Source organism: Aequorivita sp. CRS11 (genome assembly GCF_059693805.1).
Genome location: NZ_JCATIG010000003.1, coordinates 1 through 57,671 on the forward strand (window position 1 = coordinate 1; position 57,671 = coordinate 57,671).

At 39.2% G+C, this 57,671-nt stretch carries 46 protein-coding genes (1 of these 46 running past the window's edge); 9 read left to right on the top strand and 37 right to left on the bottom strand.

The features are described 5' to 3' along the window. A partial coding sequence (locus AC58DT_RS06020; RefSeq protein ID WP_497215948.1) for an FIDD domain-containing protein occupies window positions 1–2,443 on the bottom strand: 2,443 nt, incomplete at its 3' end. Window positions 2,444–2,519: 76 nt separating this feature from the next. Between AC58DT_RS06020 and AC58DT_RS06025 the strand changes: the two genes are divergently transcribed. The 5 genes from AC58DT_RS06025 (at window position 2,520) to AC58DT_RS06045 (ending at window position 7,542) form a co-directional block, all read left to right on the top strand. Continuing rightward, window positions 2,520–3,440 carry a NifU family protein gene (locus tag AC58DT_RS06025; protein ID WP_062619798.1) on the top strand — a complete coding sequence of 307 codons (921 nt, stop codon included), beginning with the start codon at window positions 2,520–2,522 and terminating at the stop codon, window positions 3,438–3,440. A gap of 101 nt (window positions 3,441–3,541) precedes the next feature. Beyond that, window positions 3,542–3,742 carry a dodecin family protein gene (locus AC58DT_RS06030; protein WP_045079013.1) on the top strand — a complete coding sequence of 67 codons (201 nt, stop codon included), beginning with the start codon at window positions 3,542–3,544 and terminating at the stop codon, window positions 3,740–3,742. A gap of 72 nt (window positions 3,743–3,814) precedes the next feature. Then, a complete protein-coding gene (locus AC58DT_RS06035; protein ID WP_497215949.1) occupies window positions 3,815–5,929 on the top strand; it encodes a thioredoxin domain-containing protein in 2,115 nt (704 codons plus the stop codon). 5 nt (window positions 5,930–5,934) lie between these two features. After that, window positions 5,935–6,780: a mechanosensitive ion channel family protein gene (locus tag AC58DT_RS06040; RefSeq protein WP_497215950.1), complete on the top strand. Its 846-nt coding sequence runs from the start codon at window positions 5,935–5,937 to the stop codon at window positions 6,778–6,780. Between the two features lie 57 nt (window positions 6,781–6,837). Further along, window positions 6,838–7,542 carry a hypothetical protein gene (locus AC58DT_RS06045; protein ID WP_497215953.1) on the top strand — a complete coding sequence of 235 codons (705 nt, stop codon included), beginning with the start codon at window positions 6,838–6,840 and terminating at the stop codon, window positions 7,540–7,542. A 2-nt stretch (window positions 7,543–7,544) separates the two neighbouring features. On the opposite strand, the gene tsaB is transcribed toward AC58DT_RS06045, so the two are convergent. The 13 genes from tsaB to AC58DT_RS06110 form a co-directional block, all read right to left on the bottom strand. After that, complete coding sequence (tsaB, locus tag AC58DT_RS06050) at window positions 7,545–8,204, bottom strand: tRNA (adenosine(37)-N6)-threonylcarbamoyltransferase complex dimerization subunit type 1 TsaB (RefSeq protein ID WP_497215954.1); 660 nt, start codon at window positions 8,202–8,204, stop codon at window positions 7,545–7,547. Then, a complete protein-coding gene (locus AC58DT_RS06055) occupies window positions 8,204–9,487 on the bottom strand; it encodes an efflux RND transporter periplasmic adaptor subunit (RefSeq protein ID WP_497215956.1) in 1,284 nt (427 codons plus the stop codon). Before AC58DT_RS06055 ends, tsaB begins: the two co-directional genes overlap by 1 nt. Window positions 9,488–9,489: 2 nt before the next feature. Then, window positions 9,490–10,821: a TolC family protein gene (locus tag AC58DT_RS06060; protein WP_497215958.1), complete on the bottom strand. Its 1,332-nt coding sequence runs from the start codon at window positions 10,819–10,821 to the stop codon at window positions 9,490–9,492. A gap of 69 nt (window positions 10,822–10,890) precedes the next feature. Continuing rightward, entirely contained in the window at window positions 10,891–12,060 is a 1,170-nt protein-coding gene (locus AC58DT_RS06065) for an efflux RND transporter periplasmic adaptor subunit (protein ID WP_497215959.1), read from the bottom strand. 51 nt (window positions 12,061–12,111) lie between these two features. Continuing rightward, window positions 12,112–12,531, bottom strand: coding sequence for a DUF1801 domain-containing protein (locus AC58DT_RS06070; protein ID WP_497215960.1), 420 nt, complete (start codon window positions 12,529–12,531; stop codon window positions 12,112–12,114). A 12-nt stretch (window positions 12,532–12,543) separates the two neighbouring features. Further along, entirely contained in the window at window positions 12,544–13,815 is a 1,272-nt protein-coding gene (locus tag AC58DT_RS06075; RefSeq protein WP_497215961.1) for an ABC transporter permease, read from the bottom strand. Further along, window positions 13,808–15,052 (bottom strand): ABC transporter permease, encoded by a 1,245-nt coding sequence (locus AC58DT_RS06080; protein WP_497215963.1) that lies wholly within the window; start codon window positions 15,050–15,052, stop codon window positions 13,808–13,810. Before AC58DT_RS06080 ends, AC58DT_RS06075 begins: the two co-directional genes overlap by 8 nt. Continuing rightward, window positions 15,045–15,752, bottom strand: a complete 708-nt coding sequence (locus tag AC58DT_RS06085) for an ABC transporter ATP-binding protein (protein ID WP_497215964.1) — start codon at window positions 15,750–15,752, stop codon at window positions 15,045–15,047. The genes AC58DT_RS06080 and AC58DT_RS06085 overlap by 8 nt, the downstream gene beginning before the upstream one ends. A 140-nt stretch (window positions 15,753–15,892) precedes the next feature. Further along, window positions 15,893–16,129, bottom strand: a complete 237-nt coding sequence (locus AC58DT_RS06090) for a hypothetical protein (protein WP_497215965.1) — start codon at window positions 16,127–16,129, stop codon at window positions 15,893–15,895. Window positions 16,130–16,135: 6 nt separating this feature from the next. Then, window positions 16,136–16,663, bottom strand: coding sequence for a DUF420 domain-containing protein (locus AC58DT_RS06095; RefSeq protein ID WP_497215966.1), 528 nt, complete (start codon window positions 16,661–16,663; stop codon window positions 16,136–16,138). A 3-nt stretch (window positions 16,664–16,666) separates the two neighbouring features. Beyond that, window positions 16,667–17,290, bottom strand: coding sequence for an SCO family protein (locus AC58DT_RS06100; RefSeq protein ID WP_497215967.1), 624 nt, complete (start codon window positions 17,288–17,290; stop codon window positions 16,667–16,669). A gap of 93 nt (window positions 17,291–17,383) precedes the next feature. Further along, on the bottom strand, window positions 17,384–18,031 hold the full coding sequence (locus tag AC58DT_RS06105) for a hypothetical protein (protein WP_497215968.1): 648 nt from the start codon (window positions 18,029–18,031) through the stop codon (window positions 17,384–17,386). Between the two features lie 70 nt (window positions 18,032–18,101). After that, window positions 18,102–18,224: a helix-turn-helix domain-containing protein gene (locus AC58DT_RS06110; protein ID WP_497216452.1), complete on the bottom strand. Its 123-nt coding sequence runs from the start codon at window positions 18,222–18,224 to the stop codon at window positions 18,102–18,104. 282 nt (window positions 18,225–18,506) lie between these two features. Between AC58DT_RS06110 and AC58DT_RS06115 the strand changes: the two genes are divergently transcribed. Further along, window positions 18,507–19,907, top strand: coding sequence for a zinc metalloprotease (locus AC58DT_RS06115; RefSeq protein WP_497215970.1), 1,401 nt, complete (start codon window positions 18,507–18,509; stop codon window positions 19,905–19,907). A gap of 61 nt (window positions 19,908–19,968) precedes the next feature. Then, the gene (locus tag AC58DT_RS06120) at window positions 19,969–21,345 is read left to right on the top strand and encodes a T9SS type A sorting domain-containing protein (RefSeq protein WP_497215971.1); all 1,377 of its coding nucleotides are present in this window, start codon (window positions 19,969–19,971) and stop codon (window positions 21,343–21,345) included. 73 nt (window positions 21,346–21,418) lie between these two features. Here the strand turns inward: AC58DT_RS06120 and AC58DT_RS06125 are convergent, their stop codons facing one another. Genes AC58DT_RS06125 through cyoE form a run of 4 tightly spaced genes read right to left on the bottom strand, consistent with a single transcriptional unit; the run spans window position 21,419 to window position 24,367 of the window. Beyond that, the gene (locus tag AC58DT_RS06125; protein WP_497215972.1) at window positions 21,419–21,802 is read right to left on the bottom strand and encodes a cytochrome C oxidase subunit IV family protein; all 384 of its coding nucleotides are present in this window, start codon (window positions 21,800–21,802) and stop codon (window positions 21,419–21,421) included. An 18-nt stretch (window positions 21,803–21,820) separates the two neighbouring features. Further along, the gene (locus AC58DT_RS06130; protein ID WP_062619830.1) at window positions 21,821–22,804 is read right to left on the bottom strand and encodes a cytochrome c oxidase subunit 3; all 984 of its coding nucleotides are present in this window, start codon (window positions 22,802–22,804) and stop codon (window positions 21,821–21,823) included. Between the two features lie 46 nt (window positions 22,805–22,850). Then, window positions 22,851–23,432 carry a cytochrome c oxidase subunit 3 gene (locus AC58DT_RS06135; protein ID WP_497215973.1) on the bottom strand — a complete coding sequence of 194 codons (582 nt, stop codon included), beginning with the start codon at window positions 23,430–23,432 and terminating at the stop codon, window positions 22,851–22,853. 41 nt (window positions 23,433–23,473) lie between these two features. After that, window positions 23,474–24,367, bottom strand: a complete 894-nt coding sequence (gene cyoE / locus AC58DT_RS06140) for a heme o synthase (RefSeq protein WP_497215975.1) — start codon at window positions 24,365–24,367, stop codon at window positions 23,474–23,476. A gap of 125 nt (window positions 24,368–24,492) precedes the next feature. Here cyoE and AC58DT_RS06145 point away from each other — a divergent pair, with 125 nt between their 5' ends. After that, window positions 24,493–25,479 carry an MBL fold metallo-hydrolase gene (locus AC58DT_RS06145; RefSeq protein WP_497215976.1) on the top strand — a complete coding sequence of 329 codons (987 nt, stop codon included), beginning with the start codon at window positions 24,493–24,495 and terminating at the stop codon, window positions 25,477–25,479. 6 nt (window positions 25,480–25,485) lie between these two features. Here the strand turns inward: AC58DT_RS06145 and AC58DT_RS06150 are convergent, their stop codons facing one another. From AC58DT_RS06150 to AC58DT_RS06235, 18 genes are all read right to left on the bottom strand, one after another. Then, window positions 25,486–27,576 (bottom strand): gliding motility protein RemB, encoded by a 2,091-nt coding sequence (locus tag AC58DT_RS06150; protein WP_497215978.1) that lies wholly within the window; start codon window positions 27,574–27,576, stop codon window positions 25,486–25,488. Between the two features lie 104 nt (window positions 27,577–27,680). Beyond that, complete coding sequence (locus AC58DT_RS06155) at window positions 27,681–28,463, bottom strand: energy transducer TonB (RefSeq protein ID WP_497215980.1); 783 nt, start codon at window positions 28,461–28,463, stop codon at window positions 27,681–27,683. A 110-nt stretch (window positions 28,464–28,573) separates the two neighbouring features. Continuing rightward, window positions 28,574–29,296 carry an energy transducer TonB gene (locus AC58DT_RS06160; RefSeq protein ID WP_497215981.1) on the bottom strand — a complete coding sequence of 241 codons (723 nt, stop codon included), beginning with the start codon at window positions 29,294–29,296 and terminating at the stop codon, window positions 28,574–28,576. Between the two features lie 66 nt (window positions 29,297–29,362). Then, on the bottom strand, window positions 29,363–29,758 hold the full coding sequence (locus tag AC58DT_RS06165; RefSeq protein ID WP_497215983.1) for a VanZ family protein: 396 nt from the start codon (window positions 29,756–29,758) through the stop codon (window positions 29,363–29,365). Next, window positions 29,727–30,107, bottom strand: a complete 381-nt coding sequence (gcvH, locus tag AC58DT_RS06170; protein WP_062619845.1) for a glycine cleavage system protein GcvH — start codon at window positions 30,105–30,107, stop codon at window positions 29,727–29,729. Before gcvH ends, AC58DT_RS06165 begins: the two co-directional genes overlap by 32 nt. Before the next feature lie 27 nt (window positions 30,108–30,134). Next, window positions 30,135–37,373 carry a T9SS outer membrane translocon Sov/SprA gene (gene sov / locus AC58DT_RS06175; protein ID WP_497215984.1) on the bottom strand — a complete coding sequence of 2,413 codons (7,239 nt, stop codon included), beginning with the start codon at window positions 37,371–37,373 and terminating at the stop codon, window positions 30,135–30,137. Between the two features lie 3 nt (window positions 37,374–37,376). Further along, on the bottom strand, window positions 37,377–37,958 hold the full coding sequence (ruvA, locus tag AC58DT_RS06180; RefSeq protein WP_497215985.1) for a Holliday junction branch migration protein RuvA: 582 nt from the start codon (window positions 37,956–37,958) through the stop codon (window positions 37,377–37,379). 87 nt (window positions 37,959–38,045) lie between these two features. After that, window positions 38,046–40,349: an NADP-dependent malic enzyme gene (locus tag AC58DT_RS06185; protein WP_497215986.1), complete on the bottom strand. Its 2,304-nt coding sequence runs from the start codon at window positions 40,347–40,349 to the stop codon at window positions 38,046–38,048. 118 nt (window positions 40,350–40,467) lie between these two features. Next, window positions 40,468–41,391: a tRNA epoxyqueuosine(34) reductase QueG gene (queG, locus tag AC58DT_RS06190; protein ID WP_497215988.1), complete on the bottom strand. Its 924-nt coding sequence runs from the start codon at window positions 41,389–41,391 to the stop codon at window positions 40,468–40,470. A gap of 46 nt (window positions 41,392–41,437) precedes the next feature. Beyond that, a complete protein-coding gene (gene ruvB, locus AC58DT_RS06195; RefSeq protein WP_497215990.1) occupies window positions 41,438–42,460 on the bottom strand; it encodes a Holliday junction branch migration DNA helicase RuvB in 1,023 nt (340 codons plus the stop codon). A gap of 234 nt (window positions 42,461–42,694) precedes the next feature. Beyond that, entirely contained in the window at window positions 42,695–44,524 is a 1,830-nt protein-coding gene (locus AC58DT_RS06200; RefSeq protein ID WP_497215991.1) for a cytochrome c oxidase subunit I, read from the bottom strand. A 17-nt stretch (window positions 44,525–44,541) separates the two neighbouring features. Further along, complete coding sequence (locus tag AC58DT_RS06205; protein ID WP_497215992.1) at window positions 44,542–45,606, bottom strand: cytochrome c oxidase subunit II; 1,065 nt, start codon at window positions 45,604–45,606, stop codon at window positions 44,542–44,544. A 28-nt stretch (window positions 45,607–45,634) separates the two neighbouring features. Beyond that, window positions 45,635–47,014: a quinol:cytochrome C oxidoreductase gene (locus AC58DT_RS06210; protein WP_497215993.1), complete on the bottom strand. Its 1,380-nt coding sequence runs from the start codon at window positions 47,012–47,014 to the stop codon at window positions 45,635–45,637. Between the two features lie 25 nt (window positions 47,015–47,039). Then, entirely contained in the window at window positions 47,040–47,699 is a 660-nt protein-coding gene (locus AC58DT_RS06215) for a c-type cytochrome (RefSeq protein ID WP_497215994.1), read from the bottom strand. Between the two features lies 1 nt (window position 47,700). After that, entirely contained in the window at window positions 47,701–48,237 is a 537-nt protein-coding gene (locus tag AC58DT_RS06220) for a DUF3341 domain-containing protein (RefSeq protein ID WP_497215995.1), read from the bottom strand. Window positions 48,238–48,239: 2 nt separating this feature from the next. After that, a complete protein-coding gene (locus tag AC58DT_RS06225) occupies window positions 48,240–50,039 on the bottom strand; it encodes a helix-hairpin-helix domain-containing protein (RefSeq protein WP_497215996.1) in 1,800 nt (599 codons plus the stop codon). 36 nt (window positions 50,040–50,075) lie between these two features. Next, complete coding sequence (locus AC58DT_RS06230; RefSeq protein WP_497215997.1) at window positions 50,076–53,141, bottom strand: TAT-variant-translocated molybdopterin oxidoreductase; 3,066 nt, start codon at window positions 53,139–53,141, stop codon at window positions 50,076–50,078. 32 nt (window positions 53,142–53,173) lie between these two features. Beyond that, window positions 53,174–54,508 carry a c-type cytochrome gene (locus AC58DT_RS06235; RefSeq protein WP_497215998.1) on the bottom strand — a complete coding sequence of 445 codons (1,335 nt, stop codon included), beginning with the start codon at window positions 54,506–54,508 and terminating at the stop codon, window positions 53,174–53,176. 316 nt (window positions 54,509–54,824) lie between these two features. Here AC58DT_RS06235 and AC58DT_RS06240 point away from each other — a divergent pair, with 316 nt between their 5' ends. Beyond that, the gene (locus AC58DT_RS06240; RefSeq protein WP_497216000.1) at window positions 54,825–55,220 is read left to right on the top strand and encodes an SPOR domain-containing protein; all 396 of its coding nucleotides are present in this window, start codon (window positions 54,825–54,827) and stop codon (window positions 55,218–55,220) included. A gap of 54 nt (window positions 55,221–55,274) precedes the next feature. Here AC58DT_RS06240 and infB read toward each other — a convergent pair whose 3' ends face one another. Then, window positions 55,275–57,671, bottom strand: the 3' portion of a protein-coding gene (infB, locus tag AC58DT_RS06245; protein ID WP_497216001.1) for a translation initiation factor IF-2. 333 nt of this gene lie beyond the right edge of the window; only the last 2,397 of its 2,730 coding nucleotides appear in the window; the start codon falls outside the window, past its right edge — the gene reads right to left on this strand; its stop codon occupies window positions 55,275–55,277.

Genomic DNA, 57,671 nt, shown 5'->3' on the forward strand with positions numbered 1-57,671 from the left:
GGTCAAAGAACGTAAAGCCATCGGCCACGGCATCGTCACACTGGCGCAGCGGCTCAGCCGGAACCGTGCCGACGGGCGCAAAGCGCACCTCGAGCGCAAAGGGAACGACCACCGTACAGCTGCTGATGCTGCTGGAGACGCGCGCCCAAACGCCACCCGTGCCATAGTCGGGATCCAAGGGGTCCGTCACCGGCACGTCCAGGTAGATCTGGTCGTTCACGTAAGGGTCGGGAAGGGGGAGCACCCCGTTCCGCGCATCCAGAAGGGTACCGTGGTAGGTAACCGAAAGAACGGGGTCACCAAGGGTGATCACCGCGTCCTGCTGCGTAAGGTCGAAGGCCGCGAAGCCGTCGTTGTTCACGTCGCACTCGATCAGGTTGGGCGGCGACATGTTGACGGCCGGAAGGGCGTCTATGATAAGGTCCACGCTGCGCGTGGTGTCCACGCAGGTGGCGTCGTCACGGTTCTCAAGGCGTATGTAGACCGTCTCGCCGGGGGCCGCAACGAAATAGGGGTTGGGATGGGCATTGACGCCATTGTCCGCATCGGCCTGGCTGCCATGGTAGGTGATGTTGTAGCTCGAGGAGGGCTCGCCGTCCAGCACCAGGGAATTGAACTCCACCGCAAGGTCAACGAACTCCCCGCCGTCCCCGTCAAAATCGCAGTAGCTCGCGTTCACGGGAACGATCCCAGCGATCGCGCGGCTGAAGTAGATGCGGAAGTCCGTAAGGTCGAAACAGCTCCCGCTGTTGTCCTCGATCCGCGCATAGATCGTCTGCGGCGAGGGGGGGACGATGATGTGAACGCCCCCGAGGATCTCGTTGACATCGTCAAAACTGTCCTGGTAGCTCTGGTAGTACTTTATCGTGAAGAGCGCAGGGTCCTGCGCCCCCAAAATGTTCGCGTCGTTGTCCGTCAGGTTGAAGACTCCCGCGGTCGTGCCGTAGTCGCACTGGTAAAGATCGACCGCTGGGTTAGCAACCGGCTGGGGTCTAAAAGTAATTACAACTGAATTACTATCTACCCTGCAAATACCATCTACTGCTTCAACCGAATATATACCATCTGTTGTAACGGTAAGGGTAGCATTGGTAGCTCCTGGAATGGGGGTACCATTTCTAAACCACTGAATGTTAAATGGAGGATCGGTAACTCCCGAATCTAAAATAACCGGTCTGCCCAAACAAGCTGGGCCTGGATCAAGCAAAATACCAGCCGTACTAAGATCAACTGGATAAATGAATTCGTTATTTGATTCGTCGGTTTCTGCTACGATACCCGTACCATTTCCAATATCGTCAACAACGGCTCTGAGGTTAAAGTTATTTGGAGTAGCGATTGGTATATTTAAAGTAATAGTACCGCTTTCAGAACCACCTAAAGGGATGATATTAGTAGTAGTGGTTTGGCCTATAAGCACTGCATCAGCATAAAATGCTATTGGAGTATTTGCTGGTAATTCATTTGTGCTGTTAACATTATATACCGTATAGTCAACATCAATATTACCATTTTGACATAGTACTCCCAAATCATCAATCTCAATGGTTGCATCTGGAAGCTCTGAGTTAACACTAGTAATAAGGTTGTTTACAATAATGTAATCCTGTGTTGAGGTTAATTGAATTAAAATAGAGGTGTCACCGGCTTGCACGATCCCAACTAAATCGTAATAATCCAAATCCATATTATAATTCTGGACATTTCCTGGTGGCCCTATATAAGAGTTTGTTCCATTAAAAGCATTGTTGGGAGGGTTAAGTGCATTAGAAATAAGGTTTCCATTTATTTTTAAACTTTCCCCTTGTTGAATGTTTAAGTCTCCTTCCCAAGCTAAGAATCCAATTTTGGAAAGAATATCTGAACTAACATCAATATTTGTAAGTGTAATATCCAAAGAGTTATTATTTGCAGAAACGCTTTCCATTCCATCAAAAAGACTTATTTGATTAAGCAATAGTGAAGGATCTTCATATATAACATAAATAGCCCAACCTCCATAATTAGTTCCACAATAAACGCTGCCCGGAAACACATAGGCTGACACATCCAGATCAGAAAACGTATAGGTCCCATTTCCAGTAGCGGCAACTAAGTCCGTAACGTCTGCATAAGCAGCAAAATAAGGATTTCCATTAAAAGTATGACTAAATATTCGCTGCGCACTAACCGGGGCACCATTTATAGCCACATCAAAATCTCCAGGCCCAACAGAGCTCCAATAAAGATGCGCGGAAACAAACGTTTGCCCAGGAGTTAAAGCAAGTGAAGCACTACTTTGAGTAAGTATGTCACAGTAACCAGCATTATTCTCAGATGCATTAAGCGTATTTCCAACTGCCGTAAAATCATACCTACCGTTAAACTGCTGGAATAACGTAACTGGTTGGGCAAAAACGAAAAGAGGAAATACAAACGTTAAAAGAAGTATTAATTTTTTCATAAATCTGGGTATTACAGTGCCAAATATATTGAATACATTGTTTTTCTTTTTATATTTTCGCAAAAAAAACAAGTAAATGTCCCAATTTAACATTGAAATTTCTCAAACTTCCAATCCGAATATTGTTAAATTCACGGCTAACTCTTTTCTATCACGCTCTTCCAGCTACGAATTCAAAAATATTGATGAAGCAAAACCGAGTGCATTAGCGCAACAGCTTTTTTATCTGCCTTTCGTCAAAACAGTCTATATCTCCCAAAATTTTATCGCAATTGAAAAATATAATATTGTTGAATGGGAAGATGTTCAACAAGAAGTAGCCAATTCGATTTTAGAGTACTTAAATACTGGGAAACCTGTAATTTCAGAAGAAAGCACAGTAAAAAAATCTCCCGTAAGCATTTATGCGGAAAGCACTCCAAATCCCAGTGTTATGAAATTTGTTGCCAACAAATCCTTGGCATCGGGAACTTTTGAATTTAAAAATATTGACGAAGCCATCCATTCACCATTGGCCAAAGCGTTGTTCAGCTTTCCATTTGTGAAAGAAGTTTTTATAAGCGCGAACTACGTTTCGGTTATGAAATATGATGTAGCGCAATGGCAGGATATTTCATCAGAACTGCGGGAATTCATCAGAAAATTTATCGAGGAAGGAAAACCTGTATTGAACGATGAAGTATTGAACGCTACAAATATTGCTGAAAATAAATCTACCTCAACAAATACTTCCCAAAATTCTCCCAAAGCATACACCGATCTTGAAAAGGAAATAATCTCCATTCTCGACGAATATGTGAAACCGGCCGTGGCAAGCGACGGCGGCCATATTATGTTTGATTCTTTCAATACAGAGACCAAAACGGTGAAGGTAATTCTTCAAGGGGCTTGCAGCGGTTGCCCGTCATCCACGATCACTCTGAAAAACGGCATTGAAACCATGCTGAAGGAAATGCTGCGCGGCCAAGTACAGCAAGTGGTGGCCATTAACGGATAAGGTTTAGAAACTTCTCTTTTAACTTAATTTTCTGAAAATTAGCGCTTAATAATTGTAATTTAGGGGTTCACTGAATTTTAACCCAAAACCAAAAAATAATTATGGCAGTATTAAAAGTAATTGAAGTGCTAGCAAACTCCAGCCAAAGCTGGGAAGACGCTACAAGAAACGCAGTAAAGGAAGCATCCAAAAGCGTAAAAAACATACGCTCCGCCTATATAAATGAACAAACTTGCGTTGTGGACGGGGACAACATTACCCAGTTTCGCGTAAATGTTAAGATCACTTTTGAAGTGAAATAAGATTTTTATCGCTTAGACTCAATACGCTTTTGATATGCCAAAAGCGTATTTTTGTTTTTCTGAAAAGTTATTATGCGATCGATACTGGTTTTTTTGGCACTGCAAATTCTGATCGGTTGCAATTCTTCAACAAAAAATAATTTGGAAACACACAAATTTACAAATGATTTAATTTCGGAATCCAGCCCCTACCTGCTGCAGCACGCGCACAATCCGGTACACTGGAAGGCTTGGAACGAAGCAACCCTACAACAGGCCAAAAAGGAAAAAAAGCTGATGGTCGTGAGCATTGGCTATGCCGCTTGCCACTGGTGCCACGTAATGGAGCACGAAAGTTTTGAGGACAGCACGGTGGCCGCCGTGATGAACCAACATTATATTTCCGTAAAAGTAGATAGGGAAGAAAGACCAGATGTGGACCAAACCTACATAAATGCTGTGCAATTGATGACCGGCAGTGCCGGCTGGCCGCTGAACGTGGTAACCCTGCCTGATGGCCGACCCGTTTGGGGCGGTACGTATTTCAGAAAAAATGACTGGATAAATGCGCTGGAGCAGATACAGGAAGTTTACAAAAGCGAGCCCGAAAAACTGATTGCCTACGCCAACCGACTGGAAGAGGGCATTAAAAGCATGGATCTCATTCGTTTAAGAACCGAAACCGTTGATTTTAAAAATTTTCCCGTTAATGAAATTATAAAGAATTGGTCCAATCAATTCGATGATAAAAACGGGGGCTTTAAAGGTTCCCCAAAGTTTATGATGCCAAATAATTTAGCATTTTTATTGAGACAAGCAGTTTCAAATAAAAACGATAAATTACTTGCCCAAATAACTCTAACCTTAGATAAAATGGCGTTTGGTGGCCTCTATGATCAAATTGGCGGAGGCTTTGCCCGATACAGTACAGACGAAAAATGGCATGTGCCCCATTTTGAAAAAATGCTTTATGACAATGCCCAACTTATCAGTCTTTACAGCGATGCTTTTTTAGTGACCCAAAACCCTCTTTATAGCGATGTTGTTGCAGAAACTTTGGAATTTATTTCACTTGAAATGACAAATGAGGAGGGTGGCTTCTATTCTTCACTTGATGCGGATAGTAAAGATGAAAATGGAACATTAGAGGAAGGCGCTTTCTACGTTTTTACTGCGGAACAATTGCAGAAATTGTTAAAGGATGACTTCAAAATATTTAAAGAATATTATAATGTGAACAGTTACGGAAAGTGGGAAAAAGATCAATATGTGCTCATCCGCCAAAAAACCGATGCACAAATTGAAAATGAATTTGATCTTACTTCCGAAGCATTTCAGCAAAAAAAGAAAAGCTGGAAAAAGACCCTCCTCACCTATCGCAACCAAAGAGCCAAACCGCGTTTGGACGACAAAACCCTAACTTCGTGGAATGCCCTAATGCTTAAGGGATATGTTGATGCTTATAAAGCCTTTGGAAAAAAGAAATACTTTAACAGTGCCCTTAAAAATGCAGACTTCATTTCTGAAAAACAACTACAAGAAAATGGCGCCTTGTTTCACAATTACAAAGACGGTAAAAGCAGCATAAATGGTTTTTTAGAGGATTATGCCTTTACCATTGAGGCTTTTTTGGAACTATATCAAATAACGCTAGATGAAAAATGGCTCCAACTTTCAAAGAAGATGACTGATTATACGATCACTAATTTTTTTGATTCGGAAAAACATATGTTTTATTTCACATCAAAAGAAGACCCTGCCATCGTAAGCCGAAATTTTGAATATCGGGACAATGTGATTCCGGCTTCAAATTCCGCAATGGCAAAAAACTTATTTCTGCTTTCAAAATATTTTGAAAATTCCGATTTTGAAGAAATTTCGCATCAGATGCTAAAGAATGTCTCTGAAGAAATTATGCAGTACCCCAGTGGGTTTTCAAACTGGCTGGATCTTCTGCTTAATTTTAAAAACGATTTTTACGAAGTAGTAATCGTGGGAAAAGATGTTTCTGAAAAAGCAAAGCAAATAAACACACACTATCTGCCAAATATAATTATTGCCGGAAGTATAGGTGAAAATAACGGGCCTCTATTTAAAAATAGATTTGTGCCCGGTGAAACCCTTATTTATGTTTGCAAAAACAATACCTGCAAACTGCCGATAAAGGACACAAAAATTGCAATTGAATTATTAAACAAAAACGAATAAACTTTATGGACAAATTTCAAGACTTGGATATTTACATTGAAAAGTACGGACAAAAACTGATTGATTTTTTACCAAGTGTAATTGGAGCAATCTTGATGCTTTTTATAGGACTTTGGCTGATTAAAATAATCAACGGTTTTATAAAAAGATTTTTTGACAAAAAGGATTATGACCCCACGCTTGAAAATTTTATTGCCAGTCTTATAAATTGGGGCTTAAAGATAGTACTCTTCGTATTAGTGATTACCCAACTGGGTGTTGAATCGGCTTCGCTGGTAGCCATTATTGGTGCTGCAGGACTTGCCGTTGGATTGGCGCTGCAAGGCTCCTTGGCAAATTTTGCGGGAGGTGTTCTTATTTTATTGATAAAGCCATTTCGGGTTGGTGATTTTATTAGCGCCCAAGGTGTTGATGGAACGGTAAAGGAAATTTCTATATTCAACACCAAATTGACAACCTTTGGAAACCAACTTGCTATAATTCCAAACGGAAAATTGAGCAATGATAATATTATAAATTATACCGAAGAGGGCATCAGGCGTGAAAATCTTACTTTCGGCATAGGTTATGACGATAACATAAAGCAAGCAAAGGAAATTCTTTTAAATTTGGTTTCCGAACAAGACACTGTTTTAAAACTAGAAGACAAAATGCCAATGGTAGCAGTTGCTGAACTTGGAGATAGCTCTGTAAACCTTACTGTGCGTTATTGGTCCAAAAATGAAGATTTCTGGAACCTACGCTGGTTAATTCTGGAGGAAGGGAAAGTCCGACTGGAAGCTGCAGGAATCTCTATACCTTTCCCACAGCGAGATGTACACCATTTTAATTTGGAGACTTTAAAGAAATAAATCATTAAATTTGTAGGAATAATTCATATTTTTATAAAACAAATTAAAAAATTAAAAATGAAAAAGATAATATTTACTGCCGCTTTTGTCTTAATGGCAATTTCAATGTTTTCCCAAGCCAGACAAAGTAGCTACACCAGTGTATATGACCGAACTATTGACATTAATGAAAAGTCATTGGCTTTTGGTCTTACCGAGGCGCAGTTTGCTGCTATTAAAGATGAGGCTTATGCAAATCCCAATTTTTTACAGGGGAAAATATTTCAGGAAGATCAGTTAATAAAAGATGATGTGCCTATGCGTTACAACGCTTATGCCGACGAAATTGAAATAAAGAAAAATGTTTCTGATGAAACTTATAGTGCGCTCATTAAATCGCCAGACATCTTCGTGAAGATAATCAACGAAATTTATGTTTTTGTACCTTTTAACGGCTCAAATGAAAAAGGTGGCTATTTCAATGTATTGAATGACGGAAAAACATATGATTTGTATAAAAAAACAAAAGCTGAATTCAGAGAGCCAAGAAAAGCACAAACATCATATCAGCAAGATACACCTCCATCATTTGTGAAGGCAACTACTTATTATTTGGTGAAGGACGGCAGTTTTTTGGAGATGCCAAATAGCAAATCCAAGATTTTAAAAATGATGGATAGTAAAAAGAACGAAATGAAAAAATACATAAAAGACAACAATATCGATCTTGACAAGGAAGCAGATTTGGTTAAGACCATTGCCTATTTCGATTCCTTGTTATAAGTCTACCCCATCATAAATTCCTTTAAATAAAAAGGCTCGAAATAAGCGACATTTTCTGTGTCGCTTATTTTGTATTTAGTTTCGGCCAAACTTACCATATCTGCTGAGGAAGGAAACAAATCTTTTTGAAAAACAGCGTTTTTATGTTTGCAAATTGCTTCAAATTTTACTGCGCCGTCACCAATAAAAATAGTTTTCCCTTTTTCCAAAAAGTCGGCAAATGAATCTTCCTTTAAAATTTCAGCTTTTGTCTCGCGTACTTGATTTTTGTCTGAATTAAATACGGCAGAATAAACTTCCATCCTTCGGGCATCAAGCAGTGGAATTATGTGGCTATTAGATGTATTCACTTGTTGGGCTAAAACCTCTAAAGTGGGCGTTGAAATCAGGGGAATATCCAATGCAAAACACAATCCCTTTGCGGCCGAAACGCCAATACGAAGACCTGTATAAGACCCTGGCCCCTTGCTTACCGCAACAGCTTCAAGCTTTTTTTTATCAACTTTAGCTTCGCTCAAAACTTCTTCAATAAAGACGTGAAGTTTTTCTGCGTGGGAAAATTTTTGATTGTTCTCTTCGCGAATTGCTTTTACCTCACCATCAACCGCGATTGCTACGGAGCAATTGGTAGTTGCAGTTTCAAGACATAGAATAACCGCCATTATTTATCTTTTTTATTCTCTTCAGCTGAAGAAACCTCAACTTTATCTCCCTGTTTCAGCGATTTTGTAACTGTGTTATAAGGCCCCGTGATTACGGTTTCGCCTTCTTTCAGTCCTGAGATTATTTCAATGTTTGAATCGTCTTGAATTCCCGTCTTTACAACGCGTAGCTTTGCCTCATTTCCTTCTTTTACATATACAGCCTCAAATTTTTCAGCAGTTGCGGTTGAAGTTTCATTAGTTGTATATGATTTTTTTGTGTCTGTCGTGTCAGTTTTTATAACCACTGAACTGATGGGTACACCAATGATATTTTTCTTTTTATTCGTAATTATATCAACGGTAGCGGTCATTCCCGGCCGGAAAGGTGAAAAACTTTCGGGTTTTCCTTCGGTAAGATCTTTGTATGATTCAGGAAGAATACGAACTTTTACTTTGAAATTTGTAACCTGATCTGCAGTGAGGGCGCTTTCGGCACTATTGGCTATTTCGGTTACAATTCCTTTAAATTCTCGTTTTAAATAAGCATCTACCTCAACAATGGTAGAATCGCCCACGGAAACTTTTACGATGTCGTTCTCGTTAACGTCCACTTCCACTTCCATATTTTGAAGGTTGGCAACGCGCACTATTTCGGTTCCTGCCATTTGTGCAGTCCCCACTACCCTTTCGCCCAATTCTACAGAAAGCTTTGAAATGGTTCCGCTCATTGGCGCATAAATGGTGGTTCTTGAGAGGTTATCTACAGATTGTTTCACATTTGCCGAAGCGCTCTGAACATTATAGTACGCTGCTTTTGCATTGGCTTGGGCCATATCGTAATCTGCAACAGATTTATCCCATTCAGATTTGGAAATCACCCCTTTTTCAAATAGCGCCTTGTTTCTTTCGTAGTTTAAACGTGCATTTTTTTCACTGGCTTGTGCTTGTGCATATTGTGCCCGAACGTTTTGAAGACCCGCTTGCGATTGACTTACGGCGGCCTGTATAAGGTCTGGGTTTATTTTTACCAACAAATCGCCTTTCTCAACTGTTTGTCCTTCCTTAACAGGAAGTTCAATAATTTCTCCCGAAACTTCTGAAGAAAGTGCAACTTCAATTTCGGGTTGAATTTTCCCCGTGGCCGCTACCGTTTCAACAATATCAATTGCAGAAATCTGGGCAACTTCCACCTCTTTGAAATCACCTGATTTTCCAAACCAACCAGCTTTTTTCCCAATAAGCAAAAAAGCAATCAGTACTACTACTGCAACAATAACCCAAACGAGTGTTTTTTTCTTCATATTTAAAATTTTAATTCGTTGGCCGGAACCCCAAAGTATAGTTCCAGTACCTTCAATTTAAAAATATATTCAAATTTAGCCCTGTTTTCTTCAATTCTAGCATTATCATAACGCAATTTTGATTGGCTAAAATCAAATGCATTTGTAAGGCCCACATCATATCTATCTTTAGCATATTGATATGCTAACTCCTGTGACTCCAGCGCAACTGTAGCCGCTTCGTAAGCCTTCAATGCACCATTTGCATCTACATAGGCCTGATAAACGTTGGACTCCAAATCAAGCTGGGCCTGCTCTAATTGATACTCCGTATTTTTTAAATTGATTTTATTACGTTTTACATTACTCCGTACGGTAAAACCATTAAAAATAGGGACATTAAGTTGAAGCCCATAACCAATACCATCATTAAGATACAGTTGGTCTATAAATTCTCGGTTTAGCGGATCGTTGTCAGCATAACGGGTATTATAACCAAAAAATGCCGAAAGTGTTGGATAATACGCTCCACGGGAAATCTGCAGGTCTTTTTTGGCCAAATCCACATTTTTCTGGGCTATCTTCACTTCAGATCGCGTTTCCATAGCGCTTTCAATTATTTCTGACACATCCTTATCGGCAATCCCGCCATCAATAATTTTATACTCTTCATCGGCTATATCAAAATTTGAATAGTCCTTAATAAGAAGTAATTGTGCAAGACTGATTAATGAAATCTTTACCGTATTCTCCGCAACAGCAATGCCTTGCTTTTCGGCAGCATCTGTAGCCTTAATTTCCAAAAGATCTCCGCGAGGAAGTACACCAGCATCCACAAGGTTATTGGTCCTGTCCAATTGTTCCAAGGTTACAATATTTTGTGATTTTGCCACTTCCAAATTTGCCTTGTTCAACAAAACCTGTAAATAGGAATTTGCTACTGCCAGAGCAATATCGTCCTTCATTTTGTCCAAACGGTATTGGGCTGCAAGTTCAGAGAGTTTAGAACGTTGCAATTGGCGTACATTTCTCAATCCATCAAAAAGTGTAAGCCCCAGGTTTATAGCAGCCGAAGCTGAACCAAAGGTAGTATTCTCTAACTGATTGGTGGTTGGGTTTAAACTTAGTCCAGTGTTTTTGGAGGCACTGGCATTTGCGTTTAGAGAAGGTAAAAAGTTACCTACTGCCTCAAGCTTATCGGTTTCTGTAAGCTCTAAATCAAGCTCGCTCTGTTTTACAGAAATATTATTTTCCAAAGCATGGTTTACACATTCCTGTAACGTCCATTGTTTGGTTTGGGCTTGAATTGAAATAGTGAATATCAAAAAAAAGAAAGGGATCGCTATCTTCTTCATAAGTTTTTCTGTTGATGAATAAGTCTTTTGCATTGCCATTGCGTTACAAAATTTTAAAAAATTAAACAATTAGCCTCTGCCGGATGGTCCGGCGGCTGGTTTCAATTGGTTCCAAACCTTTATATTGTCATCTTTAGATACGCCGCTTTTGATCTCTACATCTATACCATCGCTTACACCCAGTTCCACCTGTCTGCGTTCAAATTTTTGATCGCCCACCATTACTTCTACAAAGGGCTTTTGTGTTTTGGGATCGTACTGTACCAGGGCTTCCTTAATGGTAAGAACATCATCTGCCTTGGCCAAAATAATAGAGGCGTTTGCGCTTAGACCTGCACGGATAAAAGTAGAGGTAGTATCCAAATTTTTCATGGTTCCTTTTATTTCAAACTGAATGGCGCCGTTTTCGTCCACTCCCTTTGGGGCGATGTAATCTAGCACAGCATCAAAAGTTTTGTCGGGAAGTGCGCCCACGGTTATTTCTAAAGGAAGACCTTCCTTAATTTTTCCTACTTCACTTTCATCTACCTTTCCTTCAAAAATCATTTTGTCCACATCGGCCAAGGTAGCGATCGTTGTTCCGTCGTTAAAATTGTTTGCTTCAATTACCTGGTTTCCTGTTTTAACGGGAACATCCAGCACCATGCCTGAAACCGTTGCGCGAATTTCGGTATTTGCCGAAGCACCCATGCCGCTGGTAGTTCCAGTTCTTACGATATCGTAATTTTGGCTTGCAGCCGTAAGACCTACTTGTTCCTGTCTAAGCCTTTGCTGTGCTTGGTCATACGCCAATTGTGCATTGTCAAATTCATTGGCAGAGATTACGCCTTTTTCAAAAAGTTCTTTTTGGCGATTGTAAATACTTTTTTGGTTTTCAAAAGCCAATCGCGCAGTCTCCACTTGTGTACGGACACTGTTGATATTGTTTTTGGCACTATTCAATGAAGAAACGTTTGGAACGACTTTCACTTTCGCAATCAGGTCTCCTGCCTTTACAATTTCACCAGCTTCCACAAAAATTTCGTCAATGATTCCGGAAATATTGGGTTTTATTAATACTTCTTCCCTCGGCACAATGCTTCCCGTAGCTACCGTTTTTTTAATTATGGAACCCATTGCAGGTTTTTCGGTTTCATAGACAACGGGATCTTCTATGTTTTTTGAATAGAGCCAATACATAGAAACTGAAAACAATACTCCAATTGTTACAAGAATGATTATGGTTTTTGATTTTTTCATTTTTTCGATCGTTGAAATTATGGTCTTAAATTGATGATTCGTTAATTTGTTTTATGTGCCCAATAGTGGCAAATGCTTTATTTTATGATATGTGAGCGCCAAAGCGATACAATGTTTTAATTCTTTTACGGGTATTTTATCTTTTAGTTGGAAAACGATAGCCCGATTGCCTTCAAAATTGAATTTATCTTTATAAAGTGATTTAAATGTTGGAACCAGTTTTGATGTACATTTAAAATAAACTGCAATATGCTCAGGATTTTTTTCCTTCCAATCCATCCTAACGGTACTTCCGTGTTTTGTCAAATAACTCGGTTCACCCCATTTCAGGGTTTCTTCAATTTTTTGGAGACCGTCAATCCCAGAGGCTGTTTTCAAAACCGTCTCCCGAAGCTGAAGCATTTGTGCTTTCACTGCCTTGGGATAGCTTTCAAAAACTGTTGCTACTTTTGGATCGCTAATTATTTCCACTTTAATAATTGTTTATTCCGTTCTTAATGCCTCTACAGGTTTCACCTTAATTGCGTTTTGGGCAGGAATTAATCCCGCTAAAAGGCCTGAAACTATCAATATTGTAAGCGCTATGAAAACTACACCTATATTTACTGATGGGTTTATAAACATCATTTCGCTTGTATCCATTCCGCTGAGTTGATAATTGACGAACCATAAAACAGCACTTGCCAAAACTATACCCGCCATTCCCGAAATGATAGTCAAAAATATGGACTCCAACAGTACCTGTGCGCGAATGCTCCAGGGAGTAGCTCCCAGAGCACGGCGGATTCCAATCTCTTTAGTGCGTTCTTTTACCACTATCAACATAATGTTGCTGATACCAATAATTCCCGAAAGTAGTACCAAAATTCCAACGAAATATGCCACAAAATTAAGCGCAGTAAATAAGCCGTTTATTTTACTGTATTCCTGATAAAGATCAAAATTTCCCACGGCCCTATCGTCGTTTGGGTTTATGGTATGGCGTGTTTTTATAACATCAAAAATTTGGGATTTTAAATTGGTTATGGAAAAATCATCCTGCGCCGTTATTGCCATCCATCCTACAATGTCGCCCATATTAAAGGCCTGCGAAAAAGATGTGAAAGGCACGTATATTTCTTTTTGCATTTCTTCGGGATCACCGTTGTTTCCTTTCTTTTTATAGGTTCCTATAACCAAAAAGTTAACGCCGTTTATTTTTATGTAACTACCAATTACTTCTTCACCGGGATCATATAATGCACTTTGTACCCCACTGCCAATAATGGCAACTTTTCGCTTTTCATTTATATCTGAATAATTTATAAAACGGCCCGAAGTAATATCCATAGGTTGTTGTTGAATAATTTCAGGGTAATCACCATATACGTTAAATGCACCTGTTTGAAGGCCACGAACTACATTGTTGCTTCCGCGGAACCCTCCCAATTGATTTCTGGGTGAAACAAAGCGCAATCCTGGTACTTGCTGCTTTATGGCATCAACATCATCTGTCTTAAAATTGTACCTACGCCCTTTAGGTAATCCTTTATAGGGTTGTGACGCCGTTTGCGCCCACATAAACATAGAGTTTGTAGCCATACCGCTGAAACCTTGTTTTATTCCGTTCTCAAGACCATTTCCAGCTGCCAAAAGGATTACAAGAATGAATATGCCCCATAACACCCCAAAAGCAGTCATGACGGTTCTAAACCAATTACTGCTAAGGGCTTCAATTATTTCGGCCCAACTGTCTCTGCTGAATAATTTACTCATCGCGCAAGGCTTCTATGGGTTTGATATTTGCGGCTCTGTAGGCAGGAAAAAATCCAGCAATGGCTCCAGCCACCACGAGGATAATTACCGTGGTAATAGCTACCGAAAAATCTACGGAAGGATTTCTTATGTAATCTGTTTCAATATACGGTCCAACTAATTGCAATAACAAAAGACTGAAAATTAAACCTACAAATCCTGCAATTGCGGTTACAAAAATAGATTCGTGCAAAATCATGCCTATGATGGACCAAGGCTGTGCGCCAATGGCCTTACGTACGCCAATTTCCTTTGTGCGCTCTTTTACAATAATTAGCATAATATTGCTAACGCCCACTACGCCCGCAATAATTGTACATATTCCCACACCCCAAAAGAACCACCGAATCATATTGTTGAGATCGTAAAACCGTTTTGTGTTTTCCAACGTGTTGTTCACATTTACGGCCCGTTCATCATTCGGCGCTATGCTGTGTTTTGTTTTTAAGTCAGCTTCCAATTGCGCCGAAAAGGCTTCAGAAGCTGCCAGGGCGTCTTCATATTTATCGTGCTTTTCCAGTGTGAATGCAAGTGAGCGCAGTTTATCGCCAGCATTATAAACACGTTGTGCTGTGGTAAGTGGAATGAATATGCGCGTTTCTTCACGCTCGCCTCCCGGATCGGTATAAACCCCCACTACCTTAAATTTTATTCCTGTAATGTCTATATACTCACCAAGCGCTTCCTTTCCCTTAAAAAGATCGAGATAGACTTGGTTTCCGATCACGGCGTTTTTTTCAAAAGAATTTAAATCGTTTTGGTTAATGTATCTTCCTACGACCAAGGTTTCATTTTCCAAAAACTGATAATCGCCACGAACGCCTTCTACCCTGTAGCTGCCGCTTTCTTTTTTATATGTGGTCAATTGTCCCCATCTGCTGTAAACCCCAGATTTGAGTTCAATTTTATCAGTGTTTTTGTTTACCGCCATTTCATAATCGCGGTTGTCCATTTCTATTATCCTACCGGGATTTAAACCTTTATATTCTACGGAGGTAACATTTGTCCACACACTGATACGGTTGGTGGCATCATTTTCAAATTCCTTTGCAACCCCATTGGACATTCCTTGACCGATTGCAAGCAGAATTACCAAAATGAATATTCCCGAAGCTACGGAAAGCCCCGTTAAGAAAGTTCGCAGTTTGTTTTTGCGAATAGCTTCGAAAATTTCCTGCCAGCGTTCAATATTAAACATAGGCCTCGCTTTTTGCCCGTACTTGGGTTACTACGGAATCGTCTATAATAATTCCATCTTTTAGGTTTACGATACGCTTGGTCATATGCGCTATATCGTCTTCGTGGGTAACAATGAGGATGGTTTTTCCCTCGTCATTGATGCCTTGGATGAGTTCCATCACTTCATAAGAAGTTTTGGTATCGAGTGCGCCCGTAGGTTCATCGGCAAGTAATACTTTTGGGTCACTGGCAAGCGCACGGGCAATGGCCACACGTTGTTTCTGACCTCCGGAAAGTTCGTTGGGAAGATGCGAAGCCCAATCTGCGAGCCCTACTTTTTCCAAATAGTGCATTGCTTTCTCAACGCGAACATTTCTTTTTACGCCTTGATAATAAAGCGGCATGGCCACGTTTTCCAAAGCAGACTTGTAGTTGATAAGATTGAAGGATTGAAAAATAAAGCCGAGAAACTTATTACGGTACCGTGCGGCCACCCTTTCGTTTAGATTTTTAATCAAGGTACCGTCCAGATTGTAGGTGCCTTCGTCTGCTTCGTCAAGGATGCCGAGGATGTTGAGCAGCGTAGATTTTCCCGAACCGGAAGAACCCATGATTGAAACCATTTCGCCTTCAGAAACCGTGAAATTTATTCCTTTTAAAACATGGAGCGAATTTTTGCCCATGTGGTATGACTTGTGAAGATTTTTGATCTCTATCATCCTGAAAATTGTTGATTTACAAAATAAAGGGGAAATTCCCCTCCAAATGTGAAATTCTTGTTAAGACTTGGAAACTTTAATGGCCTCAAGTATTTATAAGACTATAGTAGGGAGTATGTGTTACAGCTTCTTTTGAAAAACTATAATTTTTTTTCTTCGCGTGCCTTTTTTCGGCTTCTGTAAATAGCATAACCAATACCGCCAATTAACAGATAAGGGAAGATCATTAAATAGACTATTCCGTTATTGATTCCCTTGGCTGCCTGCCCACCTTCTTCACTTTCAAGTACGGCACGGCACATGGCGCATTGGGCCTCAGCGGGAAGTACGGACACTAAAAAAAGAAGAATTATTATATAAGCAATTTTAAGTTTCATAGTCTATCAATAATAAGGCGAAATCATCAAATAAACAATTACTCCGGTAACAGCCACATACAACCACAGCGGATATGTAATTCGCGCAATTTTTCTGTGTTTATAGAACTGTCCCGAAATGCCCCTAACATACGTAATCAATACAAAAGGAATAACGACTATGGACAGTAATATATGCGTCAAAAGGATAAAATAGTAAACATATTTGACAAATCCTTCACCACCAAATGGGGTGGAGTCTGAGGTCATATGATAGGCCACATACATGACCAGAAACAATACAGAACATGCGATAGCCGTCTTCATCAGACGCTCATGCAACTTTCGGTTTCCTTTTCTAATTTGGTAAACAGCAACAACCAAGATAACTGCAGTCAATCCATTAATTGTGGCATAGATAGGCGGCAAAAAACCAAGGCGCTCTACTCCGGGAATTCGTACCGTAAAAAGAACGGCAACAGCCAAAGGAATGACAATGGAGAGTATCCAAATCCACAAGTTATAATTCTTCGTTGTTTGGGGTGAAGCCTGCATAGGTTACAACAGTTTTTTAATATCTTCTTTTAGCATCTGTATTCCCTTATCTTCCAAACCATCATAATAAATGATTGGGTTTCCGTTTTCATCTTTTCGGGAGCGGATGTTTCCTTCTTGATCCACAAGGGCAAAAAAGCCTGAATGCTCAAACCCGCCTTCCACTTCGGGAGCTTCGCCTACATAGAGGTTAAAGCCTTCGTTGGCAAGTTTGAAAATTTCTTCTTTTGGTCCGGTGAGCAGATGCCATTGCGGTTTGGTAATCCCTTTATTTTGGGCATATTCCTTTAAAACCTGGGGCGTGTCATACTCTGGGTCGATTGAAAATGAAGCGATGCCAACTTTGGGATTTCCTAAAAACTCATTTTGTATTTTCAGCATATTCTCCGTCATAATAGGACAGATGGACGGGCAGGTGGTGAAAAAAAATTCCACTACATATATCTTGTCCTTAAAATCATCGTTGGTGATGGTTTTTCCGTTTTGGTCCGTAAAACTGAATTGTGGCACGGAACCGAATGTTTCTAAATCAGGTTTTGAAAGTGTATTGATAATTTTTGGCACTGCCCAAATTCCAAAAACCAGGATGATAAACGAAATACCGATGTAGGAATAATTTTTTTTCATTTTTTAAATGATTCTGTGGATGCTATTGATTCTGTGGATGCTTTAAAAATTATTGCGTATGTCTTTCTTCTTAACTCTTTATTCTTATTCTAATTATATCTCCCTATCTGAAGTGTTATACTTTTTTAGCGCCCTTCTGTATTCAGCAAGCAACACTTTAACATCGTCGCTCATTTTATTGTTTATTTCAGCAATATTACTGGAATCAAATCCATACATAACGCCCTCATCCTCATCATCATCCCTGCCCCGAAGACCGCGTTCTTTATCTATTATGAAAACATACGGAGTAGAGATATTGGAATCCAAAGCTATATCAGACTTCAACGATTGAAATACTTCCTTTATATCTTCTTCGGTCCCAAAAGCAAAAACCCATGCATCGGTGGGAGCAATTTGTTTTAGTTTTTCCTCAATATTTCTGGCTTGCTCCTCGGTTCCTTTTGGCAGAAGAATTACAAACTGAAATTCGTTAAACTTATGATTTTTACTATATATTTTATGCGCTAAATTATAAGCATATGCCCTGTGCGCTTCCAAATCACTTCCAAAGAAACCTAAAACCGTAATATGATTTTCCAACCTAACAGGTTTACCGTTTAGTGTTTCAAAATTTTGCAATTCAGTGACTGAAGGTGTAAGCAGTGGCAAAGTGGCAAAGTTATTTTTTCCGGAAGCAAAAAAAACATAGGCCGTAATGGGCAGTAAAAACAGAATTCCGAGGACAAGATACTTCTTCATTTCCAGCAATTTTTTGCTTTTGCAAAAATACAGGGTAAAAGGGGGTTGGGCAATGTTTTGGGTGTTAATTTTATTTTTTTGGAATACTTTTAAAACCATCAAAAAATTCTTCAGGAGTAATATTGAAGTAGTCACACAGTTTAATCAATGTAGTAAAGGAAATATCACGCTTTCCTTGTTCAATCCATCCAATATGAACATTTGTCTCGTGAAAAGATTGGAGTTAAGTCAAGCCTTTTTGCAGCCTAAGCTCCTTTGTTCTGGCCGCAAGCCAGGCTAATAATTCAGTATTATTTTCTTTTGCATCCAATGACACGAAGGTCAGTGGTCGAAAAAATTCATACAATTACCGTTCAGTCATTAGTTTTTGTACTTTTAGATTCCTCCCCAGTTATTTAGCTAATTAATTTATTGTTTAACTAAATACTGTTATTATGAAAACCAAATTATTTTCCGATTACTTTTTTGTACATTTATGCTTAATGTACTTTTTATGAATGCGCAGATAAATAACCAAGAATGTGTTGTTATCGAAAATGGAACCGACCCTGCTGGAATATACAGTTATTCCACAGACATTGCAACCTTAAATAATTATGGACCTCTTGTCTTTAACGTAAAATTTTGGGGTGTCAATCGTCCCAATGGCGATACTGATTTTTATAATCGAGAGCATGATGCCCTACAAGCAATAGCCAATCTTAATATTATGTACAACCCGTTTAATATCTTTTTTAAATTTCGGGGACTTGAAGAATTTAATAGCCCAGAAGTTACGGTACCTCTACCTAACGGAGACCCTGACACAAATGGATATTATGTGCTTGAAACGAGACCTCAATTCCGTGCAATGGTCAATTGGGCAGCTGCCAATGGATATAAAGATTTAAATGCCTTAAATGTATATGCAGTTGGCTGGTTGGGTTTTGCTGGGGGTATAGCATATAGGCCAGGTTTTGTATGTGCCACAAATTCTGGAAGTGGATTGGCTGGCAATAATACAGTACATGAAATATCGCACAATCTTAATTTAAAACATACCCGCTCTTTTAATGAGCATACCACCCGGGACCCAAACAATCAATATTTTAATGCAACCACAACGGGGGATGAAATAGTGGATACCAATGCTAATAGTGGTTTTTGGGACTCTAGCTGTGATTGTACCCCCTATGTAGATCAAAATACCTGTACTTATTTTGGTACTGAAACGGATGAGTTAGGTTTTCAATACACAATAGCACATAAGGATGTCATCAATATTATGGGTGATGCCTATGGTGGATGTGCAACAAAGAGTTTAACCGTAGGGCAGGCCATCCGCGTTCATGAAAAAATAGCAAGCGGATATTATAATGTCGCCCTTACCAATGTGGCTTCACTTTACGAGCCTTATGCAGGAGCATATTATGACCCTAACAACCAGAACCCTCAATTATACAAACCCCTATTTCAGCCCGGATTTGAATATCGTTTTTTGGAATGCAGTTGTGATTGTCCTGATCCAGTACCCTATGAGGATATATCCTTTTCATATACCCAGAATATCATTAAGGAAGTTAGCAAATATGAAAGTGATTTTAGCACGATCTATCATCCAAACCATTCCGCTATAGGTATTAAAATTGAGAATAATCCTGTTTTTTGGCCGCAACCGCGTAGATGTTATGACAATCCAAATTATAGGCCTATTGGCGGGAGTATTACCCGCTTTAACGACAATGTGTTCAATACCAATATTACCTTAATTCCAAAAGATTCTACTGGTATAAATAATCCGAACCTTATTGAACAACTGCAACCCGGTCTTTATAAAATTGAGAAGACATATGAAGAAGGAAATACGGAACAGGATATCATATTCAAACAAGATTAAAAAATTAAAACAAAAATTTAGGCTCCCAGCTATTGGGAGCCATATTTTTAAATAGATGGGTATGGGTAAATACATTTTTGTTGCAGCATTTCTTTTAGTTGTATGTACGGGTCGAGGACAATTTGGTTCTCAGCGCATTATTTATATGGATAATGGATTAGTTACAAGTGCCCTTGCTGCCGATCTGGATGGCGATGGCGATTTAGATGTAGTATCGGGTTCTAGAACTGGGTCTTATAATATTGCTTGGTTTGAAAATCTGGATGGGTTAGGTAATTTTGGAACAGAGAATATTGTTGAAAACAACCTTTTTGATGAGGTTTATTCTATATTTTTAGCAGATTTAGACGGTGATGGAGATATGGATATCCTAACAACGGCATTTTCATTAGATAAAATAATTTGGTATGAAAATTTGGATGGGCAGGGCAATTTCAGTGTCCAAAAAATTATTTCCAATACTGCCGACGGGGCATTTACTGTGGTTGCGGGCGATCTGGACGGTGATGGTGATATGGATGTAATTTCAGGTTCCGATTTTTCAGGGTTAGCATGGTATGAAAATTTGGATGGGCAGGGAGATTTTTTTATGCACCTTATTGATAATAATGTTTCGGGCACACGTTCCGTAGTAGCAATAGATGTGGATGGCGATGGTGATATGGATATTGTGGGAAATAGTACTGCTCCTAATAAAATCTATTGGATTGACAATATCGATGGCCATGGTACTTTTGGTGAGCCTAACTCTATATATGAGATGGGGCAATATGTAACCAATCTTATTACTGCAGATGTGGATGGTGATGGTGATACGGATGTGCTTACAGTATCTTTCGGAGATAATGAAGTAGCTTGGTTTGAAAACCTGAACGGCTTTGGCAACTTTGGCCCCAAAAAAACGATAAGTAATATTTTGGATAAAGCTTTGGAAGTCTTTGCCGCAGATTTGGATAACGATGGCGATATAGATGTATTAACATCTAGTGGAGGAACTTTTGATGGCGAAATCGTTTGGTTTGAAAATCTGGACGGAACGGGTTCGTTTGGATCTAAAAACGTTATCAGCACGGAGCATCAATTTCCCCGTTCCGTGATAGCCGCAGATATAGACAACGATGGCGATATGGACGTCATTGCCTCATCGCAGAACGACGATAAAATAGCGTGGTACGAAAACCTGACCATTTTAGGGGTGGAGGAGAGCCAAATTGATCCTATTAAAATATATCCAAACCCTACTGATGGTTTGCTCTACATAGATGCTAACACCAAAAGTGTTATAGGCACTACGGTTTTTGATATTCTGGGCAAAAAGGTGCTTCAACAAACCAGGAATATCCAACAAGTGGATATTTCGACCCTTGAAAGCGGCATGTATTTTTTGAGGATAGTAACGGATCGTGGGGAAATTGTACAGAAAATTATAAAGGAATAGCCCTCATTAAAATCGCTTACAATCAATAAAAAAAGCCCTCAAAAAGAGGGCTTTTAAATATTTTAAAAATTCTTTAAAAATCGAATTTTATATATCCGGATTTGTAAACTTCAAAAATATAATCGCCTTCTATCAATATCAGCACAATTAAGTAGGATATCAAGAAAATAGAAGTCCAGATTACAGCCCTACGCAGGCCGGTAGTTTCATCGCGCATGTGCATAAAGTCCCAAGTAATGTAATATGCTTTTACGATGGTAAGGATGATAAAAATCCAGTTAAGCAGCTTTAAAGCCAAGAAACGATTGTCTATTAAAAAGTCCGGACGGACAATGCCCAATGCTACCTCAATGATGGTAACGACAGAAAGGAATATAAAAACCCCCCAGATTTTGCTAACGTTTGACTTAAATTTTACAGCGCCCCTAAAGATTGCTAATTTATGTTCGTGTGCCATTTTTAAATTTTTTGAAATCTAAACAAGATAAAAGAATGTGAATACAAATACCCATACCAAATCTACAAAGTGCCAGTATAGTCCAACTTTCTCTACCATTTCGTAACTGTTTCGGCGTTCGTAGGTGCCTAATATTACATTAAAAAATATGATAATATTAATCAGAACTCCTGTTGCAACGTGGAAACCGTGGAAACCCGTAATGAAAAAGAAAAAGTTTGCAAAAAGTGGATGCCCATATTCGTTGTGGCGAAGGTTTGCACCCTCTACAACCAATTGACCATCATTAACTACTTTGGCAATGGATTCTTCCCTTGACAAAATAATATGCTGACCATGTTCGTCTTTATGTTGGAGCCTTACCAAAAGGTTATCATTTGCCAAAAATCCTTCTTTTACTTGATTAAAGGTCACGCTTGGTAAATATTCAGAGTCCTGTACAAACCACAATCCATTCTCGCGGGTCTGGGGTATACGATCAGCATCATTTATTGCCACAAAATCCCTTATTGCCACACGCTCGCCTTCTTTATCCAAAAACTGGATGATCTGCCCTCCTTTGGTTTCAATTGCACCATAGTCTCCTTTAATGAAAGTTGCCCACTCCCAAGCTTGCGAGCCCAAGAAAATAAGGCCTCCAATAATAGTAAGGAACAAATAAAGAATTACTTTATTCTGTTTCATTTTGTGTCCCGCATCCACAGCCAAAACCATGGTAACGGACGAAAAGATCAAAATAAAAGTCATAAACGCCACATAATACATAGGCGCTTCTACTCCATGAAGAAACGGGAAGTGAGTAAATACTTCATCGGCAATAGGCCAGGCATCTACAAATTTGAATCTTGAAAATCCATAAGAGGCAAGAAAACCTGAAAAGGTCAAGGCATCGGAAACGATGAAAAACCACATCATCATTTTGCCATAACTTGCTTTCAACGGTTGGTTTCCGCCGCCCCAGGTTTTATCTTCGGTACCTGTTTTAACAACAGTAGCTTCCATAAAAAGAATTTGGTTTTAAATAAAGGTTCAAAAATACGTTTAATTTTTATTTAACGAAATATAAAAATAAAAACAGGTAAATCCATACAATATCCACAAAATGCCAAAAAGTTGCAGCTAGTTCAACACCAAGGGTTTTACCGTTTTCATACTTTTGTTTATAATGATTATAAATTACAACCAAAAGCGATACCAACCCCACAAAAACGTGCGCAACGTGCAATAATACTACCAGATATATAAAGGAAGTAGTAATACTGCTTGTAGGACCCGTAAAATTATAGCCGCTAGCTATTATTTCAGAAAAACCTTTAAACTGGAAAAAAACAAACAAGCTGCCCAACAAAAAAGTGGTCGCTAAAAAAAACATACCAAGCTTATTTTGCTGCTTTTTGATAGTCCTCAGTGCAAAATAAACTGTAAAACTGCTCAAGACCATCACAATGAGCGCTATGTAAAAAGCCTGTGGTATTTCAAAACTTGAAATCCAATCGGGCCTTTCCTTGCTAACAACGTAGGCACTTGTGAGTCCTGCAAAACTCATGGTTAGACTAATAATGCCGAACCAAAGCATATTCTTTTTTGCTCTGGAGGTTTTTAACTCTTCACTTCCCTGTGTTAAATCCATTTTTCTATTTCTTATATATTTTCCGAAGACATTTGCTGCGGTTATCTTAAAAATTTATCTGCAACGTAAATTATTTGCAGTAATGTAATGTAGCTTACACTAGCGAACATAAGCTGCTTGGCGGCAATGGAAGTTTTTTCTTTGTACAGCTTGATTGCATAATACAAAAGCCCAACCCCCAAAAGCCCAATCAAAACACCTGATATTGGCGTTAAATATAATTTACCAGTAATTCCTAAAACAGGAATTAAAGAAACAAGTACGGTCCAAATTGTGTAGAGAATAACCTGTATGGCAGTTCCTTTATCACGTTTTCCATTAGGAAGCATAAAGAAGCCGGCTTTTTTATAATCATCAAAAAGAAACCAGCCAATAGCCCAAAAATGCGGAAATTGCCAAAAAAACTGAACCATAAATAGTGTTCCGGGTTCAATACCAAATTTACCGGTTGCAGCCACCCACCCCAACATAAATGGAATGGCGCCCGGAAACGCACCCACAAATACCGAAAGTGGTGTTTTGGTTTTTAAAGGCGTGTACAGGCTCACATACATAAATATTGAAATGGCACCAAACATTGCCGTAACTGGATTTATGGTGTAAAGAACAATAATACCCACCACCGTCAATATACTCGCAAGTATAAATGCAGAACGCCCCGTCATGTGGCCAGCTGGCAACGGCCTATTTTTAGTGCGTTCCATTAGTGCGTCCAAATCTTTTTCGATGATTTGATTGAAAACATTTGAAGCGCCAACCATACAATAACCCCCTACACATAACAGAAAGAGCACAAAGAAGTCAATTGAATCTGCCCCCAATAGATAACCCGCAACCGAAGAAAACACAACACTCACCGAAAGCCGAAGCTTAGTGATTTCAGTAAAATTCCTGATAACGGACGGACTAATTGACTGTGATTGGGAAACGGACAAGCTATTTTTTTTAGGCTGTGCAAAGATACGCTTCCTGTATTTTTTCCACAATATATTATCAATAATCTTACTGTATTATTTCAGCATTTTTAGTAATTTGAACCAATTTTTCAAACTAAAAATATATGTTCTCAAAATTTATTCTAAATACCATCTTATTATTCTCTGTATTAACTGTTTTCGCCCAAACTGATGGCGGACAAAAAGTAAACACCAAACTTATAAAAGTCACTAATAAAGTCTACATGCTACAAGGCAAGGGAGGCAATATAGGGTTAAGTTTTGGCAAAGACGGAGTGTTCATGATTGATAATCAATATGCCGATGGTATTGAACAAATTCAAAATGAAATAAAAAAAGTTAGCGATCAACCTGTTCGGTTTTTGGTGAACACACATTTTCACGGGGACCACACAGGCGGCAATCCTGCGATGGCCGAAACAGGTACTGTAATTTTTTCGCAGGAAAATGTTCGAAACCGCCTACAGGATGTTATTGCCAAGGAAACAAAAAAAATCGATGAAGAAGCACTGCCAATTGTAACTTTTGCTGAAGATCTTACATTTTATTTCAACGGAGAAAAAATATATGTTTTTCACGTTCACAATGCCCACACAGATGGTGATTCCATGGTATATTTTACAGGAAGTAACGTATTGCATACCGGCGATGTTTTCTTTAATGGAAAATACCCGTACATAGACACTGAGAATGGGGGCAGCTTAAAAGGTTACATCGCAGGTTTGGAGAAAGCTCTTTTGGTGATAAATGAAGACACTAAAGTAATTCCCGGCTACGGAAATATGGGTTCATATAAAGATTTAAGAGATACTATAGAAATGCTATCCATTCTTTATAAGCGTGTATATAATCTCTACCTCAACAAGAAAACAGAAGAGGAAATAATAAAAACGACAGAGCTAACTAAAGAATATGATGATAAAGGATTTGGAAGCGGATTTATTAAAACAGAAGCTTTTTTGAAAATGATTTATAAAGAAGTGGCCCAAGAAGCAGGCGCAGGCTCAGAAGACAGGGAGGCAAGAAATAAAGAAGCAATGAAAAAGTATAAGGAAATAGAAAAAAAATTGAAAGAGAAGGAGAAAAATTAATTCTTTTTAAAAATCATAATACCAGTTAAATAAATCTGTTCTTAGCCCAAAATTGACCCAAGTAGTTTGGTTTTTAAACACAGTTTCTGTGTCAACTTCGGGGTCAAAACTTCTAAAAATAAAACTTCCATAAATCTTTAGATTTGTTGCGGGGTTTATTATGTAACCCGCTTGTACTTCAGCGTGGAAAAAATCTGTGGTATTTCCCTGCGCCAGTTCGTTACCATTGTCTGAAACACGGTCATCTTCAGTTCCATAAATATTTCCGCCGTAGAAAAAAGAATCTTCCGGCGTATTAAATTCAAAACCCCGCTTGGCAACTATAAATTTTGCGTCTCCATAAATTCTACCTCTCTGGTAGCGCGCTATACCTATAAATTCAGAAAAATTAGCACCTAGGGTATGTGCCATAGATTGATTGTTGTGCCCATAATTTAGCACTACCGTATTGTGCGAGTACGTATAAGGACGTACTCTATTGTACTCTGTTTGTAGGAAAAGATTTTTTAATCCAAAAGCATGGTAATATTTTAGACCCAACTGGTAGCCTGTTTTATTCTTATAACTTCCTTCACCACCAAAGATATCGCTCGAAGAAAATTCATCAATTATAAGTTGCCCATAGATATTCACTCTGTCATTCACTTTATACTTTGTAGTAAGGCCAATAAGCGCATTACCACCGCGGGAACCCGTTGAAAATTCAATAGCGCGGTAAAAAATAATTGGATTTAGATAATTCACGTCAAAGCCTCTACCGTTATCATTCTGCCAAATAACAGATTCAAAAAGACCAATGTTTAATCTTTTGGTAATGTTATAGCTCAAATAGTGGTTTGCTATATATTTTGTTCGAAAAGAACCGTCTTCGGTAACCTCGGGGCGAACATCTCGCAAAGACATCCAAGTGTTGGTATATTTCAATTTCCAAAAGGTGGTATTTATTTTGAAGAAGGGATAAGAACTCGCATTATCACTTGTCAATAAAGAACGGTATCCATCACCTAAAAAGGTTTTACCGTGGCCCAATTGAATATTAAAATATTTTGAAGGCGTATAAGAAATATGTCCTGTAGCAATTGGATAATCATAGGAATCTGCTCTAAATTGTTTTGCTATACCTCGGCCAGGAATAATTGCTGGATTGCCCCCATCGGGTCGAATAGATTCTGCGTAGCGATTAAAATAATCTGCAAAACGCCCTTGACTTTCATAAATAACACCGAAAAATCCAATCTGTTTTCCAATTCCACCCTGTGTATAAACCAAACGCGTATTGTTGTAAGTATCTAGCTCTGCATCAAAGTCTTTTCCGGCCTGCAAATCTACTCCTGCATCTAAGGTTAGCCAATAATCTTTTCCCTTTATGGTAATAAGGTGTTCATTCCAAAGTTTACGACCGAACCACGAAGATTTATTTTTTAAAATTTCCTGATTGGCGGCTTCAAAATCATAGTATTTGTTTACTTCAGAATAAATATAAGGCTTTTGGGCCGTGTGATTGTTAAGCCCAACACGGTTAAGAGAAGGATCAAATAAGCTGTAGTTATGGTGTGAAAGTGGAATATTAATATTGCTACTATATTCTTCATTATTATAAGGCAGGTTTTCAATAGCATCATATTCTTCAACCAATTGTTCTCTTTCGTTTTTCTTTATAATTTCAGAAGTTTGGACTATGCTTTCTCCCGGCGCCACCAATGGAATGGCAATAGGAAGGGTAAACTGTACATAGGCTGGTTTTCCGTTATAGGTAGCTGGCTCTATTTGGGGGAGTGACTCAAAAACACGGCGCGCTTCTGTTTTTAATTCTTCGTAAATTCCATCAACATATAGCACCTTAAACCTCCCTTCTTTTGTTACCTCAAAAAGTACATTTACATTTCCTTTGTAATTTTCCGCGAAAACCTTTTCAGGGACTTGAAAGTTTTTAAAAATGAATTGTTGCAACGTATTTTTAAAACAGCTTTCTAGAGCCTCAACTTCTGCACCTTCACATTCATTAAAGACGGGATATTTTTCGTATTGTGCCGAAGCAGTTTGCGCTGAAGAAATTATTGGAAAACAAAATATGAGAAAAAATATAAAATGTTTCATTTGAGGTTTGCTTGTTTAAACCCGAAAGATACAGTTTTTTTGGAATGACCGGATTTAAAAAAAGCTCCCATTTTATTGGGAGCTTTTACTTTTTATTCAAATTTTTAATGAATATTGAAAACAATAGGTACGGTGTAAACAACATCTACGTTCTTATCTCCCTGTTTGCCTGGCTTCATTACAGGTAAATTATTGATTACTCGCTGGGCTTCCTTCTTTAAAGTGGCATTGTGTGAATTTGCTGCAACATCAGTGATAAAACCGTTGGAATCAATCTTGAATTTCACATAAATTCTGTGTGTTTCATTTGGAGTCAAATTTTCTAAAATTTCCTTTCGAAAATTTTTATTGATAAAAGCATTTATTTTTGAAGACATACAGTCAATTTTCTCGGCATTGGTAGCAAACGGCTCGCACCCTGGAAATACTGGTACAAATTCTACATTCATAACGGTTCTTGTTACCGTAGGCTCCGAAGGTTTATCTGGAGCTTGATGGGTAATTGTTGGCGCTTTTATTACAGGCATATCAGTATTAGCGATTGGTGTTTCGTCAATAGGCGTATCATTAGATTTCACATCAAACACATCACTTTTTACTACTTTTTGGATAGGCACGCGTTTTTCTACAATTTTTTTGGTTGGCTCTATAGGTTTTGGTTTTTCAATATCCAGAACATAGGAAATCATTGGAGGCTCCTCCAAGGTAGTAGGAATGTGCCGCTCTGCAGTATCTGTTGTTATTTCAAAATTAGTCTGCATTATAAAAAAAACAGTAAGTAGACTAACTATAACACCTATTTGGAAAAACAGACGTGAATTCCATTTGATGTTGATTTGTTTTTTATCCTCTCTCTTGTTTGCGAAATTTTTTACAGCTTTTTTCATAATAAAGTTTTTAAAAGGTTAACACCTTTACAAACACAACTGTTATGCCAAAACGAAAAAAGCCCCGTCTTTACTAGTAAAGACGGGGCTTTTAATATAAATATTTCTAATTATTGAATATCAAACACTATCGGAAGGGAATAAAGCACCCCAACTGGTTTTCCACGTTGTTTTCCGGGAGTCATATTAGGTAGGGACTGTACAACATCCATTGCTTCTCTCTCAAGCCTAGGGTGCGGTGCACGTGCACGAACATCAACAACTCTCCCACTCTTGTCAATTTTGAACTGAACAGCTATACGTTGTCTACCTTCCAAACCTAAATCTGATGCAAGGTTGGTGTCAAATTTCTTATTAATGAATTCACTAATTTTAGATGACATACATCTTTTCTTTGCATCGTTACTTTTTTCACCTTCGCATCCAGGATAGATCGGTACATTTTCAATAACGGCAAACGGTACGTCGGCAATTTCTTCTTCAACTACTTCTTCCTTAATTTCCTTTACCTCAACGATTTTCTCTTCTTGGTTTGTTTCAGTAGATTCTATTATGGTTTCTTCCACGTCTTCCTCATCTTCAATCACATCAATAACCTCCGGCGCTGGTGGCGGTGGCGGTGGCGGTGGCGGTGGCGTTAATTGTTGCGTAACTGGAATTTCTTCCTCTAATTCTTCGCCTACGTCAAGTTTTCCGAAATCATTATCGGATTTATCGTAAGATTTCCATTCAATTGCTTGCCATGCCAAAAAAAGCATAACAACCATTCCAAGTTGGAAAAACAGCATGCTTCTTCGGCCTACGTCTGCTTTCGGATTTTTTTTGGGTTCCATAATAGTGTGTTTAACTTGTTGCTAAAATATAGAAATTATCGTTCAATTTAAAACTTAATTAAAATTTTAAGCTTTTAATTTTTGTTTTACAATTTTGAAAAAAAAGATACCAAGTAAAGAACCCAATAAATTTGAGACCACATCTAGAATATCTGCACTGCGTGAAACTGTAAACAGTCCCTGAAATATCTCAATTATTATGCCATAAAGCAGTATCGAAAGCAGGAGAATGGGGATCCACTTTTTTTCAAAATGATAATCATTACTAACATACAAATAAAGCATCCAAAGATTGACCAATATAAAATAAACAAGTATATGAACTAACTTGTCTGCTTCTAATAATTGGGTTTTTGGTAAATCTTGACTGGGAATAAAAAACAGTACCGTGATTAAGCAACTGTAAATTATAGCTATAAACAATAACCTTTTATCCGCCAATAAGTGCTTTATAAGCGGCATCGTCCAGTAATTCTGCTATTTCATCTGGGTTTGAAAATTTCATCTTTATCATCCAGCCTTCTCCGTAAGCATCTGAATTAACTTTTTCTGGTTCAGATTCCAAGCTTTCGTTGAATTCAATTATCTCTCCGGAAAGAGGTAAAAATAAATCGGAAACAGTTTTTACGGCTTCCACAGTTCCAAAAACTTCGTTTTTCTCCATTGTATCGCCTACAGTTTCCACTTCAACATATACAATATCGCCCAACTCGCCTTGTGCAAAATCTGTAACGCCTATTGTTGCGGTATCTCCTTCAATTAAGACCCATTCGTGATCTTTTGTGTATTTTAAATTTGATGGTACGTTCATAATAAATTAAATAAGTCAGTATTTTATTTAGTTTCCAAAGTTATATCTCAATGTAAAGCCACTTCTAATGGTTGTTTGTGGGAATGCAGTTGAAATAGCATATTCAGAGAATGTATGGTCATAATAGAAAAGGGCAGTCAAGTTTTTGCTCAACGCATAGTCAATAGACAATTGTGCCCCATATATGGTTTGCCCTGCGGTAGTCTGGTTATTTTGAATATCTAGATACCTAATTATCGTAATGTTATCTCTTCTGGAAAGATCCACTTTAAAGTTCAAATCACTTGTAATAACAGATTTTTTTCCTCCAAAATTGGTAGCAATGCGAAGGTCTTTAATTCTATAACCAAGTCCTATGATATATTCATTACCCTTTATCTCAGTCAAAAGGTTATTTGCAAAGCTCAATGAAAGCGCACGGTCTTTACGCATTTCAGCAAGTATTTTCACAGAATTGTTCATTTCAAAATCCACTCGCAGTAAAGGCGAAAATTGTTCGGTCAGGTTAACATTTGTAAGCAATGTTTTCACTTTAAAGTTTCCTGCTTGGTCTACAGCTTCGGGATTGTTCGGGTCGTAGTCCAAATTAGACTGGAATTGATTTACAGTATATCCTGCACGGTATCCGTGAGTCAATGAAAAACGTTTGAAATTTTTCTTGAACCAAGGAATATTCATTAAACCTGTATATTTAATATCCCAGTTTGGAAGCGGAATATCTCTAAATATTCCTGTCTTTTCTTTTGAAGCGTTACTGCCTTTATAGGCCGCAAGGAATGCCGGCAACAACACATCTTGGCTGTTTCTTCCGAAACCTACAGGATAACCCAGCGAATCTCTCGGGATGGCTCCACCTTGGTAATAATCCTCTGCCAATCTGTTCGCAATAGTTAATCTATTGGTTCTGAAATCGTCAAAAGCAGCTGAACTATTTTCATCGCTAGCGCTGAAAGCAGTTTTTATTAATACTGTTGAAATATTAAAGTTTCCGAAGGTATTCGGCGTCAAAGAATTATAAAGGTCGTTCTCTACAATATAGTTTTCGGAATAGTTTTCAGAATAAATTCTGCTTCCGTTTATATCAACTGTCAAATCATTAATAGGTTCTAGATTGGCCTGAATGTCCATTTGACGGCTCTCTACCTCGGTATATTGCTCATTAAATTCTGGATAGAGAGTCAACCACCCTTTTCTGGCGGCTAATTCCCTAACGTCTGCTTGACTTCCAAAAACAAAGCCTGTTGTTGGCTTCAAAGTTCCTATAAATCCAATTGACGGCAAATATCCCGGAAGGTAGATGCCATTATTTTCTTGATAGTTAAATTGTACCTTTTTAAGCATTGTGGCAAGACCAATTACCGTATTTATGGCCTTGTCGCCAGCATTCAAACCACCTTCCGGACTGGCAGCACCTCTTCCAAGTACGTTTGGCGTATTCGTCTTTCCGTTTGAAAGTGTACTGTTCTTTTCTTCCTCCAGTTTGCTTTCTCTACTAGCCTTGCCTTCACCGCCACTTGATGATTTTTCATCTCCTGCACCACCACTACCATCGCCGGCAGATTTTCGGGGCTTGCTTTTCTTAATTTTAGTAAGCCCTATGTAACGGTAAAAACCATTCATATCTAAACTAGAATTAATTTGATGCGTACTTGCGTTTTGGATCGAATTACCCAAGTTATACACATTTCTGCTTCCGTCACTCAACTCGATTTCAATTTCATTAAATTGATTACTTCCACGCTGCCATTGGTAATCACCGGTATAGGAATACGTTGCCCTAAGGAATTTTAGGAAAGGAAACTTACTGAAAGGCAAGTCATAATTTAGTTGTAATGACTGGAAATGCTGATTTGGGTTACCCACATCAAAGAAACCATCCCAAATTCCGATATCATTATTTATCAAACCATTATCATCCAAATAATTGTTAACTATCATATTATTTGAAGAGGTGAAATTGAAACGCAATGATTTCGTTAAATTATGGTTGATGGTGTATTGCCAATCAAACAGATAATTACGCTGATAAAGAGTAGGCAAGCCTATGTTGCCGGGCAATAAGTTTATTTCCCTAAACTTTTGCTCGTTGTATTGTCGGGTAATATTTGAACTTACTGAAATATTCGTCGGCAAATAATTGAAGTTGAAATCTTTCAGAAATCTCCAATACTGTCCTGTAAACAATGAATCATTTTTCTTAAAGGGCTCCACTGGTTTCGCCGTAAAGTTGTAATTATAGGTAGCACCAACCCGAACGTTTTGCTCAACAGCGTCTTCCACTTCAAAATCGTGATGGTCTGTTTGATTGTAAGAGAAGGAGCCTGTAAAATTCTCAATATCATATACCTGAGGTTTTCCATCTCCGGTTCTCTCCTTACGCACACCGATAAAGTTTACACTCTGGCGCTTTGTATAATCTACGGCCTGTTCCTTAATTCTGTCTTTCTCGGCTTCATCCTCTGTGTTGTCGAGCCTGGTATCAAGTTCAATATCCTGGAATTCCGGATCGTATTGTGGCGTTATCAGTTCCTCGGAGCGTCCATAATTAAACGGCAATTGAATCCCCCATTTCTTCGGAAGCAATTGTCCCAAGTTTACGTTAGTAACTACATCATATTGTTGAAGATCTTCACGGCTTCGCTGGTTTGGTCCTTGCTCAATAGAGCCGAAGCCAACTGTACTTCTTTTTCCTGTGGCGCTAACAGTCGCAAAATCTGCAAGGTTAGCATCCATACTCACAACGGCGGCCCAGCCTCCCTCATTTTTAAGCTCAGACATTCTAAGCTCGTTAAACCAAACTTCGCCACATAACTCGCTTGTATTTCCAGGTTTGTTCCTAACCCCAAGCATAATCGTTCTAACGTTTCCAAAACTTGGATTTCCTTTAATCCCAATTATTAGCTCATTCTCACCACCGGATATACCACCTTCAAGTTCTGATTGTGTATAATAAACAACTTCGGTTGAGTTTAATGGAGTTCTGGTTTTTACTTGTTGCAATAGTTCTAACGGAAGATTCAGTCTGTTTGCGACTGGCCAAATTTCCTCAGCATTTGTTGCTCCAAAATTGGTGGGGTTTAATGGAATTTGAACTTCATAATAGTTGTTTGTAAGGTCATTCCCCAAACGCATGAAGGCTACCAATTGTCCATCACTAAGTGCCGTCTCATTTTGCAATGATTCTGCGTGAATGAACATTTCCAGATTTTTGTACTGGCGCATATCTACATTAAAGTTTTTATAGACTGCACGCCCATCATTTGGCTCCAAGCCGCATACACGTAGGGCTAATGATTGCTCATTTTCGCGTATAATATTATTATTGTTATTCAATTCCTCACGAACAAGCCCTGGGGGAAGTCTATAGGGAATTGGTTCTCGGTTTTCGTTTTCTTCAATACTTACAGCTTCAACTTCAAACAGGGTATTGTCATTGGAAGGATCTTCAAGGGTTACATCATCCAAAGTTTTTTGGAATTTTCTATAATCGCCTCGAACCAATTCCATGGTGCCAAAACGTAAAACGGTATTTTGAGAAAACTGTGAAAGGAACATTCGCATAAACCGAATAGATCTGTAATCTGAAATGCCATTAACTGCCTGATCTGGCTCACTTATTGGAACTTTGAACTGCACCCAACGCACTGGAATTACATCATTGTTTTGCGTAGTTACCTCCAGCTCTTTCACATCAGAAATAAAACTGTTGTTTTCTCTGCTCATCCCCGGATAAATAGGAACGTTGTATTCAAAATAGCTGTCAATCGTGTTCATGGTGTTGTCACGATTTATATCCTCAACATCCGGCTGGGCAGTATTTCCACGGTTATTGTTTGTAACTTCTACCGGCGAATTTCCTTGTGTTCCGTTATATTTTAAATAACGATCCAGAATATTTCCTTCAGCTTGAAGGAAGTATTGGTAGTCATCATTTGCAGGGTCAGGTAATCCTCCAAAAATACCATACTTAGCTGCTTCCCCTGCATTATCCAAACCATCCAAACCAATATCCTGGTTTGTACGTTGCTGTCCTTCAGTATCAAAAGTATAAACTAATGATTGGTTGGTAGGCACTTTACCCCAAGCTGTAGCAGTTGTATTAGCATCACCTCCATCTTCAGGCAACCCGTTTTCGTATTGTTTTCTTCCGTCTTTTAATACATCTTCTGAAATACTTCCCAAGTTAAAATTTATATTTCCTCCTGGGTTGCCGCTAGTTTCATCATAAATGAATGGGTCCATCACCCAGAACTGTATGTATTCAACATTCGATTGTTCAAAATCGGTAGTTGTAAGCTGTCTCATAATACCGCCGAATCTATCTTCGGGGTTTGGCAAATCATTTGTTCCAGCAGCTTCGGGGTTGTAGTTATATTCTCCTCTTGTAGATGGGTAATATGCAAGATCCAGTGTGAATAAAGCTTGGGTTTGTCCCTGAATAATATCTTGGTTAGGGAAAATTTCATCCCTAAAAACACGACGCGTAAATGGTGAAGAAAGATCTTCATCATTTATCCCTTCTGGGCGCTGGCTGCTATAGAAAATAGGATCGATAGTGTACCAAGCGAGTTTTGCACGGTTGTAATTATATCCTAAATTGTCATTTCCCAACTCACCACCATACCCAACTGGAGTACTTGACAAGAACCAACTGGAGGGCGAACTTATATCGTTTCCTGTTTGTGAGGCTTCAAAATCATCAACATATACAGTTGTCTTACCATCAAAATCTGAAACTTTTGGAGCCCCTGGTTTTAAATATGCAAACTCTCCACGTAAAGAAACATTTGATTCAACATCGGTATCAATGTTTGGAAGTTTATTTACCAATCGGGTAAGGAACGGTACCTCGGTTGAGTAATTTAAATTTATGCCGTAGATAGTATTATTAATCGGCTCCACGCCATACGATGATTTTTGGGTGAGTGGGCGCTCGTTAAGGTTTAAATAGGTTGCACCTATCAAAAATTTATCGCTGAATTTATGCTCTACATTTAAGCCAGTAAAACGCTTACTTTGCTGCCCAAAAAGTGAGTTATTTTCTGTACTGACCGAAATTGGAATATTACTATTCAATAGTGAAGGGTCTAAAATCTGAACTCTTCCCAATTGATAGTTTACGGTATAATCCACACCTTCTACCAAGGTTCTTCCACCAGCAGTAACCGTAACGGAGCCTTGCGGAATATTGAACGCGCCAATGGGAATACCATCAGCACCTGTAGATTTATAACTTCCTTTTAACTGAAATTTATTCTTTTCGCTCTCTAGCTGCTCAGCCTGGGTTTTAGTTCCTGTATAAAGTGTTCTAAAAACGTATTTGGACTGATTTGGATTATAGGTTTCAGGCATTGAATAAGTAGCCGAGGTACTTGGCAAATCCAATTTTTCAAATAAATGCTTCCCAAAGGGTTCCACAGTCGTAAAAATAATGCGACCATTTTGTGCATCAACCGTAATCCCCGGCAGAAAATCAAAGAAACCATCGCCCCCCTGTTGTGGATCATTATTGAAGTTCAATCTGTCAAGGTTGAAAACCTTCAAGAGAATTTCGTCCTTTACATCTGGAGGAAGTTCAGCACCTGCCTCGGTTAAATAGTTTAACGGAGAAGGGTCGGTATAAAGAATATTAAGTTTGAAGTCTTCCTTTTCAAGCTGATAAGCCCCAATAGGATAAATGTTTTTCATCATCAAATCCCAGATTGGCTCATTTACGTTAGTTATGCTACTCTTCAAAAGTTTTACTACAAGGTTTTGGGCAAGACCAGTTTCCTCCACAGGAGGATTTGTGCCTCCAGTTCCTGGAATGGTACCTCCATTTGCCTCAACTCCATCATTTGAAAATTCTCCTACTTGATATACTTTCCCATTAACGGTAAATTGGTATGATACAGCTAAAACCTCATCATTTGTTAAACGCTGGTTCAGAGAGATGTAACCCAATTGCGAGTTTAAGGAATATTCGCCCGGATCCAATCTTCTTGCGTTCTCAAGTGTAACATAATCTACTCCTTCGCTTACTTGAACTCCCGTAAAACCTTGACGTACGGTAGCCACATCACGAATTAGTGGATTGAGTAAAGTGGGTTCTCCTCCATTGATACCAAACGGATTAAAAAGGTTGTTCGTGTTGTCCGGATAAGCATTCCTTCCAGCTCGAATAAAGCCTCCCGGAGGTGTGTTCAATCCAACATTCAAGGGATCCGATTCGCCTATATCCTGCAATGCCACAATATTTCGAACGTTTTCGGTTCTACTCGTTCTGTTGGTAATCCATACCTCCATACGGGTAATCTGAACATTGCTGTTTATGAAAGGATATTGTTTTAGGGCACGATCATAATTATCCCTGAAATAATGTGATAAAAAGAAGTGACGATTATCGTCATAATCCAATGCGAAAAGTTCAAAATCCGTAATGGTCGCGCCACCTTCAGCGGTAACGGTACGGGTTTCAGATTTTTGTTCAGAGAAAACTCCCGTAATGGTTGTTTTTCCAAATTGAAGTTGTGTTTTAACCCCGAAAAGGCTTTGCGCTCCTTGAATCAAGGAACTATTCAGCGGCATACTAACATTACCCACCTCAATTTTTTGAATTATGTCGTCTTCCGTTGGGGTGTATTCCAACTTAATCTGGTTTTGGAAATCGAAGGTGCTTTCAGTATCGTAATTAGCCGTAACCTGAAGCCTGGTTCCCACTTTAGCCAAAAGGCTTAAGCTAATACGCTGGTCAAAATCAAAGGAGAAATTGCTTCGGTTTCGTGGGGAATATTGCGGGTTGTCCTGTTTTGTATACAATAGCCCAAGATCCATCTCGACGGAACCTTGTGGAATAACTTCAATTGTGTTTCCGCCAAAAATGGATTCAAAGAAATTTGAATTCACATAAAAAGTGGGCAATAGGTTTTTTTGCTGTTCTTCGGAACCTTCCTTTCTACCGTCTGCTGCATCAATTTTTTCTTTGAAGTAAGCTCTCATCTGCTCCTCTTGAATAAGGCGCTGATACTCTTGAGGGGTTAGAATTATAGGGTAGGTAATATTAAAACTACCCAAGGTTTGGGTATAAATATATCTATCGGTTATGGGGTCGTAGGTATAAAGATCCTGAATACTGACGGGAGTGGGTAAATCCATTCTCCCCATTTCACTCCCTACAGCCGTTGTGTCGGGATCCTGTGCCAGCGAAACATTGCTGAACAATATGAAACTTAAAATTGTTAAAAGCTTGAAAAAGCCACCCTTGTAAACGTAATTTTTTGCCTTCAAATTCTACAAATTTTTTAAAGCTTGTTTAATGATCATTTCTACCGAAGCTTGCGGATTTTCCTTAACAATGGCATCCACCACTTTTTCAGACTGTTTGCGAACAAAGCCCAACGTCTCCAAAGCAGATAACGCTTCATTTTTGTTAGTATTGCTTGTTCCAGTAGAAATAGACGACAAACCGTACACTTTTAAAATCTTATCTTTTAAATCCAAAACCACGCGCTGCGCAGTTTTGGCCCCTATTCCTTTTACTGATTGGATCGTTGTTATGTCATTTTGCGCAATGGCATCCAGCACTTGTTCGGGCGCCAATGATGATAACATAGTTCTAGCGGTGCTTGCACCAACTCCAGAGACACTAATTAACAATCTGAAAATTTCTCGTTCTGCAACACCGGAAAAACCGTACAGTGTATGGGCGTCATCCCGAATAAGCAAATGGGTAAACAACTTAACATTTTCACTAGTGGGGAGTTCGGAAAATGTGTGCAAGGAAATATTGACAAAGTACCCTACTCCATTGCAATCTATCACTACATCGGTCGGATTTTTTTCAACCAGTCTGCCCTGTATATGGGTTATCATGTGTTAACGAAAACTTAAAGGCTCAAATATAGTATAATTATTTGCAACAGCCATTGGGGTTTTTGTGAAAATATTAGAGTTAATAAACTATGGATTTACTTGTTTTTCTGCCGCCGCTGCGCGTTTTTCCTTTTGTTGGGCATCCACTACGGCTACGGCTGCCATATTCACCATTTCTTCCACACTGGCGCCCAGTTGTAAAATGTGAACGGGCTTGCGCATTCCCAGCATAATTGGGCCGATGGACTCCACACCGTTAAGTTCTTTCAATAATTTATAGTTGCTGTTTGCTGAATCCAAATTTGGGAAAATAAGGGCGTTTACTTTCTTGCCAGCTAATTTTGAAAATGGAAATTTTTTCTGAAGCATTTCTGGGTTCAATGCAAAATCGGTTTGCAGTTCGCCATCAACTATCATATCTGGATTACTTTTGTGTAACAACTCTACAGCCTCACGCACCTTTGAAGCATGCGGATCTTTGGAAGAGCCGAAATTGGCATATGAAATCATCGCAATAACGGGCTGTAGTCCGAACATTTTCATCGTGTAATTCGTCATTTGTGCAATCTTGGCAAGTTCTTTCGCAGTTGGATCAATGTTTATTGAGGTATCAGAAAAAAACAATGGGCCGCGTTTAGTAAGCATCACATTTGTGGTAGCCACTTTTGTAACGCCTTCAAATCTTCCGACGGTTTCAAACACGGGAACTACAACGGACGGATACGAACGTGCATACCCTGAAATCATACAGTCCACATCGCCTTCGCTTAACATCATTCCCGCAAAATAATTCCGTTCGCGAATCAACTTTTCGGCAGTGTAAAGTGATATACCATTTCTTCTTCTCTTTTCCCAAAGCTTTTGGGCATAATATTTAAGTTTATCAGCGTTTTCATCACTTTTTGGATCGATAATTTCCAAATCTGCATCAAAATCAATCTGCTCCATCAATTCAAGTATGATATCTTTTCTACCCAACAAAACAGGTGTGCCAATACCTTCTTCAAAGACTATTTGCGCAGCCTTTAAAACATCCAAATGATCTGCTTCTGCAAAAACAATACGCTTTGGGCTAAGTTTTGCCCTGTTCATTAACAGACGAATTATTTTATTATCGCTGCCCATCCGTTCGTAAAGTTCATCCTGATATTTTTCCCAATCCGTAATTTCAGTAGTGGCAACACCACTTTCCATTGCTGCTTTGGCGACGGCGGGTGGTACGGCGGCTATCAATCTAAGATCGAAAGGTTTTGGAATAATATAATCTTTTCCAAAAGTAAGCTTGGTCTCGCCATAGGCAATATTCACTTGTTCCGGCACCGGTTCTTTTGCTAGGTCTGCCAACGCCTTTACAGCAGCCATTTTCATGGCTTCGTTGATTTTTGTAGCACGAACGTCCAACGCCCCACGGAAAATAAAAGGAAAACCAAGTACATTGTTCACTTGGTTGGGATGGTCGCTTCTACCCGTTGCCATGATGATGTCCTTTCTAGTCTTAATGGCCAAATCGTATTCAATTTCAGGATCGGGGTTGGCCATTGCAAAAACAATAGGATTGGGAGCCATGCTTTCCAGCATTTTTGGGGTAACAATATCTTTAACTGAAAGCCCAACAAACACATCGGCATCTTTCATTGCTTCATCGAGGGTATCAATTTTTCTATACGATGCAAATTCTGCTTTTTCTTCAGAAAGTTCTTCGCGATCTTTTCGTATAACTCCTTTGCTGTCCAGCATTACAATATTTTCGCTCTTAGCACCAAAAGCTTTGTAAAGCCGCGTACACGAAACCGCTGCCGCTCCCGCTCCACTGATTACTATTTTAACATGTGCGATATTTTTATCTGTAAGCTCCAAAGCATTGAGCAAGGCCGCCGCTGAAATTATTGCCGTGCCGTGCTGGTCGTCGTGCATTACGGGAATGTCCAGCTCTTCTTTTAGTCTTCTTTCTATTTCAAAAGCTTCGGGGGCTTTTATGTCTTCAAGATTGATACCACCAAAAGTGGGCGCAATATTTTTTACGGTGGTAACAAATTCATCGATGTTTTCAGTGTCTATTTCTATATCAAAAACATCAATGTCGGCAAATATTTTAAAGAGTAATCCTTTACCTTCCATTACGGGCTTGGAGGCTTCAGGGCCAATATTCCCCAAGCCTAGTACAGCCGTTCCATTTGAAATTACAGCAACCAGATTGCCTTTGTTCGTGTATTTATAAACGTTATTTTTTTCCTTTTCAATTTCAAGGCAAGGCTCTGCAACTCCCGGCGAATAGGCCAACGAAAGATCCCGCTGGGTGGAATAGTTTTTTGTGGGAACTACTTGAATTTTCCCAGGCTTCGGCTTTGCGTGGTATAATAGGGCTTCTCTACGTCTGCTCTGTTTGCTCATATTTTGGTCTATTGATACTGTGGATATTTATAATTCTACGAATTATTATACTAATGTATAATTGTAAAGACTAACTTACAAAGTTATGATGTTAGTTGAAATGGCGAAAGTTTGTAGGTTAATCTTTCAAAAAGTTGATATTACGTTTTAAACCCAAAAACTTGGTGCGCTTTACGGCGCTTTTTTTAAATAATTTTTGAAAAACGTCTTCCGTAATTTCTTCCCAATCTTTTTTGGTCATAGATAACAGTTCGGGATGTGGGTTGAAAAGCGGCTCATTGTGCTGTTTGCTGAAACGGTTCCACGGGCAAACGTCTTGGCAGATATCGCACCCGAACATCCAATCTTCAAATTTTCCTTTTTCTGAGGTGGGTATTTCATTTTTCAATTCAATGGTGTAGTAGGAAATACATTTGCTGCCATCCACAACTCTATCTGCAACAATTGCGTTTGTTGGGCAGGCATCAATACAGGCCGTACAACTTCCGCAGTGGTCGGTTACGGGTGTGTCGTACTCTAAATCCAGATCAACGATCAATTCAGCAATAAAGTAAAAGGAACCCAATTGTTTGGTGAGCAAATTACTATGCTTCCCAATCCAGCCCAAACCGCTTTTTGCAGCCCAAGCTTTATCTAAAACTGGCGCAGAATCAACAAAGGCGCGACCATGGACTTCGCCTATTTCTTCTGAAATAAAATCCATCAACTGTTTCAGTTTATCTTTTATAATGAAATGATAATCGGTACCGTAAGCGTATTTTGAAATTTTATACGTTTCCGAAGGTTGAAGTTCCGAAGGGAAATAATTCAGCAACAACGAAATAACGCTTTTGGAATCTGGAACTAAAAGTGTTGGGTCAAGTCTTTTGTCGAAATGGTTTTCCATATAGGCCATTTCGCCGTGCATATTTTTTTTTAGCCAGTTTTCAAGTCGCGGGGCTTCTTCTTCTAGAAATTCAGCCTTGCTAATTCCACATGACAAAAAACCGAGGCGCTTGGCTTCGGATTTTATTTTGGCTGTATTTTTAGATTTATCATTCACCGTTAAAAGTTGCTGGAATCGAGAAATTCTACCGCGAAATAGCGCATTAAAAAAGTCCGCCCTGGGTTGGACCTTTCAATTTGCCGAGGTGTTTATAGGCTGCTTCGGTAACTTCACGGCCTCGTGGGGTTCGCATAATAAAGCCCTGCTGAATTAAAAAAGGTTCGTAAACTTCTTCAATGGTTTCAGTACTTTCTGAGACTGCAGTGGCAATAGTTGTGATTCCTACCGGACCGCCTTTAAATTTTTCGATGATGGTTGAAAGGATTTTGTTGTCCATCTCATCCAAACCATGTGCATCTACATGTAATGCATCCAATCCAAATTTTGCAATTTCAATATCTATCTTACCATTTCCCTTTATCTGTGCAAAATCACGGATTCTTCGCAAAAGTGCGTTGGCGATACGCGGTGTACCACGGCTTCTGCCAGCAATCTCTATTGCGGCTTCCATAGTTATGGGTACTTGTAGAATTCCCGCACTTCGTTGTAAAATAGTAGTGAGCAATTCGGTGGTATAGTATTGTAATCTCGAAGAAATTCCGAACCGGGCACGCATAGGCGCAGTTAACAAACCCGAACGAGTAGTTGCACCAATAAGTGTGAAGGGATTTAGATTGATTTGAACCGAGCGTGCATTTGGACCCGATTCAATCATAATATCAATTTTGTAATCTTCCATTGCGGAGTAGAGGTATTCTTCAACAATTGGGCTTAAGCGGTGGATTTCATCAATAAAAAGAACATCGCGTTCTTCCAAATTAGTCAATAGTCCAGCAAGATCGCCCGGTTTGTCTAAAACAGGTCCCGAAGTTACACGAATGTTTACATTCAGCTCATTTGCTAAAATATAGGCAAGGGTTGTTTTCCCTAATCCCGGAGGGCCATGAAAAAGCGTATGGTCTAAGGCCTCACTACGCAAATTGGCGGCTTGGACAAAAATTTGAAGGTTTTCCAAAGCCTGATCCTGCCCAGTAAAGTCCTCAAAGCTAAGGGGCCGTAATTTTTTTTCAATATCAAGTTCCTGCGGTGATAGATTTTCTCCGGTGGGATCGAGGTGTTCGTTCATAACACAAATATAGTAATCCTTTAGAAGACGTTTGAAAAAACAAAGCCATACTTTTCAGTATGGCTTTTGAAATAAACAGTAGATTCCTCACTTCCTACATATTATTAACTCAATAGTGTAAAGATACGGCAAAAGCTTTGAAAAAATAATACGTAGTACTACGCATTCTATACGTAGAAAGAAAAAAGCCTTTTCAACATTGAAAAGGCTTTCTAAAAATTTTTATGGTAAAGATTAATGGTCTAATTCATCTTCGTTATCCTGCAGCGGAACGTTCTGGGGAATAAAATCCTGACCAGCAATTACATAGTCGGTTTCGTCTTTATTGAGTTTACTATAATCATAAGCCCAACGATAAACGTGCGGAATAGGTCCATCCCAGTTTCCGTGTATGTGTTTTACTTCTGCAGTCCATTCCAACGTAGTTGCATTCCAAGGGTTTTTTGGACCTTTTTTCCCGTAGAAAATTGAATGAAAAAAGTTATACAAGAATACAACTTGAACAGAGATCGTTATAATCGCAAAGATTGTCATTACCACGTTAATGTCTGCCAAATCATCAAAATAAGGGAAAGCTGTATTGCTGTAATACCTACGAGGTAAACCAGCCATTCCCACAAAGTGCATTGGGAAGAAAATTCCATATGCTCCAATTGAAGTAACCCAGAAGTGAATGTAGCCTAGTTTCTTGTTCATCATTCTGCCCTCAAACATTTTTGGGAACCAGTGATAAACACCCGCGAGTAATCCATATAATGCTGAAATACCCATTACCAAGTGGAAGTGAGCTACCACGAAATATGTATCGTGAACGTTAATGTCCAAGGCGCTATCTCCAAGGATAATACCGGTTAGACCTCCAGTAATAAATGTGGAAACAAATGCTATGGAAAACAGCATTGCCGTATTCATCTGAAGGTTTCCTTTCCAAAGGGTCGTAATCCAGTTAAAAGCTTTTACTGCAGAAGGAATCGCAATCAAAAGTGTAGTAAAGGTAAATACAGAACCAAGGAATGGATTCATCCCCGAAATAAACATATGGTGCCCCCAAACGATAGTTGAAAGAAATGCAATAGCGAGAATAGATGCTACCATCGCTCGATATCCAAAAATAGGTTTACGGGAATTTGTTGCCATTACTTCAGATACTATACCCATCGCCGGAAGAATTACAATATAAACCTCTGGGTGACCTAGGAACCAAAATAAGTGCTCGAACAATACAGGAGAACCACCTTGATGGTGCAAAACTTCACCTGCAATATAAATATCAGAAAGGAAGAAAGAAGTTCCAAAACTTCTATCCATAATTAGCATTAATGCTGCTGAGAATAATACTGGGAAAGATACTACCCCAATAATTGCAGTAACAAAAAATGCCCAGATCGTCAAAGGAAGACGGGTCATGGACATACCTTTGGTACGCATATTAATTACGGTAACTATATAGTTTAATGAACCCAATAATGACGAAGCAATGAAAATTGCAATAGAGGTTAACCAAAGTGTCATCCCTGCACCTGAACCGGGGATGGCCTGGGGTAAAGCACTCAATGGAGGGTATATAGTCCAACCTGCAGAAGCGGGTCCAGCTTCTACAAAAAGTGAGAACAACATTACCACACTAGAAAGGAAAAACAACCAATAAGATACCATATTCAGGAATCCAGAGGCCATATCTCGGGCTCCAATTTGCAAAGGAATTAATAAGTTACTAAAAGTACCGCTCAAACCTGCCGTCAAAACAAAGAAAACCATAATAGTTCCGTGAATGGTAACCAATGCTAAATAAACGCTTGGATCCATTACTCCATCAGTACCCCATTTGCCCAAAAATATTTCGAAAATGGTGAATTTATGGTCTGGCCATGCCAATTGCAATCTGAACAACAATGACATCAATATACCTATAACCCCCATAAACAAACCTGTGATAAGGTATTGTTTAGAAATCATTTTATGATCTTGGCTAAAGATATATTTAGTTATAAATGTTTCTTTATGATGATGCCCGTGATCGTCGTGATGATCTTCTACTCCGTGGACCTGTGCGTGTGCTGACATATCTATTTAAGCTAATATTATTTACTTTCGAGTTGTTCTCCCAGTGTAGGTTGTTCGGCTAACCAGGCTTTATAATCTTCTTCAGATTCTACTACAATTTTCATCTGCATGTTATAATGGCTTATACCACAAATTTTATTACACAAAAGAATATAGTCGAATTCGTAAGTTTCCAAAGGCTCTTCCCCTGCCGCGGTAAGTGCGACACTTTTCTTTTTTCGAATTTCATTAATTCGTGCAACCTTATCAACTATCTTATCGTTTTGTCTCATCTCTGCCGTAGTTATAGTTGGGGTAAAGGCAAATTGAGTTATCATGCCCGGAACGCAGTTCATCTGTGCTCTAAAGTGTGGCATATATGCTGAGTGGAGTACGTCTTGTGAGCGCATTTTAAACAATACTTTTCTACCTACAGGCAAATGAAGTTCGGTTACTATTTTATCATCTTGTGCATTAGGATCTGCGGGATCTACTCCAAGTTGGTTAACGCCCTCTATTAAACGTACATTAGCTTCTCCAAGTGTATTATCATTCCCTCCATAACGTGCTTTCCAGTTAAATTGTTGAGCATATAATTCAACAATCAATGGATCGTCATCTTTATCTACATTCATAATATCTGTCCAGGTAAAGAGACCATAGATAATAAGACCGGCAAGTACTATTACAGGAATGATGGTCCAGATAAATTCCAGTTTATCATTATCTGCATAGAAGGTAGCTCTTTTTGCCTTGTTACCTCTATAGATAAACGCGAAATAGTGAAGCAGCCACTGTGTAAGTATACCAACCAGAAAAATGATGACCATAGAGATCAGCATCAAATTGTCTATTTTGGCACCGTGCTCAGATCCTGAATCTGGAAGTAGTACATCTCCCCAAAGCCAAAAGGTAAGTATGGCCAAAATATAGATAAAAGCCAGAAAGCCCATCATCAGGTAACCCTGTGTGTTATTGTCTTTATCCGAAGCAATTTCGGAATTAACAGAAGGCTTTCCCTGCGCCAATTGAAATATCCTGCTCATTTGCCAAACAGAAACTCCAAAAAGAATAATTACTAATACAACTAAAAATGCGGTCATCTTACAATATCTTCTTTAAACTAATTGATTAAAAATGGTAGTTTTCACTTTCTTTAATAAACGGATCATTTTTCGGCCTTAAGGAAACTTTGCCAAGTCCCGTGCCTACAACAAAAATGAAAAGCCCCATAAAGAACAATAATGCTGCAATCTCTGGAATACCAAAATACCAGTTGTGTCCTACTGTTGAAGGCATCACTAAAAGGAATATATCAACATAGTGACCCACCAAAATAAATACAGCAGCAATAACTACAAACCAAGGTACTCTCTTGTAATCGCTATTCATCAATACAAGAATTGGGAATACAAAATTAAGAATTAGCATTCCGAAAAACAACAGTTTGTATTCTTGTATTCTGATGATGAAATATGTTACTTCCTCGGGAATGTTGGCATACCAAATAAGCATAAACTGGCTGAACCATAAATAGGTCCAGAAAATACTGAAAGCAAACATATATTTTGCCAAATCGTGTAGGTGTTTATCGCTTACAAAGGGAATCAATCCGCGGCTTTTTAAATATATTGTCACCAAAGCAATTACAGTTATTGCTGAAACAAACATGCTAGCAAAAACATACCATGGAAACAAAGTACTGTACCAGTGTGGCGTCATAGACATAAACCAGTCCCAAGACATTGTTGCTTCCGTTACTATGAAAAATATAAGGAAAAACACCGATAACTTAAAGTTTTTTCTGTACGGATCATAGTTATTGGCATCAGCCTGAGCCAATGAATTTTTTCTAGAAAAATGACGGTATAGGTTCCAACCCAAAAGATAAATTACAGCACGAATTACAAAGAAAGGAAAATTAAGGTATCCTGATTTACCCTGTAAAATTTTATCCCCAGCGACAAGTTCTTCATTTTGCCATGGGAAGAAGTGAGTTCCTGCAAAAACAACTATTAAAAATACAATAATAGAACCGGGCAACAAGTATGTTGTAATACCCTCCATTATTCTATATAACACTGGAGACCATCCTGCTTGTGATGCATATTGAATTGCATAAAACACCAATACTCCAAGTGCAATCATCAAAAAGAAAAATGCTGCAACAAATGTTGCTGACCAAGGTCTTGTTTGTAACTGGTGCAACACATGTTCTTCGTGGGAAGCTGACCCATGGCCTTCTGGTTTTAGATCAGTGGCATGTTCCATTGCAGCTTCAGAATAGCCTTCTTCTCCGCGAGCAACATCTACAAAGTTTGCTGTATGTTCTTCTTGACCGTGAGCTTCAACAGCGTGCTCCCCACCGTGGTGAGCATCCTGTTCAGCCATTATTTCTTTAACATCTTCTATAGTTTTTGGTGCAGTAAGAAAACCATAGGTTATTCCTGCAAGCCCAAGAACCATAATAATGATAGAAAACAGTTTTAATTTACTAGGTAGCGTGTACATATCTTTAGCTATTCTCTTTAATTTCTTACTTTTTTTCTACTTCGGAGGCAGTAACAGCTTCCATATTTTTTTCTTCCAAAACTTTTATTGAATCCTGAGCAGCTTTTGTGGTTTCCAGGATTCCAGGTTCACCATTTAAAGCATTTTTTAAATTCATAACATGCATTGCTATTTGCCAGCGTTCTTTTTCGTTTACCTGTGAAGCGTATGAACCCATTGCGTTTAAACCGTAGGTTTGAACGTGATATATACCTCCCATAACAATATTACGTCCTGCATCAGCATAGCTTGGAATTCCTAGAAACTTTTCCCGTTTCACCAAAATTCCCTGTCCATCTCCAGTGTCTCCATGGCATACTGCACAATATAACGTATATAATTGCGCTCCTGTAGCTAAGTTTTCCTCAGTTACATCATAAGGGCTCTGCAATTCAGCTTTTGCAAGTTCCAAACCGGCCGTACTGTTTTCATAATCGTATGGTGTAAAACCACGGGGAACTGTATTATCTGGTGGAATCATTGCTTCTTGTTGATCTGGGAATACAGGATATTCACCATAGGTTTCGTAGCTAACCGGTTCATACATATTAGGAAAATACTGATAGTTCGGTTTATTATCGTTAAAACAAGAAACCATGGTTGCAGAGGCAATAATGGCAATTCCTATGTTTATTAATGTTTTCATATTAATGGTCTTGCTCGTTTTCAATTAGACTAATTTCCGATGCGCCTGTGTCATATAAAAACTTTGTAAGTTTTTCTACGTCGTGGTTTTCGGCATCAACTTCCATTAAGAAATGATCATCTGTAGTACGTAAATCTGGATTTTCAGCTTTTTTGAATGGCCAAAGTTTACTTCTCATATAAAAGGTTATTACCATTAAGTGAGCAGCAAAGAAAACTGTTAGCTCAAACATAATAGGTATAAACGCTGGCATATTTTGATAAAATGTAAAACTTGGTTTTCCTCCAATATTTTGAGGCCAGTCTTCAATCATTATATAGTTCATCAGCAACACAGCGACACTCAACCCGGTAAGGCCATACAAAAATGAGGTGATCGCAAGCCTTGTGGGGGCCAATCCTACGGCGTGGTCAAGACCATGAACAGGAAATGGCGTGAAAACTTCAGAAATATGATAATTTGCAGAACGTGTTTGCTTAACGGCCTGCAATAACAGATCGTCATCAGTATAAATAGCGTGTATCTTTTTTGAAGCCATAATTAGTTTTTATTTTTTAAAATTAGTGCCTGTCCTGCCCAATCATCTCGCTTGGCCCTTCCAGGGAAATCACTAATTATCTCGTCCAATAAATCGTATTCGCGGTCAGTCATTCTGCTTACCTGCTCAAAAGTAAAAATACCCAATTGATGAAGTTTTTGTTCCATTACTGGCCCAACCCCACTTATCTTTTTAAGATCGTCTTGTGTTTGGGTTGCAGGATCAAATGTACCGATACCGCTGAGTAGGTTATCAATTTTGTCCTTGTGGGCTTCATAATCTACCTCGTTGTTTTCTGTTTCTTCGTCAAGTTCATTAAATGAAGAATCAAAATTTTTATCTTCAACGTTTGCTGAAGGACCTGCATCGGCAGGGTAAGGTTCTACATTTTGCACGTGGCTATGGTCATCACCGTGCACCGCACGCAATTTTTTAAATGATTCACCAGAAGATTTCAAAATTGTTTTTACTTCAGCCTGGGCAATCACTGGGAAAGTACGTGCATACAAAAGGAAAAGTACAAAGAAGAATCCAATGGTTCCTATAAATGTTCCGATATCTACAAATGTAGGTTGAAACATCGCCCAAGTGGAAGTCAATCTGTCTTTACTCAAATCGATAACAATAATATCAAAACGCTCGAACCACATTCCAATGTTAATAATCAATGCAACAATGAATGTCCACACGATATTTCTTCTCAATTTTTTCACCCAAAGTGATAATGGCACGATAAGGTTACAGATTATAAGTGCCCAGAATGCCCACCAATAAGGACCAGTGGCAGCGCCAAAGGATAGATAAGCGTAATTTTCATAAGGCACACCAGAATACCAAGCAATGAAATATTCAATAATATATGCCGTGGTTACAATTCCACCTGTAAGCAAGATAACCTTGTTCATATATTCAATATGAAGTATGGTAATATAGGCTTCAAGGTTTGACACTTTACGCATAATAATCAAAAGTGTCTGCACCATTGCAAAACCTGAAAATATAGCTCCTGCAACAAAGTAAGGTGGATAGATGGTACTGTGCCATCCGGGAACTACCGAAGTAGCAAAGTCAAAAGATACAATTGTATGTACCGAAAGTACCAGTGGCGTTGCCAAACCTGCCAAAACAAGTGACACTTCTTCAAAACGTTGCCAGTCTTTTACACGGCCACTCCATCCAAAACTTAGGATGCCATATATTTTTTTCTGAAAAGGGCTAGTAGTCCTGTCGCGAATCATTGCAAAATCTGGAAGTAATCCGGTCCACCAGAATACAAGGGATACCGAAAGGTATGTTGAAATTGCAAATACGTCCCAAAGCAATGGTGAGTTAAAGTTTACCCATAGTGATCCAAATTGGTTTGGAATAGGAAGTACCCAATACGCCAACCATGGTCGCCCCATGTGGATAATAGGGAATAAACCTGCTTGCACTACTGCAAAAATGGTCATCGCTTCAGCAGAGCGGTTAACAGCCATTCTCCATTTTTGACGGAAAAGTAGTAATACCGCCGAAATAAGTGTTCCAGCGTGACCAATACCTACCCACCAAACAAAGTTTGTGATATCCCAAGCCCAGCCAATGGTTTTGTTCAATCCCCAGACTCCAATTCCGGTTGAGACTGTATAAATAATACAACCCAGTCCCCATAAAAATGCTACTAGGGCAATGGTAAAAACTATCCACCAAGATTTATTGGCCTTTCCCAGAACGGGTGCCCCAACATCTACACTGATGTCATGATAGGACTTCTCTCCCAGAACCAACGGCTCTCTAATAGGTGCTTCGTAGTGTGACGACATATTTAATTCTTAAATAATTGGTTTTTTATTAATTTTTTATGCTTCGGAAGTGTTTTTGATGATAGCCTGATAGAAAACATTCGGTTTAGTACCCACGTTTTCCAACAAATGGTACATACGGTCGTTATTCTTCAACTTTAACACTTCAGATTCTTTATCATTTACATCCCCAAATACCATGGCGCCGGTTTCACAAGCGTTGGAACAAGCTGTTTGGAACTCACCGTCTTTCACAGGTCTTCCGTCACGTTTTGCGTCAAGTATAGTTTTTTGGGTCATTTGGATACAAAGCGAACATTTTTCCATAACTCCTCGAGAACGAACGTTCACATCTGGGTTAAGAACCATGCGCCCTAGATCGTTATTCATATTGTAATCAAACTCATCGTTCTCAGCATATAAGAACCAGTTGAATCGACGAACCTTATATGGACAGTTGTTCGCACAATAGCGCGTACCCACACAACGGTTGTATGCCATTTGATTCTGCCCTTGGCGACCATGTGATGTTGCCGCTACTGGACAAACAGTCTCACAAGGCGCATGGTTACAGTGCTGGCACATTACAGGCTGAAATGCTACTTGAGGGTTTTCGTATGCTGGAACCTCAACCACTTTATAGGAATCAAAAGCAGGAAGGTTTTCAAGGGTTTCAATTTCTTCTTTGAAAGATTCTCCAGCAGAATAATATCTGTCAATGCGCAACCAGTGCATGTCCCGGAACTTTCTTACTTCTTCTTTACCAACAACAGGAACGTTATTTTCTGCGTGACAAGCAATAACGCAAGCGCCACAGCCCGTACAAGCGTTCAAATCTATGGAAAGATTGAAGTGGTGGCCCACGGTGTCTTCAAAAGGGCTCCATATATCTGCCTTTTTATCTCGAACAGAAATTGGACTGTGATCGTAATCCGTCACAGGAATAGAGTTCCAAACTGATTTATCTTTAGTGTTGAAAATCTCAAGGGTTGTTTCCTTAATAATATCCTCACTACGTCCGGCCATGGTGCTTTGCAGCTGTACACAAGCAAACTCGTGCATACCGCTAGCCTTTTCAATAGTTACTTTTTGAATATTGGAGAAGTTCTGATATAAAGGATAAGCGTTTACACCTGTTTGCATCTCCTCTTGAATTGCAGCTTTTTTACCATAACCTAAAGCCAAACCAACAGAGCCTTTGGCCTGTCCTGGCTGAATGATTACAGGAACGTTTTCTACTACAACATTGCCAAGTTTAATATTCACATAGCTACCGTTTAAAGCCCCATTGGAAACATGCTCATTAACAAGATCTAAAGCTTCTGCATCTGCAGCAGAAACAGTAAGATAATTGTCCCAAGACGCTCTTGTAATTGGATCTGGCAATTCCTGCAACCAAGGGTTGTTTGCTTGTTGACCATCTCCTAACCCAACTGAAGTATAGAGAGTAAGATCATACCCCCCTTCTTGCGAAAGGAATGATAGTGCACCGTTTGAAGTACCTTCCTCTATTACACCAGCTCCTTCTGCAGCGGCATTTACTTGCTCCATTGTCACTTCAACATCACTGGCAAGAAAACCATCGTGAAGTGCTTGGCTCCATGAACCCCCTGCTAAAACAGAACTAGTCCAAGTTTCTTTTAAGTAGTCGTAATAATTTTGTGTATTACCGGTCCACTGCAAAATACTATCATGAAATTGTCGTGTATTGAACAACGGACGGATAGTAGGTTGAGTAAGACTATAAGTTCCTTTTTTAATTTGTGCATCACCCCAAGACTCTAAATAATGGGGCGTTGCGGCAACCATTTTTGCTAAAGAGGCGGTTGCATCTTGCTTCATAGCAAATGCAAGGCTCATTTCTAACTTTTGGTAACCTTCTGCAAATTCTGTTGCGTTTGGCAATGAATAAACAGGATCAACCCCTACAGTGATTAAACCTTTGATGCTTCCTGAAATTACACCATTCACTACGTTCATCACTTCGCTATTGCTCGCCTGTCTGGTAAGCAATGGCCTATTTACATCTATTGCCTCACTATTAGCATTAAAATTTAACGCTAGTGTTTGAGATGCAACGTCTGGTAAATTTGTAACCAACAAAGCTTTGCTTCCCGCTTTCTGGAGTTGTGCTTTAGCTTTAGCAACTGCATCTGCAATATTTGCGGGCAAGCCTGAAGCACTTCCACCGGTCAATGCTTTTAAAATTTCTACTTGTTGAGAAGGTGTGGCCGGCACGCGTTTGTCAGCTTTTCCGCCAGTAAGTGTCAAGTTAGCCTCAAACTGAATATGGCGCGACATTTTTCCGTTTTTCGGAATACGTCCTTGCGCATAGCCTTTGCTATAGCTCCCACCCTGCCAATCTCCTAAGAAATCTGCCCCGACGGAAACAATCACTTCAGCTTTTGAAAAATCGTAATCAGGCAGTGCTCGGGTTCCGTATTTATTTTGAAAAGCGTCCAAAGCTCCTGAGCATGAAACTGCATCATAAACAACGTGGCGAACGTTTGGATACTTGGCAGTAAATTCAGAAATTAACTTTGATGTTGAAGGGCTGGCGAAAGTTTGCGTAAGCAACACAATGTCTTTTCCTGCCATTTCATTCATTTTCTGGGCAACAGCCGTATCAAATTCTGGCCATGTAACAGCAGCGCCATCTAGCATTGGCCCTGTCAATCTGTTTTTATCGTACAATGATAGTACAGAAGCATGCACTCTTGCATTTGCGCTTCCTCCATTCACTGCTAAATCATTTCTTTCAATCTTAATGGGACGTCCTTCGCGAGTTTTTACCAAAACATTGGCAAAATCAAAACCATCGGCCATTGTAGAAGCATAATAGTTTGCAACTCCGGGAACAATTTCATCGGGCTGAACTACGTACGGGATAGATTTAACCACAGGACCTTCACAGGCGGCCAAAGTTGCAGCTGCCGTAGTAAAGCCTACATACTTTAAAAAATCACGACGCGTAGTTGAAGAAGATTCCAATGCTTCCTTATCGCCAAGAAACTCGTCTGTAGGTATTTCGGTTACAAACTCATTGTCCTGTAGCGCCTTCACAATTGTGCTGTCTTCTTTCAGCTCTTCAACACTTTTCCAGTATTTCTTGTTTGATGCCATATTGCTATCTGTAATTTTCCTTTAAAATTTTATTAATAATGACATTTTCCGCATTCCAATCCACCCATTTCGGCGATAGTTAGTTTCTCAACACCATATTTCTTTGAAAGCTCTTCGTGTATCTTGGCGTAATATTCATTGGTCGCCAAGTTTACATTAGTTTCTCGGTGACAATTAATACACCATCCCATTGTGAGTGGCGCAAATTGTTCAACAATTTCCATTTCTTGAATTTCTCCGTGACAGGTCTGGCAAGCAATTCCGGCCACTGTTACGTGCTGCGAGTGATTAAAATATGCGAAATCTGGCAAATTATGGATACGAACCCATTTAACAGGCTCTGTCTTACCTGTATACTTTTGCTCAGCAGGATCCCAACCTACGGCCTTATACAGCTTGGCAATCTCGCCATCGTAGAATTCTTTTGAATACTCTTCCGTAGCTGTTTCCGGGGCCACTTCTGAAATATTTTTGTGACAGTTCATACAAACGTTCAAGGAAGGAATTCCCGAATGCTTACTTTTTCTTGCGGAACTGTGGCAGAAATTACAATCTATCTGATTATCGCCTGCGTGAATTTTATGTGAATAGTGTATAGGCTGAACCGGGGCATATCCCTGGTCTACGCCTACTTGCATCATATAACCATATGCAAAATACCCTGCAGAAAGCAATAGAAATATTGAAAAGACCAACACTAAAAATTGGTTTTGAACAAAAGCCTTCCAAATCGGGGTGCGTTTTTCTTTTTCTTCATATACCACTCCATTTGCCTCAGCAATTCTTTTCAATGTATTGGTAACCAAGAACAGCATAATAACCAGTAACAAGAAAATAAGCGCTAGAGCAGCAATTACTATGGAATTAGACACAGAACCCCCGTCATTACCAGCATTTGAAGTTGCTGTTTCAGCTCCTGCTGCAGCCACGGGATCAGCTTTTGGCTGATCGGTATAGGCAAGAATATCGTCAATATCTGTTTCAGATAGCGCAGGGAACGCCGTCATTACAGCTTTATTATTTTCCTCAAAAAGTTTTACCGCCTGAGCATCTCCAGCAGCAATAAGAGCCTGGCTATTGTGGATCCACTTGTAAAGCCAGTCTCGATCAAACTTTTCACCAACACCTCTAAGCGCCGGGCCAACTGCTTTTTTATCCAATTTATGGCAAGCAGCACAATTGGCTTTAAACAAAGCCTCGCCTGCGGCAGCATCACCTCCAGCACCAGTAGCAACACCCGCAGGAGCTTCAGTTGGAGTCTCAGCAGGAGCATCCTGGGAATATATGGTAGTTGAAAAAGTTAGTAAAAACACTAACAAAAGAAGTGGCAATTTTGAGCGTAGATGTATAAAATTCACCTTTTTCATCTGTTGATTATATAGTTTTTTATTGATTAGATGGAATTAGCTTACAAGTTATTTCGGCTGGTCTCGAAATTTCTTATTGCGCCCATTTCATACTAATGGTTAAATTATGGTCGATAGTTTGGTACAGAATTGGTTACAAACAAATGTAACCTTAATGCTCATTCTGAACCACAAATAAAGCAGCAAAAGTACATTATAAAGTCGATTTTGAAAATGCAAACAAAGTGTTAACTATTAATTTATATTTGTTCTAAATAATATTTTGATGACCTACACAGTTATTAAGTTTTACCTTTGCACTTAAAGAAATAAGCAGATGAATTTACAAACCTATTCCAAAATAATTATTGCCAGCATATTAATGAGCTTCTATTGCGGTAAAAGCTTTGGGCAAAGCGCCTCATTAAACATAAATACAGATCCAAAAATAACCCAACTCCTGGAACTGAAAAAAGATTTGGAAAAGGAAAATAAGCTTTCTGATGGTTATACCATCCAGCTATATTATGGCGAACTGGACAAGGCAAACCAAATGTTAAGAAAATACCGTGGTAGCTATGGCAACTGGCCCGCCTCGATTGAATATGAAACCCCAAACTATAAAGTCTGGGCAGGAAATTTTGCCTCCAGGATTGAAGCAGAGAGAGCACTTCTTGAAATTCAGAAAAGCTTTTCTTCGGCGTTTATACTAAAACCCGAAAGAAGAAAATAAAAACGCCCTGAAAAATAATTTTCAAGGCGCTCTGCAAATTATTTGATTTTTGAATTATTTCAGCTTTTTCTTCACAGCTACTTCCTGGAAAGCTTCAATAACATCATTCTCATAAATGTCGTTGTAGTTCTTAATTTGAATACCACAATCATACCCTTTCGAAACTTCTTTCACGTCATCTTTAAAACGTTTTAAAGAAGCAAGTTCTCCAGTGTAAACCACTACTCCCTCACGGATCAGGCGAATGTTGGAGCTTCGGAATATTTTTCCTGTTAATACCATACATCCCGCAATTGTACCAACTTTCGAGATTTTGAAAGTCTCACGAATTTCAGCAGTACCGGTAATTTCTTCTTTCATTTCTGGAGAAAGCATCCCTTCCATTGCATCTTTCACGTCATTAATAGCGTCATAAATGATGGAATAGGTACGGATGTCTATTTCTTCCTTATCTGCAATTTGACGTGCATTGCCCATTGGACGTACGTTGAAACCAATAATAATTGCATCAGAAGCCGAAGCGAGAAGCACATCACTTTCGGTAATAGGCCCCACTGCTTTGTGGATTATATTAACTTGAATTTCTTCTGTGGAAAGTTTCAATAATGAATCTGTCAAAGCTTCCACAGAACCATCAACGTCACCTTTAAGGATAATGTTCAATTCCTTGAAATCACCAAGGGCGATACGTCTTCCAATTTCGTCAAGCGTAATATGGCGCTGTGTTCTTACAGACTGCTCTCGCTGTAATTGAGTTCGTTTGGTAGCAATAGCTTTTGCTTCACGCTCGTCTTCAAATACATTAAATTTATCACCCGCTTGTGGCGCACCGTCTAAACCAAGTACTGAAACTGGTGTTGATGGCCCGGCCTCTTTCACATTATTTCCTCGCTCATCCTGCATTGCCTTAACTTTTCCGCTGTGCTGGCCTGCAAGAACGTAATCACCTACTTTTAAAGTACCGCCTTGCACAAGAACTGTTGAAACATACCCACGACCTTTATCGAGGAACGCTTCTACCACGGTACCATTTGCTTGGCGATTTGGATTTGCCGTTAGCTCAAGTAATTCCGCTTCAAGCAGCACTTTTTCAAGTAACTCCTTTACGCCATCTCCAGTTTTTGCTGAAATGTCATGCGACTGTATCTTTCCACCCCAATCTTCAACCAAAAGGTTCATATTGGCAAGTCCTTCTTTTATTTTATCTGGATTTGCGTTGGGCTTATCTATTTTATTTATTGCGAAAACTATTGGAACACTCGCTGCTTGTGCGTGGCTAATGGCTTCCTTGGTTTGCGGCATAATATCATCATCTGCTGCAACCACAATAATTGCAAGATCGGTAACTTGGGCTCCACGGGCACGCATTGCTGTAAACGCTTCGTGACCAGGAGTATCAAGGAATGCTATTTTTTGCCCCCCTTCCAGTTCAACGCCGTAGGCTCCAATGTGCTGGGTAATTCCACCGGACTCACCGGCAATAACATTTTCCTTACGGATGTAATCCAAAAGTGAAGTTTTACCGTGATCAACGTGACCCATTACGGTAACAATCGGCGCACGTGGCTCAAGATCTTCTGGAGCATCAACTTCTCGATCTATAGATTCTTCAATGTCAGCTGTTACAAATTCCACTTCATAACCAAATTCTTCAGCAACAATGCTTAAGGTTTCGGCATCAAGACGCTGGTTCATGGTAACCATCATTCCTAAGCTCATACAGGCCGAAATAATTTTGGTAACGGGAACATCCATCATCGTTGCCATTTCATTAGCAGTTACAAACTCTGTAACTTTAATAAGTTTGCTGTCTGCTTCCTGCTGTGCAAGCTCGTCTTCGGATTTTTGACGGTGCGTATCTCTTTTTTCACGACGGTACTTGGCTCCTTTACCTTTTGACGATTTCCCTTGAAGTTTCTCTAAGGTTTCACGTACTTGCTTTTGCACTTCTTCCTCGCTCGGCTCTTCTTTTGGAGTGCTGCTTCGGCCCTTTCTGCCAGTTCCGCGATTGTCTTTAAAGTTATTACCACCACCTTTGTTGGTTTCTTTGCTTATACGGCGCCTTTTGCCTTTTTTGTCTTTTTTATCATCAGACTTGGCCTCTTTTTTCTTTTCGGGTTTTTTGAACTGGGTAAGATCTATCTTTTGACCCGTAAAATTCGGCCCATCAAGTTTACGATATTGGGTTGTAACGGTATCTGACTCTTTGGAGGTTTCTTCCTTGGGCTCCTCTTTTATAACTGGAGTCTCTTTAACAGCAGGCTTTTCTTCTTTTTTCTCCTTTTCTTCCTTAACAGGAGCAACAGGCTTTGTTTCTTCCGTTTCTTTTTTCTCTACCTTGGGTTTTTCAACAACAACCTCTGGCTTTTCTTCTTTTTTGGTCTCAACAGGCTTCTCTGTTTCTTTAGGTTCTTCCTTTTTGGCTTTTTTTGTATCCAGGTCAATTTTACC

Coding starts and splice junctions, on each gene's coding strand:
- AC58DT_RS06025 (WP_062619798.1), top strand. CDS start 2,520: ATGTCCCAATTTAACATTGAAATTTCTCAAACTTCCAATCCGAATATT.
- AC58DT_RS06030 (WP_045079013.1), top strand. CDS start 3,542: ATGGCAGTATTAAAAGTAATTGAAGTGCTAGCAAACTCCAGCCAAAGC.
- AC58DT_RS06035 (WP_497215949.1), top strand. CDS start 3,815: ATGCGATCGATACTGGTTTTTTTGGCACTGCAAATTCTGATCGGTTGC.
- AC58DT_RS06040 (WP_497215950.1), top strand. CDS start 5,935: ATGGACAAATTTCAAGACTTGGATATTTACATTGAAAAGTACGGACAA.
- AC58DT_RS06045 (WP_497215953.1), top strand. CDS start 6,838: ATGAAAAAGATAATATTTACTGCCGCTTTTGTCTTAATGGCAATTTCA.
- tsaB (WP_497215954.1), bottom strand. CDS start 8,204: ATGGCGGTTATTCTATGTCTTGAAACTGCAACTACCAATTGCTCCGTA.
- AC58DT_RS06055 (WP_497215956.1), bottom strand. CDS start 9,487: ATGAAGAAAAAAACACTCGTTTGGGTTATTGTTGCAGTAGTAGTACTG.
- AC58DT_RS06060 (WP_497215958.1), bottom strand. CDS start 10,821: ATGAAGAAGATAGCGATCCCTTTCTTTTTTTTGATATTCACTATTTCA.
- AC58DT_RS06065 (WP_497215959.1), bottom strand. CDS start 12,060: ATGAAAAAATCAAAAACCATAATCATTCTTGTAACAATTGGAGTATTG.
- AC58DT_RS06075 (WP_497215961.1), bottom strand. CDS start 13,815: ATGAGTAAATTATTCAGCAGAGACAGTTGGGCCGAAATAATTGAAGCC.
- AC58DT_RS06080 (WP_497215963.1), bottom strand. CDS start 15,052: ATGTTTAATATTGAACGCTGGCAGGAAATTTTCGAAGCTATTCGCAAA.
- AC58DT_RS06085 (WP_497215964.1), bottom strand. CDS start 15,752: ATGATAGAGATCAAAAATCTTCACAAGTCATACCACATGGGCAAAAAT.
- AC58DT_RS06090 (WP_497215965.1), bottom strand. CDS start 16,129: ATGAAACTTAAAATTGCTTATATAATAATTCTTCTTTTTTTAGTGTCC.
- AC58DT_RS06095 (WP_497215966.1), bottom strand. CDS start 16,663: ATGCAGGCTTCACCCCAAACAACGAAGAATTATAACTTGTGGATTTGG.
- AC58DT_RS06100 (WP_497215967.1), bottom strand. CDS start 17,290: ATGAAAAAAAATTATTCCTACATCGGTATTTCGTTTATCATCCTGGTT.
- AC58DT_RS06105 (WP_497215968.1), bottom strand. CDS start 18,031: ATGAAGAAGTATCTTGTCCTCGGAATTCTGTTTTTACTGCCCATTACG.
- AC58DT_RS06115 (WP_497215970.1), top strand. CDS start 18,507: ATGCTTAATGTACTTTTTATGAATGCGCAGATAAATAACCAAGAATGT.
- AC58DT_RS06120 (WP_497215971.1), top strand. CDS start 19,969: ATGGGTAAATACATTTTTGTTGCAGCATTTCTTTTAGTTGTATGTACG.
- AC58DT_RS06125 (WP_497215972.1), bottom strand. CDS start 21,802: ATGGCACACGAACATAAATTAGCAATCTTTAGGGGCGCTGTAAAATTT.
- AC58DT_RS06130 (WP_062619830.1), bottom strand. CDS start 22,804: ATGGAAGCTACTGTTGTTAAAACAGGTACCGAAGATAAAACCTGGGGC.
- AC58DT_RS06135 (WP_497215973.1), bottom strand. CDS start 23,432: ATGGATTTAACACAGGGAAGTGAAGAGTTAAAAACCTCCAGAGCAAAA.
- AC58DT_RS06145 (WP_497215976.1), top strand. CDS start 24,493: ATGTTCTCAAAATTTATTCTAAATACCATCTTATTATTCTCTGTATTA.
- AC58DT_RS06150 (WP_497215978.1), bottom strand. CDS start 27,576: ATGAAACATTTTATATTTTTTCTCATATTTTGTTTTCCAATAATTTCT.
- AC58DT_RS06155 (WP_497215980.1), bottom strand. CDS start 28,463: ATGAAAAAAGCTGTAAAAAATTTCGCAAACAAGAGAGAGGATAAAAAA.
- AC58DT_RS06160 (WP_497215981.1), bottom strand. CDS start 29,296: ATGGAACCCAAAAAAAATCCGAAAGCAGACGTAGGCCGAAGAAGCATG.
- AC58DT_RS06165 (WP_497215983.1), bottom strand. CDS start 29,758: ATGCCGCTTATAAAGCACTTATTGGCGGATAAAAGGTTATTGTTTATA.
- gcvH (WP_062619845.1), bottom strand. CDS start 30,107: ATGAACGTACCATCAAATTTAAAATACACAAAAGATCACGAATGGGTC.
- ruvA (WP_497215985.1), bottom strand. CDS start 37,958: ATGATAACCCATATACAGGGCAGACTGGTTGAAAAAAATCCGACCGAT.
- AC58DT_RS06185 (WP_497215986.1), bottom strand. CDS start 40,349: ATGAGCAAACAGAGCAGACGTAGAGAAGCCCTATTATACCACGCAAAG.
- ruvB (WP_497215990.1), bottom strand. CDS start 42,460: ATGAACGAACACCTCGATCCCACCGGAGAAAATCTATCACCGCAGGAA.
- AC58DT_RS06200 (WP_497215991.1), bottom strand. CDS start 44,524: ATGTCAGCACACGCACAGGTCCACGGAGTAGAAGATCATCACGACGAT.
- AC58DT_RS06205 (WP_497215992.1), bottom strand. CDS start 45,606: ATGACCGCATTTTTAGTTGTATTAGTAATTATTCTTTTTGGAGTTTCT.
- AC58DT_RS06210 (WP_497215993.1), bottom strand. CDS start 47,014: ATGTACACGCTACCTAGTAAATTAAAACTGTTTTCTATCATTATTATG.
- AC58DT_RS06215 (WP_497215994.1), bottom strand. CDS start 47,699: ATGAAAACATTAATAAACATAGGAATTGCCATTATTGCCTCTGCAACC.
- AC58DT_RS06220 (WP_497215995.1), bottom strand. CDS start 48,237: ATGGCTTCAAAAAAGATACACGCTATTTATACTGATGACGATCTGTTA.
- AC58DT_RS06225 (WP_497215996.1), bottom strand. CDS start 50,039: ATGTCGTCACACTACGAAGCACCTATTAGAGAGCCGTTGGTTCTGGGA.
- AC58DT_RS06230 (WP_497215997.1), bottom strand. CDS start 53,141: ATGGCATCAAACAAGAAATACTGGAAAAGTGTTGAAGAGCTGAAAGAA.
- AC58DT_RS06235 (WP_497215998.1), bottom strand. CDS start 54,508: ATGAAAAAGGTGAATTTTATACATCTACGCTCAAAATTGCCACTTCTT.
- AC58DT_RS06240 (WP_497216000.1), top strand. CDS start 54,825: ATGAATTTACAAACCTATTCCAAAATAATTATTGCCAGCATATTAATG.